48 protein-coding genes and 1 pseudogene (2 of these 49 running past the window's edge) are annotated in these 57,671 nt (G+C 43.5%); 21 read left to right on the top strand and 28 right to left on the bottom strand.

Annotation, left to right across the window (positions count from 1 at the left end):
• Positions 1-19: the 3' end of a bifunctional hydroxymethylpyrimidine kinase/phosphomethylpyrimidine kinase gene (thiD, locus tag ACY3ZI_RS11400; RefSeq protein ID WP_036953175.1), read on the top strand. The gene continues 779 nt to the left of window position 1, outside the view; the window shows 19 of its 798 coding nt (coding positions 780-798); its start codon lies off the left edge, out of view; its stop codon occupies positions 17-19.
• A 355-nt stretch (positions 20-374) separates the two neighbouring features.
• Here the strand turns inward: thiD and trhP are convergent, their stop codons facing one another.
• The 6 genes from trhP to ACY3ZI_RS11370 form a co-directional block, all read right to left on the bottom strand.
• A complete protein-coding gene (gene trhP / locus ACY3ZI_RS11395; RefSeq protein ID WP_154636889.1) occupies positions 375-1,751 on the bottom strand; it encodes a prephenate-dependent tRNA uridine(34) hydroxylase TrhP in 1,377 nt (458 codons plus the stop codon).
• A gap of 152 nt (positions 1,752-1,903) precedes the next feature.
• Positions 1,904-2,617, bottom strand: a complete 714-nt coding sequence (gene baeR / locus ACY3ZI_RS11390; RefSeq protein WP_211885826.1) for an envelope stress response regulator BaeR — start codon at positions 2,615-2,617, stop codon at positions 1,904-1,906.
• Entirely contained in the window at positions 2,617-4,011 is a 1,395-nt protein-coding gene (gene baeS, locus ACY3ZI_RS11385) for an envelope stress sensor histidine kinase BaeS (RefSeq protein ID WP_487375182.1), read from the bottom strand. The genes baeR and baeS overlap by 1 nt, the downstream gene beginning before the upstream one ends.
• Positions 4,001-7,090, bottom strand: coding sequence for a multidrug efflux RND transporter permease subunit MdtC (mdtC, locus tag ACY3ZI_RS11380; protein WP_487375181.1), 3,090 nt, complete (start codon positions 7,088-7,090; stop codon positions 4,001-4,003). The genes baeS and mdtC overlap by 11 nt, the downstream gene beginning before the upstream one ends.
• Positions 7,090-10,206, bottom strand: a complete 3,117-nt coding sequence (locus ACY3ZI_RS11375) for an MdtB/MuxB family multidrug efflux RND transporter permease subunit (protein WP_211885821.1) — start codon at positions 10,204-10,206, stop codon at positions 7,090-7,092. The genes mdtC and ACY3ZI_RS11375 overlap by 1 nt, the downstream gene beginning before the upstream one ends.
• Entirely contained in the window at positions 10,206-11,456 is a 1,251-nt protein-coding gene (locus tag ACY3ZI_RS11370) for an MdtA/MuxA family multidrug efflux RND transporter periplasmic adaptor subunit (protein WP_211885819.1), read from the bottom strand. Before ACY3ZI_RS11370 ends, ACY3ZI_RS11375 begins: the two co-directional genes overlap by 1 nt.
• A gap of 406 nt (positions 11,457-11,862) precedes the next feature.
• Here ACY3ZI_RS11370 and abiEi point away from each other — a divergent pair, with 406 nt between their 5' ends.
• Together abiEi and ACY3ZI_RS11360 are read left to right on the top strand one after the other, a co-directional pair.
• Positions 11,863-12,387: a type IV toxin-antitoxin system AbiEi family antitoxin gene (gene abiEi, locus ACY3ZI_RS11365; RefSeq protein ID WP_211886423.1), complete on the top strand. Its 525-nt coding sequence runs from the start codon at positions 11,863-11,865 to the stop codon at positions 12,385-12,387.
• A 1-nt stretch (position 12,388) separates the two neighbouring features.
• Positions 12,389-13,318, top strand: a complete 930-nt coding sequence (locus tag ACY3ZI_RS11360; RefSeq protein WP_487375180.1) for a nucleotidyl transferase AbiEii/AbiGii toxin family protein — start codon at positions 12,389-12,391, stop codon at positions 13,316-13,318.
• Positions 13,319-13,375: 57 nt separating this feature from the next.
• On the opposite strand, the gene ACY3ZI_RS11355 is transcribed toward ACY3ZI_RS11360, so the two are convergent.
• From ACY3ZI_RS11355 to ACY3ZI_RS11330, 6 genes and pseudogenes are all read right to left on the bottom strand, one after another.
• Positions 13,376-14,728, bottom strand: coding sequence for an MFS transporter (locus ACY3ZI_RS11355; RefSeq protein ID WP_211885815.1), 1,353 nt, complete (start codon positions 14,726-14,728; stop codon positions 13,376-13,378).
• 583 nt (positions 14,729-15,311) lie between these two features.
• Positions 15,312-16,583: pseudogene (gene mgtE / locus ACY3ZI_RS11350) on the bottom strand (magnesium transporter); the annotation flags it as partial.
• Between the two features lie 395 nt (positions 16,584-16,978).
• Positions 16,979-18,511 carry an exopolyphosphatase gene (ppx, locus tag ACY3ZI_RS11345; RefSeq protein ID WP_211885813.1) on the bottom strand — a complete coding sequence of 511 codons (1,533 nt, stop codon included), beginning with the start codon at positions 18,509-18,511 and terminating at the stop codon, positions 16,979-16,981.
• Between the two features lie 4 nt (positions 18,512-18,515).
• Positions 18,516-20,585 (bottom strand): polyphosphate kinase 1, encoded by a 2,070-nt coding sequence (gene ppk1 / locus ACY3ZI_RS11340; RefSeq protein ID WP_036953204.1) that lies wholly within the window; start codon positions 20,583-20,585, stop codon positions 18,516-18,518.
• Between the two features lie 69 nt (positions 20,586-20,654).
• Complete coding sequence (gene speG / locus ACY3ZI_RS11335; protein WP_487375179.1) at positions 20,655-21,200, bottom strand: spermidine N1-acetyltransferase; 546 nt, start codon at positions 21,198-21,200, stop codon at positions 20,655-20,657.
• 325 nt (positions 21,201-21,525) lie between these two features.
• Positions 21,526-23,481, bottom strand: a complete 1,956-nt coding sequence (locus ACY3ZI_RS11330) for an AAA family ATPase (protein ID WP_487375178.1) — start codon at positions 23,479-23,481, stop codon at positions 21,526-21,528.
• Between the two features lie 199 nt (positions 23,482-23,680).
• Here ACY3ZI_RS11330 and ACY3ZI_RS11325 point away from each other — a divergent pair, with 199 nt between their 5' ends.
• The gene (locus ACY3ZI_RS11325; RefSeq protein WP_487375177.1) at positions 23,681-24,430 is read left to right on the top strand and encodes an SDR family oxidoreductase; all 750 of its coding nucleotides are present in this window, start codon (positions 23,681-23,683) and stop codon (positions 24,428-24,430) included.
• Positions 24,431-24,521: 91 nt separating this feature from the next.
• On the opposite strand, the gene purN is transcribed toward ACY3ZI_RS11325, so the two are convergent.
• Positions 24,522-25,160, bottom strand: a complete 639-nt coding sequence (purN, locus tag ACY3ZI_RS11320) for a phosphoribosylglycinamide formyltransferase (protein ID WP_487375176.1) — start codon at positions 25,158-25,160, stop codon at positions 24,522-24,524.
• Entirely contained in the window at positions 25,160-26,200 is a 1,041-nt protein-coding gene (gene purM / locus ACY3ZI_RS11315; protein ID WP_487375175.1) for a phosphoribosylformylglycinamidine cyclo-ligase, read from the bottom strand. The genes purN and purM overlap by 1 nt, the downstream gene beginning before the upstream one ends.
• Positions 26,201-26,517: 317 nt before the next feature.
• Here purM and upp point away from each other — a divergent pair, with 317 nt between their 5' ends.
• The 3 genes from upp (at position 26,518) to hda (ending at position 29,348) form a co-directional block, all read left to right on the top strand.
• Positions 26,518-27,144 (top strand): uracil phosphoribosyltransferase, encoded by a 627-nt coding sequence (gene upp, locus ACY3ZI_RS11310; protein ID WP_036953223.1) that lies wholly within the window; start codon positions 26,518-26,520, stop codon positions 27,142-27,144.
• A gap of 76 nt (positions 27,145-27,220) precedes the next feature.
• Positions 27,221-28,516, top strand: coding sequence for a uracil permease (gene uraA / locus ACY3ZI_RS11305; RefSeq protein ID WP_036953224.1), 1,296 nt, complete (start codon positions 27,221-27,223; stop codon positions 28,514-28,516).
• Between the two features lie 130 nt (positions 28,517-28,646).
• Complete coding sequence (gene hda / locus ACY3ZI_RS11300; RefSeq protein WP_036953226.1) at positions 28,647-29,348, top strand: DnaA inactivator Hda; 702 nt, start codon at positions 28,647-28,649, stop codon at positions 29,346-29,348.
• Between the two features lie 50 nt (positions 29,349-29,398).
• On the opposite strand, the gene arsC is transcribed toward hda, so the two are convergent.
• The gene (arsC, locus tag ACY3ZI_RS11295; protein ID WP_487375174.1) at positions 29,399-29,755 is read right to left on the bottom strand and encodes an arsenate reductase (glutaredoxin); all 357 of its coding nucleotides are present in this window, start codon (positions 29,753-29,755) and stop codon (positions 29,399-29,401) included.
• Between the two features lie 12 nt (positions 29,756-29,767).
• Positions 29,768-31,234 carry a beta-barrel assembly-enhancing protease gene (gene bepA / locus ACY3ZI_RS11290; protein WP_211885797.1) on the bottom strand — a complete coding sequence of 489 codons (1,467 nt, stop codon included), beginning with the start codon at positions 31,232-31,234 and terminating at the stop codon, positions 29,768-29,770.
• Between the two features lie 143 nt (positions 31,235-31,377).
• Between bepA and ACY3ZI_RS11285 the strand changes: the two genes are divergently transcribed.
• Positions 31,378-32,460, top strand: coding sequence for an AI-2E family transporter (locus tag ACY3ZI_RS11285; RefSeq protein WP_211885796.1), 1,083 nt, complete (start codon positions 31,378-31,380; stop codon positions 32,458-32,460).
• 80 nt (positions 32,461-32,540) lie between these two features.
• Here the strand turns inward: ACY3ZI_RS11285 and bcp are convergent, their stop codons facing one another.
• The gene (bcp, locus tag ACY3ZI_RS11280; protein ID WP_196712396.1) at positions 32,541-33,011 is read right to left on the bottom strand and encodes a thioredoxin-dependent thiol peroxidase; all 471 of its coding nucleotides are present in this window, start codon (positions 33,009-33,011) and stop codon (positions 32,541-32,543) included.
• Between the two features lie 14 nt (positions 33,012-33,025).
• Entirely contained in the window at positions 33,026-33,583 is a 558-nt protein-coding gene (locus tag ACY3ZI_RS11275; RefSeq protein ID WP_036953236.1) for a glycine cleavage system transcriptional repressor, read from the bottom strand.
• A 248-nt stretch (positions 33,584-33,831) separates the two neighbouring features.
• On the opposite strand from ACY3ZI_RS11275, the gene dapA reads away from it, so the two are divergent.
• The 4 genes from dapA (at position 33,832) to purC (ending at position 37,593) form a co-directional block, all read left to right on the top strand.
• Positions 33,832-34,740 carry a 4-hydroxy-tetrahydrodipicolinate synthase gene (gene dapA / locus ACY3ZI_RS11270; protein ID WP_211885794.1) on the top strand — a complete coding sequence of 303 codons (909 nt, stop codon included), beginning with the start codon at positions 33,832-33,834 and terminating at the stop codon, positions 34,738-34,740.
• Between the two features lie 16 nt (positions 34,741-34,756).
• Positions 34,757-35,809, top strand: coding sequence for an outer membrane protein assembly factor BamC (gene bamC, locus ACY3ZI_RS11265; RefSeq protein ID WP_036953238.1), 1,053 nt, complete (start codon positions 34,757-34,759; stop codon positions 35,807-35,809).
• An 86-nt stretch (positions 35,810-35,895) separates the two neighbouring features.
• Positions 35,896-36,570, top strand: a complete 675-nt coding sequence (locus ACY3ZI_RS11260; protein WP_487375173.1) for a hypothetical protein — start codon at positions 35,896-35,898, stop codon at positions 36,568-36,570.
• A gap of 309 nt (positions 36,571-36,879) precedes the next feature.
• Positions 36,880-37,593, top strand: coding sequence for a phosphoribosylaminoimidazolesuccinocarboxamide synthase (purC, locus tag ACY3ZI_RS11255; protein ID WP_036953240.1), 714 nt, complete (start codon positions 36,880-36,882; stop codon positions 37,591-37,593).
• A gap of 68 nt (positions 37,594-37,661) precedes the next feature.
• Here purC and ACY3ZI_RS11250 read toward each other — a convergent pair whose 3' ends face one another.
• The 5 genes from ACY3ZI_RS11250 to ACY3ZI_RS11230 all read right to left on the bottom strand — a co-directional run bounded on the left by ACY3ZI_RS11250 (position 37,662) and on the right by ACY3ZI_RS11230 (position 41,088).
• On the bottom strand, positions 37,662-38,462 hold the full coding sequence (locus ACY3ZI_RS11250; RefSeq protein WP_211885790.1) for an energy-coupling factor ABC transporter ATP-binding protein: 801 nt from the start codon (positions 38,460-38,462) through the stop codon (positions 37,662-37,664).
• Positions 38,449-39,315 (bottom strand): energy-coupling factor ABC transporter ATP-binding protein, encoded by an 867-nt coding sequence (locus ACY3ZI_RS11245; protein WP_487375172.1) that lies wholly within the window; start codon positions 39,313-39,315, stop codon positions 38,449-38,451. The genes ACY3ZI_RS11250 and ACY3ZI_RS11245 overlap by 14 nt, the downstream gene beginning before the upstream one ends.
• Positions 39,306-40,010, bottom strand: a complete 705-nt coding sequence (locus ACY3ZI_RS11240; RefSeq protein ID WP_487375171.1) for an energy-coupling factor transporter transmembrane component T — start codon at positions 40,008-40,010, stop codon at positions 39,306-39,308. The genes ACY3ZI_RS11245 and ACY3ZI_RS11240 overlap by 10 nt, the downstream gene beginning before the upstream one ends.
• 8 nt (positions 40,011-40,018) lie before the next feature.
• Positions 40,019-40,600: an ECF transporter S component gene (locus ACY3ZI_RS11235; RefSeq protein WP_211885781.1), complete on the bottom strand. Its 582-nt coding sequence runs from the start codon at positions 40,598-40,600 to the stop codon at positions 40,019-40,021.
• A gap of 62 nt (positions 40,601-40,662) precedes the next feature.
• Entirely contained in the window at positions 40,663-41,088 is a 426-nt protein-coding gene (locus ACY3ZI_RS11230; RefSeq protein ID WP_211885780.1) for a PPC domain-containing DNA-binding protein, read from the bottom strand.
• A 390-nt stretch (positions 41,089-41,478) separates the two neighbouring features.
• Here ACY3ZI_RS11230 and ACY3ZI_RS11225 point away from each other — a divergent pair, with 390 nt between their 5' ends.
• Together ACY3ZI_RS11225 and ACY3ZI_RS11220 are read left to right on the top strand one after the other, a co-directional pair.
• Positions 41,479-41,931, top strand: coding sequence for a DUF441 domain-containing protein (locus ACY3ZI_RS11225; RefSeq protein WP_036953250.1), 453 nt, complete (start codon positions 41,479-41,481; stop codon positions 41,929-41,931).
• An 8-nt stretch (positions 41,932-41,939) separates the two neighbouring features.
• Positions 41,940-43,988 (top strand): tRNA(Met) cytidine acetyltransferase TmcA, encoded by a 2,049-nt coding sequence (locus ACY3ZI_RS11220; RefSeq protein WP_487375170.1) that lies wholly within the window; start codon positions 41,940-41,942, stop codon positions 43,986-43,988.
• Here the strand turns inward: ACY3ZI_RS11220 and ACY3ZI_RS11215 are convergent.
• A complete protein-coding gene (locus ACY3ZI_RS11215; RefSeq protein ID WP_036953252.1) occupies positions 43,969-44,163 on the bottom strand; it encodes a YpfN family protein in 195 nt (64 codons plus the stop codon). The genes ACY3ZI_RS11220 and ACY3ZI_RS11215 overlap by 20 nt on opposite strands.
• A gap of 118 nt (positions 44,164-44,281) precedes the next feature.
• On the opposite strand from ACY3ZI_RS11215, the gene ACY3ZI_RS11210 reads away from it, so the two are divergent.
• Positions 44,282-44,674: a DUF454 family protein gene (locus ACY3ZI_RS11210; RefSeq protein ID WP_211886421.1), complete on the top strand. Its 393-nt coding sequence runs from the start codon at positions 44,282-44,284 to the stop codon at positions 44,672-44,674.
• Between the two features lie 51 nt (positions 44,675-44,725).
• Here the strand turns inward: ACY3ZI_RS11210 and ACY3ZI_RS11205 are convergent, their stop codons facing one another.
• From ACY3ZI_RS11205 to ACY3ZI_RS11190, 4 genes are all read right to left on the bottom strand, one after another.
• Positions 44,726-45,397, bottom strand: a complete 672-nt coding sequence (locus ACY3ZI_RS11205) for a M15 family metallopeptidase (RefSeq protein ID WP_211885778.1) — start codon at positions 45,395-45,397, stop codon at positions 44,726-44,728.
• Complete coding sequence (gene dapE / locus ACY3ZI_RS11200; RefSeq protein WP_211885777.1) at positions 45,394-46,524, bottom strand: succinyl-diaminopimelate desuccinylase; 1,131 nt, start codon at positions 46,522-46,524, stop codon at positions 45,394-45,396. The genes ACY3ZI_RS11205 and dapE overlap by 4 nt, the downstream gene beginning before the upstream one ends.
• Positions 46,525-46,534: 10 nt before the next feature.
• Positions 46,535-46,906: an ArsC family reductase gene (locus ACY3ZI_RS11195; RefSeq protein ID WP_211885776.1), complete on the bottom strand. Its 372-nt coding sequence runs from the start codon at positions 46,904-46,906 to the stop codon at positions 46,535-46,537.
• A 207-nt stretch (positions 46,907-47,113) separates the two neighbouring features.
• Positions 47,114-47,734: a LuxR C-terminal-related transcriptional regulator gene (locus ACY3ZI_RS11190; protein WP_187129243.1), complete on the bottom strand. Its 621-nt coding sequence runs from the start codon at positions 47,732-47,734 to the stop codon at positions 47,114-47,116.
• Positions 47,735-48,186: 452 nt separating this feature from the next.
• On the opposite strand from ACY3ZI_RS11190, the gene maeB reads away from it, so the two are divergent.
• The 6 genes from maeB to aes all read left to right on the top strand — a co-directional run.
• Positions 48,187-50,466 (top strand): NADP-dependent malic enzyme, encoded by a 2,280-nt coding sequence (gene maeB / locus ACY3ZI_RS11185; RefSeq protein WP_211885775.1) that lies wholly within the window; start codon positions 48,187-48,189, stop codon positions 50,464-50,466.
• Positions 50,467-50,619: 153 nt separating this feature from the next.
• Complete coding sequence (locus ACY3ZI_RS11180) at positions 50,620-51,513, top strand: ChaN family lipoprotein (RefSeq protein WP_487375169.1); 894 nt, start codon at positions 50,620-50,622, stop codon at positions 51,511-51,513.
• Between the two features lie 136 nt (positions 51,514-51,649).
• A complete protein-coding gene (locus ACY3ZI_RS11175; RefSeq protein ID WP_211885773.1) occupies positions 51,650-52,453 on the top strand; it encodes an energy transducer TonB family protein in 804 nt (267 codons plus the stop codon).
• Between the two features lie 42 nt (positions 52,454-52,495).
• Positions 52,496-54,628, top strand: a complete 2,133-nt coding sequence (locus tag ACY3ZI_RS11170) for a S9 family peptidase (protein ID WP_211886420.1) — start codon at positions 52,496-52,498, stop codon at positions 54,626-54,628.
• A 154-nt stretch (positions 54,629-54,782) separates the two neighbouring features.
• Positions 54,783-57,044 (top strand): TonB-dependent receptor domain-containing protein, encoded by a 2,262-nt coding sequence (locus tag ACY3ZI_RS11165; protein ID WP_211885772.1) that lies wholly within the window; start codon positions 54,783-54,785, stop codon positions 57,042-57,044.
• A 163-nt stretch (positions 57,045-57,207) separates the two neighbouring features.
• Positions 57,208-57,671, top strand: the start of a protein-coding gene (gene aes / locus ACY3ZI_RS11160) for an acetyl esterase (protein WP_211885771.1). The gene runs 505 nt beyond the window's last position; 464 of the gene's 969 nt are visible here — the first part of the coding sequence; its start codon is at positions 57,208-57,210; its stop codon lies beyond the right edge, outside the window.

Genomic DNA, 57,671 nt, shown 5'->3' with positions numbered 1-57,671 from the left:
TTTTCATCGCTGGTGGTGAGAATTTTGAGGGACTAGAAAAAAGAAATGGCTAGCTCAAGGGAGATTGAGCCAGCCAAGGAGGTGGTTCCTAGTCTTAATTTATGACTTTCTAGTTCTTCGTTTTCGACAGTGACTATACGATATAGAATAACCAATTGATGTGATCTGTTGCATAAATTTGGATATTGAGTGCACTTTTTAACGAAACTGTCAATAACGAGAATGATTCTCAACTAAAATAAAGCATAAAATGGCCGTTTTTTACACGAATACCTAAGAAAAAACCCATAGTCATCGACCATGGGCTTCTATTTAGTAAAACGTGTTTAGTAATAAGCGATGGAATGCTTAGCCAGTTTACGCTTTTTCTGCTTTTACGCTTTTTCTTCTTGGGCTTGGTGCGGATCTCGAGTAGTTGTTCCTGCAAGATTGCGGATCAACAAACCAAAATTCACATCCACATCTTCAGGAATTGGCAGATAAACTACATGTCCATTACCTGGAGCAACTTCAATAGATTCACCTTTGCGGTTAGTTAATGCATCCAGAGTAAAGACGATATTACCTGACGGTGTCATTAACTCTAAGCTGTCACCGACGCTAAATTTGTTTTTCACATCGACTTCCGCTAAGCCATTCACTCGGTTGCCTGTGAATTCACCGACAAATTGCTGGGTATCCGAAACGGAATAGCCATATTCATAGGTTTGGTAGGCATCATGGGTGTGACGACGTAAGAAACCTTCGGTATAACCACGGTGTGCTAATCCTTCAAGGGTAGAAAGCAGGGTTGGGTCAAATGGCTTACCCGCTACCGCATCATCAATGGCGCGGCGATATACTTGGGCTGTACGAGCACAATAATAGAATGATTTAGTACGACCTTCGATTTTCAGTGAATGAACGCCCATTTTGGTCAGTGTTTCAACGTGTTCGATGGCGCGTAAATCTTTTGAGTTCATGATGTAAGTGCCATGTTCGTCTTCAAAGGCGGTCATGTATTCGCCCGGACGCATCGCTTCTTCAATCATGTAAACTTTATCGGTTGGAGCACCTTCACCGAGTGTTGGCGCCACGTTTTTAACGGGGATTGGCTCATGGACATGCACGATGTTACCTACATCGTCTTCTTTGCCTTCTTGAACTTTATATTCCCAGCGACACGCGTTAGTACAGGTACCTTGGTTAGGGTCACGCTTATTAATATAACCAGACAGCAGGCAGCGACCAGAATACGCCATACACAGCGCACCGTGTACAAAGACTTCCAGCTCAATTTCAGGTACTTGCTGGCGGATTTCAGCGATTTCTTCCAACGATAATTCGCGGGATAAAATCACGCGAGTTAATCCCATTTGTTTCCAGAATTTCACAGAAGCCCAGTTGACGGCGTTAGCTTGAACCGATAAGTGAATATCCATCTCCGGGAAGGCTTCACGTACCATCATAATCAGACCAGGGTCGGACATAATTAGGGCATCGGGACCCATTTCAATCACGGGAGTCAGGTCACGAATAAAGGTTTTTAACTTGGCGTTATGTGGCGCGATATTGACGACCACATAGAATTTTTTACCCAGCTCGTGGGCTTCGTTGATCCCTTTTGCGAGATTCTCATGGTTAAATTCGTTATTGCGCACGCGTAAGCTATAACGTGGTTGGCCAGCGTAAACCGCATCGGCGCCGTAAGCGAAAGCATAGCGCATGTTCTTCAAGGAACCTGCTGGGGATAATAATTCTGGTGTAAACATGTTAGTTCTCAGTCTGATGTCAGGTCAGCACCAAGCCGGATGGCTTGGTGTAAAAATTCGAGGGTGGGGATTTTAACGCTAAATGACGGGAATGCCAAATTTCCCATGTAAAAAACAGGGTTATAATTTTGTTACAGAAACGCTGGCAGCAATTAGATGTCGTCCCAACGATAGCCTAAACCATAGATGGAGCGGATAAAGGTTTTTTCGTCATCCAACGATTCGAGCTTACGGCGTAAATTTTTGACGTGGCTATCAATGGTTCTGTCGGTGACCACACGATGGTCATCGTACAAAATATCCAGCAATTGATCCCGAGAAAACACGGTACCTGCGTTATCTGACAAAAACTTTAGCAGGCGAAATTCTGCGGGGGTCAATTCCAGTAATTTATCGCCATAACGGACTTGGAACGCATTTTCATCGATAATCAGTTGAGTTTCTTGGCTACCTGTAGATGAAGGGACTTTTTGGCAACGGCGTAAAATCGTTTTCACTCGGGCGACCACTTCTCGCGGACTAAACGGCTTACAAACGTAGTCATCGGCGCCAATTTCCAGCCCTAATAAACGGTCAATTTCTTCTGTTTTAGCCGTCACCATAATCACAGGAACGTCGCTGAATTTACGCAGTTCACGGCAGACTGAAATACCATCAAGTCCCGGCAACATCAAATCTAATAAAATCAGGTCAGGAAAGTGCTTTTTCACATAGGGGATCACTTCATCCCCGCGCATCAGCAGGGCGGGTACATAGCCAGCGGCTTGCAGATAATCAAACAGTAACTGTCCAAGTTTAGGTTCGTCTTCAACAATCAGAACATGGGCGCTATTGGCTCCCAATAAAGGGGATTCAGGCAAAGACACTATTGCTCCTCCTGCGTCGCAATGGGAATTTGAATGGTTATCTTCACGCCACCGAGTGGAGATGGTGCCGCAGAAATAGTCCCGTTATGGGCTTCGACAATATTATAGCAAATCGCCAGCCCCAAACCTGAGCCGCCACTCGCACGGTTACGAGAAACTTCCACACGGTAAAATCGCTCAAATAGACGCTGGCACTGTTCAACACTTAATCCCGGTGCACTATCTTCCCACGTGATCACTAATTGTTGGTCATGTTGGCTCACGTTGACGGCAATTTTACCGTGAGGATCCGTATAGCGCAGGCTATTTTCCATCAAATTATAAAACAGTTGGTTGATTCGATCAGGGTCAGCGAATAGATGGGAATGGGCAGAAAATTGAGTTTCTAACGTCAGTTGTCTATCTTCCAATCGCCATTTGGCTTGTCCTAAATTCATCTCGATAATCGGGATAATATCGATAAATTCCATACGGTAAACCAAGGAGCCTCTATCGGATAACGAAAGCTGATGTAGGTCATTGACCAGTTTTATCAGTGTTTGAGTCTCATTGAGTAGGGAATTGATGGTTTCAGGAGTCGCTTGGCGCACGCCATCTTGCACAGCTTCAAGTTCGCCGCGTAAAACGGAGAGTGGGGTGCGTAATTCATGGGAAATATCCGCCATATAATCGCGGCGCATTTGCTCATTTTTTTCCAAAGTCGAGGCAAGATGGTTAAAGTCTTTCGCCAATTGCCCCAACTCATCTTGACCAACCTCAGATACCCGTGCGCTGAAATTGCCTTTAGCGAGCTGTTGAGTACCTTCCAATAATCGGGTGATGGGCTTTAAAAAGCCACGAGCTAAAAATAGGGTCACTAACAGCGCCACGAACAGAGATAGCCCTGCAATTACCCAGCTAATGTGCATCTGCTGGGTATCGAAACGTTGGTCTAATTGGTTGCTGATCCCACTTTCATAACTGGCGACTAGCCAGCCGACGGTTGCTCCTCGGCTCGTTTTGACTGGCACGCGGATGACTTGATCCGGAGGGGGGAGGTCACGCCCCCAAATCAGGTTGTCTTTGGTGTCATAAACCCAAAACATACCGCGCATTCGCTTATGACCACCGCCATGACCTTGCCCTTGGTGCTGATTATCGACATTGCGTAGAATACGGAAAAACATCCGCTCATCCACCGCCAAGAAACGCCAACTTCCTTCTTCCTCGTATTGCTCGGCAAGCGCCAAAGCGAGTAACTCAGCGCGTTGCTGGTCATTCTCTTTAATGTAGTCGATAAAACCATGCTGGAAGCCCATTCTGACCCCTTGATGCATGATAGCAACCAGCAGCAAACAGGTGGCAAAGATAGCGATAAATAACCGAGTACTGAGGCTCGAGAGTTTAAGCTTCATGGGATTTCTCCTGCATTGAAGGCGCTTTGCGCGAAAAACGCTGTCTCAGGCTATCAAAACTGAGGTACACCACTGGGGTGGTAAATAGCGTCAGCAACTGGCTCATGACCAAACCACCAACAATTGCGATCCCCAGTGGTTGGCGTAATTCTGCACCATCACCTGTACCTAGCATCAAAGGGAGCGCCCCAAAAATGGCGGCAAGGGTGGTCATTAAAATTGGCCTAAAACGCAGCAGGCTTGCGCGTAAAATAGCCTCTTTCGCCGATAAGTTCCCGTTGCGTTGGGCTTGAAGGGCAAAATCCACCATAATAATGGCGTTTTTCATCACAATACCAATAAGCAACATAATGCCGATTAAGGCAATGAGGCTAAATGGTGTATCAAATAATTCCAAAGCTAATAACGCGCCGACACCCGCGGAGGGTAGAGTAGACAGAATAGTGAGTGGGTGAATATAGCTTTCGTACAAAATACCCAGCACTAAATAAACCGTGACAATCGCCGCTAAGATTAAAAATAGCTGGGATTTTAAGGTATCTTGGAAAACTTGCGCTGTGCCTGCGAAGGTACCGCGCACCGTCGATGGCACGCCTAAAGCTGTCATGGTTTTTTCTACCGCCACAATCGCATCGTTTAAGGTATAACCGTCTGCCACGTTAAAGGAGATGGTCGACGCGGCGGATAACCCTTGGTGGTTAACACTTAACGGTGCATTGGCGGGCTGCCAGCGGGCAAAATAGGAGAGGGGGATCGCTTCTCCTTGCTTATTGACCACAAACATTTTATCCAGCGAACTGACGTCTTGGGTATATTCCGGCGCCACTTCCATCACCACTTTATATTGGTTCATGGCTTCATAAATGGTGGAAATTTGACGTTGACCAAAGGCGTTGTTGAGCAGGTTGTTCGCATCACGCACATCGATACCCAGTTGCGCCATCAAATCGCGGTCATAGGTTAATGCCATCTCCGCGCCTTTATCTTCTTTATCAGAGTTCACATCGGTTAATTGAGGCAAATCCCCCAGCGCTCGGCGAATAGCGGGCTCCCATGAACGTAATGCATCCAGCTCGTCGGCTAACAGGGTAAATTGATAGCTAGCTTCGGATTGGCGTCCGCCCACACGAATATCTTGCACGGGCATCATAAATAAGTTGGCACCGGGTTCGTTTGCCAGTTTTATACGCAAGCGGTTAATCACGCTGTTGGCACTCTCTTTGCGCTCATCCAGTGGTTTTAAGGAGATAAACATAGAACCACTGTTGACGCGGCTGCCGCCCGTAAATCCAGTGACGCTATCCACGGCAGGATCCGCTTTCACTTGCTGCATAAAGCTGGTCATTTTTTGCTTCATTGACTGGAATGAAATGCTTTGGTCTGCTCGAACGAATCCCAGCAAACGCCCTGTATCTTGCTCAGGGAAAAAGGCTTTAGGGATCGAAATATACAGATAAACATTCAAGCCAATTGCCGCAATCAGCACCGCCAGTACACTGCGACGATGAGATAGCACCCAATTTAACGTGACGGCGTAACTTTCTTGTAACCGAATAAGAACGCGTCCAAATCCTCGTTGCTTGGTATTAGCAGAGCCACGTTTTTTCAGTAAATGCGCGCACATCATCGGGGTTAACGTCAGCGAGATAATCAATGAAATCCCGATAGCAGTAGAGAGCGTAATGGCAAATTCGCGGAATAATCGCCCAACTAATCCATCCATCAGTAACAGTGGGATAAACACTGCCACTAAAGAAATACTCATAGAAACGACGGTAAAGCCAACCTCAGATACCCCTTTAACCGCCGCGATAAACGGTTTTCGACCATTTTCAATGTGCCGAGAAATATTCTCTAGCACCACAATGGCATCATCCACCACAAATCCAGTGGCGACGGTTAAGGCCATCAATGACAAGTTATTGAGGCTAAACCCGCATAAATACATGGCGGTAAAGGTACCAATTAACGAGACAGGCACAGCAATAGCAGGAATTAAAGTCGCGCGTCCTGAACGTAAAAATAGCAATACGACAAGGATCACCAGCGCAATCGCAATCATTAATGCGCGTTCAACTTCAGCCAATGATGCTTTGATTGTGGGGGTTCTGTCTTGGGCGACTTGTAAATCAATGGCTGCGGGGATCATATCCTTAAATTCAGGGAGTTCCTCGCGAATACGTTTGACGGTTTCAATGATATTGGCACCCGCTTCACGGCGAATAATGATCAAAACCGCCGGTTCACCACTGGACATCCCTGCGGCTCGCACATCTTGGACTGAATCTTTTACGACGGCCACATCACTGAGTTTAACGGCATTGCCATTGCTGTAATGCACAATAATCGGACGGTAATCGGCGGCTTTTTTCAGTTCGTCATTAGTCTGGACTTGGTAGCGATTATCGTCATTATTAATATAACCTTGGGGCTGGCGCACGTTGGCACTACTGATGGCAGAGCGCACAGCATCAAGGGAAACCCCTTGATTAAATAGGGCGGTTGGGTTGAGTTCCACACGGACAGCAGGAAGAGAACCACCCCCTACGGTAACTTCACTGACCCCATCGATTTGCGCGATACGCTGAGCTAAGCGTGTGGATGCCACATCATACATTTCCCCGGTACTTAAGGTTTTTGATGTGAGGGTTAAAATCATGATCGGCGCGTCAGATGGGTTTGATTTATAGTAACGTGGTCGACTTGGCATGCCGCTAGGTAATAAATTTTGTGCGGCATTCAACGCCGCTTGTACTTCCCGCGCGGCATTATTGATATCTTTGGTTAAATCAAACTCTAAGGTAATGGAGGTTCGCCCTAACGAACTGCTCGAGGTCATCTCATTTAACCCAGCAATACTACCTAATGAGCGCTCAAGCGGTGTCGCGATAGAGGATGCCATGGTTTCAGGGGAGGCGCCAGGAAGTGACGCTGTCACTCTTATCACAGGGTAGTCTACCTGTGGCAATGGCGCCACAGGTAAAAACAGAAAGCTCAATGCACCGCACAGGGTAATGGCAACACTGATTAACGTGGTCGCCACCGGACGGCTAATAAACAAAGCAAAGAAGCGTTTCATTAAGACTCCTGTGCCTTGTGCTCACGGCGATTGAAGCGATGGGCTAAACGGTCAAACATCAGGTAAATCACAGGCGTGGTGAACAGCGTTAAAATCTGGCTCATGATCAGCCCACCCACCATACAGACCCCCAGGGGTTGACGCAGTTCTGCTCCGACACCGGTACTGAGCATCAGCGGCAGTGCACCAAGCAACGCAGCCATAGTGGTCATCAGGATCGGGCGAAAACGGAGTAAACAGGCCTGATAAATCGCATCATACGGGGATAAACCTTGTTCACGCTCTGCGGCGAGAGCAAAGTCAATCATCATAATGGCGTTCTTTTTCACAATCCCGATCAGCAAAATAATCCCGATAATGGCGATAACATCGAGCTCATTGCCCGCCATCATGAGTGCGAGCAAAGCCCCTACACCAGCGGTCGGCAAAGTGGACAAAATAGTGATTGGATGAATAAAGCTTTCGTACAGAATACCCAGCACGATATACATGGCTATAATAGCGGCAAAAATCAGCCAAACGGTGCTACTTAGCGCCGCTTCAAAGGCGAGGGTGGCGCCTTGGAATTGTGTCGTTATCGATTTTGGCATCGCTATCTGTTTTTCAGCCAGTTTCACTGCATTGACCGCCTCTTCTAATGAAGAATCTCCCGCTACATCAAAAGAGAACGTGACTGACGGGAATTGATCAAGGTGATTAATCGCCAAAGGTCCATAGCCTTCTTGAATATTCACAAGGGTATTTAGTGGAACAATGGCGCCATCCGTACCTTTCAAGCGAATATCATTGAGCGCATCCATTCCATCACGGGTTTGGGTATTGTGCTCTAAAATCACGCGATACTGGTTAGCTTGGGTGTAAATGGTGGAGATCATACGCTGACCAAATGCGTTATACAGAGCGTTATCGATATTCGACATAGTAATACCAAAACGGCTCGCGGTATCCCGATCCACATTCACATACGCCACTAAACCTTTGTCTTGCCAATCGCTGCTGACATCAATCAATTCAGGTTGCTGACTTAAGGCTTCCTGCAATTTTGGTACCCAAGTGCTGAGCTCATCCAGAGAACCTGCTTGCAGCGTAAATTGATACGGGGTACGGGAAACCTGCGTATCAATGGTTAAATCTTGTGACGGTTGCAAGTAAAGATTGACCCCTGCAATGCCGCTGGTGGCTTGTTGTAAGCGAGGAATAATCGTAGGAACACGATCGTCGCGTTCATCAAGGGGCTTCAATGTGATTTGAATACGGGCGTTATTCAGAGTGGCATTGTTACCATCGATACCCACATAGGTGGTAACGTTCTCAACCGCCGGATCTGCCAGAATAATGCCCGCCACTTCTTGCTGTTTCTTCGACATCGCGGCAAACGAAATGGATTGGCGACTCTCAATCGTGCCTTGAATAATGCCGCTATCTTGCAGTGGGAAGAACCCTTTCGGGATCCACATATACAGCAGCACGGTCAGCACTAAGGTTCCCAGCGCGACACACAGAGTTAACCATTGGTGGTTAAGAATGCGTTTTAGCCAAACACCGTAACCTGCAATCATCCATTCAAAGAAACGCTCACAGGCGATTTCAAAGCGGTTATGTTTATGTTGGGATTCCGGTTTGAGTAAGCGGGCGCACATCATTGGGGTGAGGGTGAGGGATACCACCGCAGAAATCAAAATTGCCACTGCTAATGTAATCGCAAACTCACGGAATAGGCGCCCGACAATATCCCCCATAAATAGCAGCGGGATCAGCACGGCAACCAAAGAGAATGTCAGGGAGATAATGGTAAAACCGATTTCTCCTGCGCCTTTTAAGGCGGCAACAACTGGCTTATCCCCTTGTTCGAGATAGCGAGAAATGTTTTCAATCACCACGATGGCGTCATCCACCACAAATCCCGTGGCGATGGTGAGTGCCATCAAGGTGAGGTTATTGACGGAAAAACCGCAAAAATACATGACGGCAAAGGTGCCAACTAACGATAAAGGTACGGCGATGCCGGGGATCAGCGTCGCAATACCATTACGTAGAAATAGGTAAATCACCATCACCACGAGGGCGATAGCGAGCATTAATTCGAATTGAACATCATTGACAGAGGCGCGAATGGTGCTGGTACGGTCAGTCAAAATATCCACGTTAACGGATGCTGGTAAGCTTTCAATCAATTCAGGCAACAACGCGCGGATAGTATCCGTGGTGCTAATCACGTTAGCGCCAGGTTGGCGCTGAACGTTAATGACAATCGCTTGTTGGCTATTGGCCCATGCACCGAGATAGGCGTTCTCAGCTCCTTGTTCAATGGTGGCAATATCTCCCAAACGAACAGGGGCGCCATTTTGGAAAGCCACAATCAACTTGCGGTAATCCTCAAGGGATTTCATCTGGTCATTGGCAGATAACGTTACAGAGCGGGTTGGACCATCAAAACTCCCTTTTGCAGAGTTGACGTTGGCATTATTGATAGCGGTGCGGATAGTTTCGCTGTCTAACCCTTTTGCTGCCATGGCTTGCGGATTAAGGTTGACGCGTACGGCAGGGCGTTGCCCCCCCGCTAAGGTGACTAAACCCACCCCAGTCACTTGGGAAATTTTCTGCGCCACGCGGGTTTCAATAATATCTTGTACCTGCGTTAACGGCATCGCATCGGAGGTGACGGCGAGCGTTAAAACGGGCGGATCCGCAGGGTTTACTTTGTTGTAAATCGGTGGGTACGGTAAATCGGAGGGCAGCAAGCTGGTGGCGGAGTTAATCGCGGCTTGGACCTCTTGCTCTGCCACATCGAGAGGTAAAGAGAGCTGGAACATTAAGGTGATCACCGACGCGCCGCCGGAGCTGCGTGATGACATCTGTTGCAAACCGGACATTTGACCAAATTGAGTTTCTAGCGGTGCAGTGATAGCCGACGTCATTACATCAGGGCTGGCACCAGGATATAAAGTCACCACCTGAATGGTTGGGTAGTCAACTTCCGGTAATGCTGATACAGGTAAAAACCGATAACCGATGATCCCCGCGAGCAAAATCGCCACCATAAATAAGGTGGTTGCAACAGGGCGCAGAATGAAGAGGCGGGATGGGCCACCGCCTTTATGAGTATCCGGCTGCATTAGGCTTTCTCCGCGCTATTGCGAGGTTTTTTCTCAGCGGAAGCGGGTTTCTTTTCAAGGGTTGAAGCGTTGACCACTTCAACTTTCGCGCCGTCTGTTAGCTTATCGACGCCATCGGTAATGACTTTGGTATTGGCGGATAAACCGCTTTCAATCACGACTTGTTGGCTGTCTTGAATGCCCACCGTCACAAGGTGTTTCGTCACGGTATCATCGTCGCTCAATACCCAAACATAGTGACCTTCATTGCCCATTTGCAGAGCAGCAGTTGGGATCACGACAGCATTTTGTAAGGTCTCTACCTGCATTTTGACGTTCACAAATTGGTTCGGGAACAGTTTTTGCTCTTCGTTAGTAAAGCGTGCTTTGATTTTCAGTGTACCGGTTGCTGGATCAATTTGGTTATCGGTACTCAATAACTCTCCGCGTGCAATCATGGCAATATTATTGCGATCCCACGCTTCAATCAGGACTTTATTTCCTGCTGCTTGTGCTTGCTGGATTGCAGGAATGTCGCCTTCAGGTAAAGCAAATAGCACGTCAGCAGGTTGTGTTTGGGTGATCACCACAATCGGTGTGGAAGTCCCTGAAGAGATAAAGTTACCCACATCCACTTGTTTTAAACCGATGCGTCCAGAAATAGGGGCGGTAATTTTACTGTAGGTGAGTTGCAGCTTGGCGTTATCAACCGCGGCTTGGTCAACTTTGATGCTACCCTCGGCTTGTAACACAGTAGCCCGCTGGTTATCCAGCTCTTGTTGGGAGATGACTTTGGTTCCCGCCAGTTTTTGGTAGCGGGTCAGGTCTAATCGAGCATTGGCTAAAGTCGCTTTATCTTTAGCTAATTGACCTTCCGCTTGAGCAAGTTGCACTTCAAAAGGACGTGGGTCAATTTGCGCGAGTAAATCACCCGCTTTAACGGATTGCCCTTCGGTGAAGTAGATATTCATTAATTGACCTTCAACGCGGCTAGTGACCGTCACCATGTTAGCAGCCTGTACAGTACCTAAACCGGATAGGAAGCGCGGAACGACTTTTTCTTGGGCAGTAGCAAATTGAACGGGGGCCAGCGGGCGCGATGGTCTTCCGCTTGCTTTTTTCCCTTGTCCGCCTTGAGTTGCACTGGCTGTGGTTGGTACTTCATTTTGGTTATTTTTATGGTAGACATACCAGGTTGCGCCAGCCGCAGCTAACAGAGCAACAAACAGGGCAGAGCGAGTCAAAATTGTACGGCGTTTCTGTGTCGTCATGGTGGGTAATTCGCTTAACTCAAGGTTGAGTAAAATCAGTTAGGAGCCATTCCAATAAATTTAACTGAATATAATAAGGTATATATTAAAAATTAATCAGTTGCGTATTTTAATAGTTTAGCTTGAGGGGAACAAAAGAAAATGGAGGAAATATGAAAAAATGGAAAAGAACGTTAGATAACTGCAAATAATACTTTTCGAAATTAGCGTAGAACTCTTTGTTGTGAAAGCATTTCTCTCATTTGTTGTCCAGATCACTTGCTATACGCATATTGGTGTAGTGGCTATTTTATATCTATCTCTACAAAATCACCCCTTTTCTGGGGTGGTTTTGTAGAGATAAAAAGACTATTATTTATGTATACACAATAATCCCGTTAAAAGGGTGATTTAGTGGAGATAAATGATGAACCAAATGACTGCTATCCAAACATTCGATAACTTAAATGAAAAGGGAAAAAATATTTTTCTCTCTCGTGATTTGGAAATGATTTTTCCCAACGAGTCGCCAAAAACATTGCAAAAATCCATCGATAGGCTTGTCACTTCAAATATACTAAAACGAGCCGCAAAAGGCGTTTATACCTACGTTAGAGGGTCTTTAGGCCCTTATCCTTTAGAAAGCCTAGCGGTGAATATTCGTAGGGGGGAATATAATTACATTAGTTTGGAATCTGCATTGTCCCAATACGGCGTTATTTCCCAAATTCCAATGGATCGGTTGACTATCATGTCGACGGGACGTTCTGGGGAATTTGTTACCCCTTGGGGCGTGATTGAAGTAACTCATACGAGTAAAACACCATCAAAAATTATTAGTAGCACTCTTGAAGGACGAGGTCCTTTGAGAATCGCTAAGAAAGAAACGGCACTGCGTGATTTATTAAGGGTGGGAAGGAATACTCACTTGATTCAAAAGGAGGAGATATAAGATGGCAAGTCTGGTTGATTTTAACAAGTTAGTCGATGAAATAATGAGTGAAAACAATTTTTCTACTAATAGACCTGTCGTAGAAAAAGAGTTACTGCATTACGATATTTTGTATGCTTTATCTTCTGCAGGTTTATTAAAAAAAATAACGTTTCAAGGCGGTACGCTGCTGCGCCTATGTCATGGCTCCAACCGATTTAGCGAAGATTTAGACTTTGCTGGTGGACATAATTTTTGTTCTGCTGATATGCAGGAAATAAAGAGCTGCATAGAAAAATACGTTGGGCATCGGTATGGCTTAGAAGTGGTTGTCAAAGAGCCAAGTGAATTGCGTAAAGAGCCTGAATATGCGGATGTAAAAATCGATAAATGGCAAATTTCGGTGACAACAAGTGCTGAAAGAAAAGATTTGCCAAAGCAACGAATTAAAATTGAAATTGCGAATATTCCAGCCTATACACGAGCATTACGTTCCCTTCAAAGAAACTACCCACAGTTACCTGATGGATATTCTGATTTACTTATTCAGGCGGAAGAACTCTCCGAAGTTATGGCGGATAAATTGATTTCCTTCCCTGCAACAATGGCTCGTATTCGATACCGTGATATGTGGGACTTAGTTTGGCTGCATCAGCAAGGCGTGAAACCAAATGCGCAGTTAGCCATGAAAAAAACAGTTGACTATAAAATAGATAATGAGTTTAAAACGCTATTACAAAGTCGGATTGAATCATTGCCAGAATTGGTACAATCGAAAGAATTTAATGATGAAATAAAACGATTTTTACCGTTAGAGGTTGTTGAGAGAACATTAAATAACCAAGATTTTTTATTATATTTAGAAACAACGTTGTATGAGTTAATGAAATCTGTGCAATCTGACATGTATGGGGATAGGCGGGAAAGGCAGAGTAATCCTTTTAGCATGTAGGACGGCATAAAAAAGCCAGCCGCAAAGCGACTGGCTTCATGTTTGAATGACGAGAACTTAATTGACGCTGGTTTTCAGCACTGCCGCAGGGTTACGTTCCTCTTCAGCGGTACGAGTCCAACCTTTGTATGACAGTGGGATAAACGCCACGGCAACAGCTAACAAGGAAACCCCTGCTACATAGTAGGCTGGCGCCATATGGGATTGCTGTAACCATGCACCGGTTAAGATTGGGGTCAACCCGCCAAATACGGCGTATGCCAAGTTGTACGCAAAGGATAAGCCAGAGAAACGAATTTCTGGTGGAAACGCGCGAGTACTGATGATTGGCGTTGTCGCAATCGCTCCTACGAAGAAGCCCATTAACGCGTAATTAAATGTTAAGGTATTCGCCGAAATATCCGATGACAGCGATGAATAGAAGTAGATAGCGGTGACCGCTAATCCGCCCCAAGACAATGTCATCGACGTACGTGTTCCCGTTTTATCTCCTAACCATCCCCAGAAAATACAGCCTAAGGTTAAGGTCAACGTTGCTGCGCAGTTGGCTTGTAAAGCAATATTACGATCGATGCCATAAATACCTTTTAATACCACGTCAGGGGTCATCAAAATGGTGACAACGATAGCGGTAGACAGCGACCACGTCAGTGCTGCAGTGATCATGCAAGCTTGTTTATGGGATTTAACCACGGTTTTTACTGGTAACTCTTTGGTTAATGCTTTTTTAGCTGCCATCTCTTTGAAAATTGGGGTCTCTTGTAAGAAGCGACGCAAATAGACAGAGATAAAACCAAAGATACCCCCTAAGATAAACGGAATACGCCACGCAAAATCATGCACTTCTTGGGTGGTATAAGAACGCTCAATGATAATCGCGACGATAGATCCTAATAAAATTCCACCAGTGATCCCTGAGGTTAATGTTCCTACGCCTAAACCATAACGTTGTTTTGGAGTATGTTCGGCAATAAACACCCATGCACCAGGCATTTCACCGCCGATAGCAGCACCTTGCATGATACGCATTAATAACAGTAACAGTGGTGCAGCGGCACCAATGGTCTCAAATGTTGGCAAGAAACCAATAATAAAAGTTGGGAATGCCATTAAGAAAATACTTAAGGTAAACATTTTCTTACGACCGATTTTATCGCCAAAGTGGGCCATGATAATGCCGCCCAATGGGCGAGCAAGATAACCCGCAGCAAACAGACCCAGCGTCGCCATTAATGCGAGAAATTCATTATCGCCCGGGAAAAATAGCTGGGAGATAATTTTCGCGTAAAAAACGAAAATAACGAAATCATAAAATTCTAATGTGCCACCTAAAGAGGATAAGCCCAATGTTTTATAATCTTCTTTGCCTAACGGTCTGGCCGCAGGCTGGCTGGTTGTTTGCGATGTCATAATTCTGTCCTTCTAAATACACAACATTTCAATATTAGCGCGATGAGGTTATTTGTAATAATAGGTACGTTAAATAGCGAAGTAATTAATATTATTTGGCAAAGGATATGAGAGATAAAACGAGGGAAAATAAACCAAGGTAATACTCTGTATCTCTAACGTACCTTCATTTATAGCAGAAAGTTTCATATTCTGTAAACCGCCACCTTGAAAACAAGCATAAGATTCTATTTAGTTAAAAAAGGTCAAATGACTACTCTAAATGACAATTGAATGTCACGATATGATATTAATAAACTAGCAATTACAGACGATTGTATATTTTGAGATATAAAATAATGGCAAAAAAGCAATAAATATAATGGTACTCATTTATTAAGTGTGAAATTAAATAGAGTAAATAACAGGTATAGATAAAATAATATAATTAATTTGCAGGTGATAAGGCTATTTAAATAAATAATACTCGCGGATATGATCTGTCAGTGATTTCTATTTTAGTAGGATTAGGAGGTTTTGCAGGAAATAGCAGCTTTTTATAAACCCGCGCACCTGGCTTAAGGCAAAGTACGCGGGTTGGCTGTTAAACTAAGAACAGGGTAGCTAACCCTAAGAAGATAAAGAAACCACCAGTATCAGTGATTGCGGTGATCATCACGCTAGAGCCGATAGCAGGATCTTTACCCATCTTAATCATAATTAATGGGATCAGAACACCCATGATGGCAGCCATCAAGAGGTTGAGCACCATCGCAAGGGTCATCACGGCGCCCATGGCAAGATCCCCATAGAGAAGGTAGGTGACGACGCCCATAATACCGCCCCAAACCACCCCGTTAATAAAAGCGACTCCGAGCTCTCTGACCATCAGGAAGGAGAAGCTACCGTTCTGAATTTGGTGTAATGCGATGGCGCGGACAATCATCGTAATAGTCTGGTTACCGGTATTACCACCAATACCCGCCACGATTGGCATTAATGTTGCGAGGGCAACTAACTGTGAAATGGTATCTTCGAACACCCCGATAACGCGGGAAGCAACAAATGCGGTACATAGGTTAATGGCAAGCCATGTCCAACGGGTTTTAACCGCTTGACCAACAGGGGCGAATACGTCCTCTTCAGGGCTTAACCCCCCCATACGGCGGATGCTGTTGTCGTTTTCTTCGCTGATATTATCAACGATGTCCTCAACGGTTAGACGCCCCATCAGCAAGCCATTGCTGTCCACAACGGCGGCAGAAATTAAGTCGTAACGTTCGAACGCGCTTGCCGCATCTTCCCCTTTTTCATCGGGTAAGAAAGTGACGGTATCGGTTTTCATCACGTCCGCAACAATACGCTCTGGCGCTTGGATCAAAATGGTGGTTAGGGGTAATTCACCTTGCAGATAATTATCTTTATCGACAACGAAAATTTTATCCGTTGCTTCAGGAATTTTTCCCCGTTGGCGTAGATAGCGTTGTACTGTTTTTAGGGTGACATTGGAACGCACGGTGACGAATTCGAAATCCATCATCTGCCCAACGCTGTCTTTGGCGTATTGGAGAACTTCACGAATACGGCTGCGTAAGCTTGGGTCTAAGTAGGTGAGGAGACGGCGCATGGTATCGCGGGGCAAGTGCTCGGCGATATACGCTTGTTCGTCCACATGTAAGCCAGCAACCGCTCGCAGCAGTTCTCGATCTGACATATCTTTAATCAGGCTGTCCCAAACAGAGACGGAGGCCTCAACCAATACTTCACCGCGTTCGTTGTTGTCGACTAAGCGCCAAAGTGCGAGACGCTCGTCGTACGGTAGCATTTCAAGGATATCGGCGATATCCGCGGTGTGGAGGTCAACAAGCAGTTCTTTAACTGTGCTAATTTTTTCACTAAATGCTTTATCATCCATACTGACGTGTTGGTCTTTCTCGACAAGAGCGTGAACAAACTCTTCGTCTTCCATGAATAACGTCAGTATTTGCTGGCGGATGTACGCCAGTCTTTGTGAATGCGGATTGATTATTGGTGCCGCATCAGTTGAAAAAGCAGTTTGTGACATGTTAATCCTTAAACCATTCGGCGCCGAAGCGCTTTAAATTAATTCGCCTGCGAGGTGACGAAACTTCTACCCAGTATTGTCGCTGATCCCAAAAAAATATCAAATCTGTTCATATTTCGAATAAGAAGAACAAAACAACACTGACCGCAACTCATTATTTTTTATTTCTATTTTCTAAATCATATTCATTTTTGAGTCATATAAGCCTATGGCTCATTTTCTGCGCAAATGGTGAGTTTCCAGCCTGGAACCTCTTCCCAGTAGGCACTTTCTTTTTCAAGGTCAAGCAGCATTAACGCATTGTGGGCGAGATACTGCGCAGGTAAGAAAAGTGTCCAATGACCATCGTCAGTTTCAATGCGCATAGTTGAAGGCGTCGTTGTCGATTGGCGCTGATTATTCAATAAGATAGATAAGCGCAAAATCTGTATCAACGGCATAAATTGCTTGCGTTTAAATAAGTTAAATTTAGGTATTTCATCGTATTTAATGGCACGACGATGATTACGAACCAATGTCGCTAATAGCAATTGTTGCTCTTGGCTAAATCCTGGTAAGTTGGTGTTTTGTAAGATATAAGCGGAGTGGCGATGCATGCCACTATGGTTAATACTTAATCCCACTTCGTGCAGCATAACCGCCCAAATTAAAATGGATTCTAATTGCGGGTTGGCCTGTTTAGGGTTCTGCTGGCGCCACTGATAATACAGCTCTTCCATGGTTTTCAAAACCCGTTTAGCTTGTTCTCGATCGATATTATAGTGTTCGGCAAGGCTTAATGCGGTGCGTTGACGAATATCTTGGTGGCGAAAGCGACCTTCCATTTCATAGAGAACGCCTTCACGTAAGGCACCGTCGGAGAGTCGCAATTCTTTGATTTCGAGGGAATCAAACACTGCAATTAAGATAGCTAAGCCCGGTACAAAAACTTGTTTACGATCAGAAGAAAGTCCCGGTATTTCTAGTGATTTAAATGTTTTATACTTCAATGCTATTTGTTTGATTTTTTCGAGGCGCTCACGGGTAATAATGCCATCACGCTCGCCCATCTCTACAATCACCGCATGTGCCGCTTTAATGGTGCCGGATGCTCCCATTGCGACGTCCCAAACTTGCTTCTTAAACAGGGTAGCGGTGCTTTCCAATTTTAAGCAGGCGGCTAAATAAGCGCGATTAAAATTATCTGGGGAAATCGTTTCATTAGGGAAATAGTGACGCGCGAAGCTAACGCAGCCCATACGGCGGCTTTCAATTAAAATCGGCTCAAATTTTTCACCGATCACCAGCTCCGTAGATCCACCGCCAATATCGATAACCAGTTTGCGTCCTTTTTCCGGCTGCGTGTGCTCAACGCCCATAAAAATCAAACGCGCTTCCTCTTGTCCTGAAATAATCTCAATCGGGTAGGGGATAATGGCTTTGGCTCGGCGTAGAAATTCTTCAACGTTGGTGGCGACTCGTAATGAATGGGTACCGACGATACAGACGTTATCAGGCGTGAAACCTTGTAGACGCTCAGCAAATAGCGATAAACACGCTAAGCCGCGCTCCATGGCTTCTTCACTGAGTTCGTTGGTATCGCTCAGCCCATCAGCAAGATGAACACGTTTTTTTAAACGGGTTAGAACTTGTAGTGCTCCATTGACAATACGCGCAATAACCATATGAAAACTGTTTGAACCCAAGTCAATTGCGGCAATTTCTTGTGGTCTTGGGGTAGATGAACTGGCAATTGGCATAGTATCAAGCTCTTGTTTCAGGCATTTCGAGTGCTTTTAAAAATTCATAAACAGCTAATTGAGCGCGAATTTTGCGCTTATTGCCGCGGGGAACATAATGATTACTGAGTTCTTTGTCAACAAAGCGGGCTTTGACGGTATCACTGAACTGTAATTCGAGGATATCTAAAACCAACTGTTTAAGTCGCGGATCCAGCAAACGAACAGCCACCTCGATACGGTAGTCGATGTTGCGGGTCATCCAATCGGCTGAGGAGATAAAGACTTTTTCGTCACCGCCGTTGGTAAAGACATAAACGCGGTCATGCTCTAAGAATCGGTCCACTACACTGGTGACTTGGATATTTTCGCTATAGCCTTGTTGCCCTGAGACGAGTGAACACATGCCACGCACTAACAAGCGAATTTTAACCCCCGCATTGGAAGCATCGTAAAGTTTATCGGTCAGTTCTTTATCGACTAAGTTATTAATTTTCAGCGTGATGCCGCTAGGTAACCCAGCTTCAGCATTCGCAATTTCTTGGTCAATTAATTCAGTGATTTTGGTGCGTGTATTTTGCGGAGACACCATCAAGTTATCGAAAGTCACAGGGCGATACGGGTTTTCAATAAAGCTAAATACTCGGCGCACTTCATTGGTGATTTGCTCATTACAGGTGAGTAATGAGTAATCGGTGTAGAGACGAGCGGTTTTTTCGTTAAAGTTACCCGTACCGATATGGGCATAGCGAACAATTTGTCCTTCTTCCATGCGGGAGATAATAAATAATTTGGCGTGAATTTTAAGCCCCGGCGCAGAGAAGATAACGTGGACACCCGCTTCAGTCAGGCGTTTTGCCCAGTGAATATTGGCGGCTTCATCAAAACGCGCTTGCAGCTCCACTACCACGGTCACTTTTTTACCGTTGTGGGCGGCGTGGATCACCGAGTCGATGATGCGTGAGTCTTTTGCCACACGGTAAATATTGATTTTGATGGATAACACATTCGGGTCAAACGACGCTTGGCGCAGCAATTCTAATGTGTGCTCGAAGGTGTAATACGGGTAGTAGAGCAGCACATCGCGTTCGCGAATGGCATCAAATCCGTTACGGAAATTGTCAAACCAACGGTGACGTAAGCGCGGTAGCGGTTTGTTGAGTAAGTTTTTATTTCCTTCATTTGGGAAGTTAATAAAATCTTTAAAATTATGGTAACGTCCCCCCGCAATCACCGAGTCATCACTTGATAACCCCAGTTTTTCTCGTAGCAGCGCGACCATTTCATCGGGCATATCACGTTGATAAACAAAGCGAACAGGCTCAGCTGTTAAGCGCTGTTTTAACGTGGATGACATAATTTCCAGCAGGCTAGATTCCATTTCCGTGGCGATATCATATTCCGCATCCCGGGTCATTTTCATGGAATAGGCGTTGAGCTTATCGTAGTCAAAGAAGCCTTTGAAAATTTCATCGAGGGTGTAGCGAAGGATATTATCAATCAAAATCATTGATTTGCGGCGCTTTGGCATCTCTGGCGGGAGATTAACAAAACGCGGAACTTTATCCGATGGGATTTCTAATAAAGCATATTGCACTTCAGCACCATTAATAATTTCAACGGCGAGGTAGGTGTAATCGTCTTTCAGAAATTCCACTAAGTTAGTATCACGATTGATTAAAATTGGCGTGATATGTTGGCGTAGATTTTGACGAAAGTATTGGCGCAACCAAATTTGCTGACGAGGTGAAATTTGACGCTCATTAATTAAGAATATTTGGTTACGTGCCATTTCAAGGAGCAGGTCGTTGTAGAGAACGTCGAACTCTTGCTCTTGTTTGGCCACTTTAGACTGAATTCGTTTGAGTAGATGACGGGCACCGCTGGCGGAACCGCGCTCTTCATTGATTAAGATACGGCGCTTAACATCCGCAAAACGGACTTTATAGAATTCATCTAAGTTATTGGAGTAAATGCCCAAAAAACGCATTCGTTCTATAAGAGGGTTCCGCTTATCCGCGGCTTCTTGGAGAACTCGTTCGTTAAAAGAGAGCCAGCTGAGCTCTTTTTCATGATAGAGGCGTTCTTGGGACATTGTTGCTCCGTATTCGACTGGTTAATGCTGATAAAAACCGATTATTACCTTTGACTTCTATTGCGTTATTTACGTGTTTTCAGACTGCTGTTTCATTGCAAAATATTGGTGCTGGAACACACACATACGGATTGCGGTGTGGTAGCGACCATTAACAAAAAATTCATCAATCAGCTCGCCTTCTGTGTGGAAGCCGAGTTTATTATAAATATGGATAGCTTTGACATTTTCTTTATCGACTATCAGATAAAGTTTGTACAAATTGAGCACTGAAAAGGCGTAGTCCATGGCCAGTTTTGCAGCGCGGCTTGCATACCCTTTGCCTTGATAGCGGGGTGCAATAATAATCTGGAATTCAGAACGACGGTGAACATAATCAATTTCAACCAGCTCAACTAAACCGACTTTTTCACTGTCAGATTCGACAATAAAGCGGCGTTCGGATTGGTCATGAATATGCTTATCGTAAAGATCACTGAGCTCAACGAATGCCTCATAAGGCTCTTCGAACCAATAACGCATAATGTTGGCGTTATTGTCCAGCTGGTGGATGAAAGCTAAGTCTTCACGCTCAAGTGGGCGCAATCTAAACAGATGAGCTTGCCCGGTCGTCATAAAACACCTCGATTGTTGTTAATTATAAAACTATTTATGGCGAAAGTATCAACTAGAAAATTAATTACTTAGCGCTGTAATAAGGATACCACTTATTTGCAATAAAATAATGACAGAAAGCAGGGGGAGGGTGAGTTTGTCGAAGATTAGTTGGTTTAAGGGGGGAGGTTGGTATGTGGTTGGTGGTGATGTACATATAGTCTAGTGGGTTGTCTTGTGCCAAGAGCAAACTTTTAGTCGTTGTATAAATATTTGAGCATTTCGATTACATCAGCTTTTCTACCAACAGAGAAGCTGATGTTTCAGTGGTGGGGAGCTAATGTACTTAATTGAATTTAACAGATTTTTTGATAAAAAACTGTTCAATCAAATCAATCCATTCTGGCCGTTTAAACTCACCATTTTGGCTAATTTCTAGATAACTTTTTGAAAAGGAATACTTGATACCATCAAGGTCAAAGAAAGAATCTAAACTATTTTTATTCTTAGGCCCTAAATCCATAACATAAAATGAAGAGTTAGACTCTTCAACTTGATCAATTTCAGAAGGAATCAATTTAGTAATAAATTCATGTTGTTCAGAAAAATTTTTTAGGGCTTTAATGAAAACTTTTGGATTAAGACAATCCTCTATCTCCGTTGAAGGAGAAACGGGGTTTGATGATATATCAACAAGTTTTGTAATATTATTGGAATTAACGATTCTTTTGCAAACTATATGTGGCATTGCGGGGGTTTCATAGCTTACCAATTCAGCATCAGTATCAGAGAGTAAAAATATCTTTCCCTTCATATCTTTTTTAAGCTCATCATAGGAAGCTTCAAGGTGTTTAAAAATTTTCTTGACTTCGTTGGCACCTCCGACTGGAACGATTCGCAATCTATTGTTTGCAACAAGGTCTCTTAAATAATATGACAAATAGTTTTTTTCAGTTGACCCTTCACAAATCAACCAGTTATATGGTTTGTCAGCCAAACAACTGGATATTATTGATTGAATAAGGTCATTTACACTTTTTATTTTGATGTCGAACGGGATCTCTTTAGATGCGCTTTTTATTTTTTTTCTAACTTCTTCTCTATAGTTGGCCAAATCATATAGTTCAAAATGATGTTCGCCATTATTCTTCGTAATAGCGGTAGTGCATCCATTTTCCACTGTTGGGAGATAGCCATACCAATGAGATGTAAAAATAAGTTGCTCAACTATATTGCTTATTGAATAGAGTTTTTCGAATTGTTCAAAACATGCAGACATATGAAGTGAACATTCAGGTTCATCTATACCGATAATGAGATTATTCCCATTCTCTCTATGCTTTGTAAGAAAGCCATAGGCAATATCCATAATTGCCCTTTGCTTTTCACCTGAACTTAAAGAATTCATCTCTATCCATGCGTTATTTTGTTTTTTGTTTAGATTTCGAACATTGAAAAAAGCTTCTATTATTAGATTGTAAACATCCTTTTTTTTGATTTTTAATTGTCTTTCACCAGCTGTTCGATAACTGTAATCTTCTAGCTCGTTCTCAATTTCTTTAAGAAAATTAGATAACCCTGTATTTATTTGTTCGATGGTATTCCTTGATATTCTTTCTGAAATTATTTTATCCAGTGACTCACCCATCAGTTTCTGAATTTCACTTGCTTCGAGTTTAGTAAATAGTGCAGAATCTATATCTTTGGGGATATATATATATTCATATTTATATCTTAGATAATTCATCAGATTAAAAAAATTTTTTGATAGAGTCTCTTCATTTACTTTATTTTCTGAAGTAGATATTCCCATTATTTTAACTAAAGACTTTCCATTTAGGATAGAAGTACTTACACCTCCATCTTTTTCAATGCCTAAAGGAATTAAAAAGTATTCTTCTATATTGATATTTCTTCTTAATTTATTGATGTGCTGAGAAAAAGTTGTAATAATTCCTCTGGTGGTAGGTGTGGCATTGATATCAGGGTTAGCTGAGTTATATTCCAAAACTAATTTTGTCAGCATTTCTGCTTTATCATGATATTCATCATATAACTGGTCACGCTTTATAAGAAAAAGCGGTATTATATGAGGTTGAGGCCTATCACTGCCGATCTTTTTATATGAGGAGTTAATACTCCATGATTTATTATTTATAAATGAGTCTAAGGCTTCAAGAACAGAACTTTTTCCAATCCCATTGTTACCAACAATGCCACAAAATTGACTTCCACTTGATAATGGAATGTAGTGAGTCCCACTGTATGTCTTATAGTATCTTAAAAAAATTCCAACAATCATTATCTATTCTCACTCAAATAAATGTATAATAACCCTAACCTTAAATATGAATAATTTCATTAGATTTTTATATACTAATTAAAATTGATAGTTAATAATTTGAACTACATCGAATTTTTCTAGAGATTTAGCTTCTCATTCATAGCTGCCTTTCGGTTAACGATAAGAAAAAATAAAACTAAAACTGGGTGCATAAAATATGAAAAACAATATTACGTTAATAACGGGTGGTGATCGCGGCATTGGTCGAGCGACAGCAATAAATTTGGCTCATAAAGGGCATAAAGTTTGTATTGGGTATCACACCCGTCAAGACTGTGCACAGGAAGTTTTAGACATAATTCGTCATGCAGGTGGTACCGCCATTGCAGTGCAGGCTGATATTTCTCAAGAAGAACAAATTGTTTCGTTGTTTCAGCAGATTGATAAAGAATTAGGCCCCATTTCTGGGTTGGTTAACAACGCAGGAATAATCATGCCTCAAGCCTCAATAGAGCAGCTAGATGCACAACGTTTAGCGCGATTATTTGCAACGAATGTCAGCGGTAGTTTTCTTTGTGCGCGTGAAGCGGTCAAACGTATGGCGTTTCGTCATGGTGGGCAAGGTGGCGCGATTGTGAATGTTTCTTCTGCGGCATCTCGCCTTGGCTCTCCCCATGAGTATGTGGACTATGCAGCATCAAAAGGTGCCATCGATACAATGACGATTGGTTTATCTCTCGAAGTGGCTGGAGAGGGAATTCGTGTCAATGCTGTTCGCCCAGGATTTATTTATACTGACATGCATGCCGATGGTGGTGAAGCGGCTCGGGTTGATCGAGTTAAAGAGAGTTTACCGATGAAACGTGGAGGTCAGCCAGAAGAGGTCGCTCAGGCTATCGCGTGGTTATTGTCTGATGAGGCATCTTACGTCACGGGAAGTTTTATCGATTTGGCGGGTGGGAAATAAAGCATTTATCGCGGATGGTTGGATTTAAGTTACTCGCTCAGACCTGCCAACCAAATCTGAGCGAATACATTTAAACTTACCTAACTGCATATTAATTTGCTTGATAACCTGTCGCTGATAGCGGCCGGCCATCGAGCAGGGCTTTACCGTCTTGCATCACGAGGCGACCAGAAACAAACCATGCAATAACTTGAGGGTAAATCAGGTGCTCTTGCAGTTTAACGCGTTCAACCAAATCGTCTTCGGTGTCTTGCGGTAAAACAGGCACATGTCCTTGCAAAATAATCGGACCACCATCGAGTTCTTCAGTGACAAAATGCACGGAAGTGCCGTGTTCTTTATCGCCGTTCTCAAGTGCACGTCGATGAGTATGTAACCCCGGATATTTAGGCAGTAAAGAAGGGTGGATATTCAGCATTTTCCCTGTGAAATGTTTCACAAACTCAGGGGTTAAAATACGCATAAACCCAGCCAAGACCACTAAATCCGGTTGATACTGCTCGATAGCGTCTAACAGTGCAGCATCGTAGGCTTGGCGGTCAGTGAATGCTTTCGAGCTAACACAAAGGGCTGGAATGCCAGCCTCTTGTGCGCGAACCAAACCGTAAGCATCACTTTTATTACTGACCACCGCGACGATTTGCCCATCGATTTCATGGCGTTGGCAGGCATCAATTATTGATTGCAAATTACTGCCACTGCCGGAAATCAAAACAACGATATTTTTCATTAGCGGATAACAACCTGCTCTTCACCCGCAGGTAATTCGCCAATGGTTCCGATCTGCCAAGCGTTTTCACCTAATACGGTCAGCAGTTTTAATGCGGACTCAACTTCGGTTTGTGGCAGAGCAATGATGATACCGACGCCGCAGTTAAATGTACGATACATTTCATGGGTGGTGACATCACCTGCTTGTTGCAGCCATTCGAATACCGCAGGCCATTCCCAGCTGTTGCCATCAATAATGGCTTGGGTGTTGTCAGGTAAAACGCGAGGAATATTTTCCCAGAAGCCGCCGCCAGTAATGTGTGCAATGGCATGAATGTCGTTTTTCGCGATCAATTCCAAGACATTTTTAACATAGATACGGGTTGGTTCTAACAGGTGGTCAGCAAGGGGTTTGCCCGCCAATTGCGTGGTTTCTGGATTGGTTTTGCTGACTTCCAGAATTTTACGCACTAATGAGTAACCGTTAGAGTGAGGACCGCTTGAGGCTAACGCGATCAGTGCGTCGCCCGCACTGACTTTTGTGCCATCAATAATTTCAGAGCGCTCAACGACACCCACACAGAAGCCTGCAACATCATAATCTTCGCCGTGGTACATGCCCGGCATTTCAGCGGTTTCACCACCGACTAATGCACAGCCAGACTGCTTACAGCCTTCCGCGATACCGGTGATAACGCTTGCTGCGGTATCCACATCCAGCTTACCGGTTGCATAATAGTCTAAGAAAAACAGAGGCTCAGCACCTTGGACAATCAGGTCGTTGACGCACATAGCGACTAAATCGATACCGATGGATTCATGACGTTTTAAGTCCATCGCGAGGCGTAGTTTAGTTCCCACACCGTCAGTGCCTGAGACTAAAACAGGCTCACGGTATTTTTGTGGTAGGGCACACAGTGCGCCGAACCCTCCCAATCCTCCCATCACTTCTGGACGGCGAGTCTCTTTCACCACACCTTTGATACGTTCAACCAATGCGTTACCTGCATCAATATCAACACCGGCATCTTTATAGCTGAGAGAGGTTTTATCAGTCACTACGGCCCCCAAGGCAATTGCATTTTGGAAAAGATAACTTCATTTGCCGATATTCTATCAGGCTCCGCAAACGTTTGCGATAGCTTTCTGACTGAAATATTTGATGCAATAAATAGTGATGTCGTGACGCAAAGCGCATGATTTTATTCGCTGCCTACAACATAAAAAATATTATGTGTATACTAATTCAGCAAATAACGCCTGATTGATGATTGTTTGACCTTAATCAAGATGATACTAGTGGCATTGAGGGGAAAAAGCGGTATAATCCCGCGATTTTTTTGTCCGGTGACGTTTTAAAAAAGTAGGAGAAACCCATGAAGATCGTTGAGGTAAAACACCCTCTCGTTAAACATAAACTCGGCCTGATGCGAGATCATGACATAAGCACTAAGCGCTTTCGTGAACTGGCCTCAGAGGTTGGTAGCCTACTGACTTATGAAGCGACCGCTGACCTAGAAACTGAAAAAGTAACAATTGATGGTTGGTGTGGTCCTGTAGAAATTGAACAAATTAAAGGTAAAAAAATCACTGTAGTCCCTATCCTGCGTGCGGGTATTGGCATGATGAACGGCGTATTGGAAAGCATCCCAAGCGCACGTATCAGTGTAGTGGGTATTTACCGTGATGAAGAAACGTTACAACCTGTCCCTTATTTCCAAAAATTAGTTTCTAACATTGATGAGCGCATGGCGCTAATTGTAGACCCAATGTTAGCAACCGGTGGTTCTATGATTGCCACCATTGACCTCCTGAAAAAATCCGGCTGTAATTCAATTAAAGTCTTAGTTTTAGTTGCTGCACCGGAAGGTATTGCTGCATTAGAAGCAGCGCACCCAGACGTTGAACTGTACACGGCTTCAATTGACCAACACTTAAATGAAGAAGGTTACATTGTTCCGGGTCTAGGAGACGCGGGCGATAAGATATTTGGTACTAAATAATAATGAAGCCGACTGAAGAGTCGGCTTTTTTTTGATAAAAAAAAGAATATTCACGACGCATAAGAGGATGACGAGCATGACACGCCGCACGATAAGTGTTGAAGAAAGACCACCATTACTACAAACCATTCCATTAAGCTTTCAACATTTGTTTGCCATGTTTGGGGCAACGGTTATTGTTCCTATTTTGTTTGGCGTGAACCCGGCAACGATTTTATTATTCAACGGGATCGGTACGCTGCTGTATTTATTTATCTGTAAGGGAAAAATCCCGGCTTATTTAGGGTCGAGCTTCGCCTTTATTTCTCCGGTATTAATTTTACTGCCTCTTGGGTATGAGTTAGCGCTTGGCGGGTTTATTATCTGCGGGGTGCTGTTCTGTATTGTGGCATTGATTGTCAAAGTGGCAGGACGCGGTTGGATAAATGTGATGTTCCCACCCGCAGCGATGGGGGCGATTGTCGCGGTTATCGGTCTGGAATTAGCGCAAACGGCAGCGGGTATGGCGGGCTTATTACCTAAAGAAGGCGCCGCGGTTGATTCAAATACCTTAATTATCTCGATCACCACATTGTCAGTCACTATCTTGTGTGCTGTGGTTTTCCGTGGATTCTTATCGATTATCCCAATCTTAATTGGTTTCCTCTCAGGTTACGCACTTTCCTACTTTATGGGGATTGTTGACTTTACGCCAGTTATCGAAGCGCCATGGTTTGCCATTCCGACTTTCTATACACCGCGTTTTGAGTGGTTTGCGATTTTAACCATCCTGCCTGCGGCGTTAGTGGTCATTGCGGAACACGTTGGGCACTTAGTGGTGACCGCGAATATCGTTGAGCGCGATTTAATGAAAAACCCTGGCTTACATCGTTCCATGTTCGCAAACGGTTTCTCTACCGTGTTATCGGGTTTCTTTGGCTCGACACCAAATACGACATATGGTGAAAACATCGGCGTAATGGCGATTACTAAGGTCTACAGTACGTGGGTCATTGGTGGTGCGGCAATTATCGCTATCTTACTCTCTTGCGTGGGCAAATTAGCGGCTGCGATTCAATTAGTGCCAGTACCCGTCATGGGCGGTGTTTCACTGTTACTGTACGGCGTAATCGGTGCTTCGGGTATTCGTGTTCTGATTGATTCAAAAGTAGATTATAACAAACCCCAAAACCTGATTTTAACTTCAGTGATTTTAATCATCGGTGTGAGTGGCGCGGTGATCCACATTGGTCAAGCTGAACTGAAAGGAATGGCGTTGGCGACTATCGTCGGTATTCTGATGGCGCTGTTATTTCGCTTTATTACCTTTGTTCGCCCAGAAAAACAGTTTGTGACTTCAGAAGTGAAAGTCTTAGACGAAAATAAAAAATAAGTCATGATTAAGTAAAATAGATTGCCGGAGTGGCTAAAGCTCCGGCAATTAACCGTCAGGCTGTTCATCTCTTCTTGTTATTTATGATAAACTCAATGGCGTTAATTGAACTGCACAATCAGAGGCGCTTCTGAATACACCATCTCAACTCTCATTACCACTTTCTCTTCCTGATGATGAAACCTTTGCCAGTTTTTATGCAGGGGAAAATGAGGGATTACTCTCTGCGCTCAAAACGGCGATTAATCAGCCTCATGGTAGTTATATCTATTACTGGTCAAGAGAAGGAGGCGGTAAGAGTCATTTACTGCATGCGGCATGTGCTGAGTTGTCTGAGCAAGGTGTTGCTGTGGGTTATGTGCCACTGGATAAACGCGCTTACTTTGTACCTGATGTGCTTGAAGGTATGGAACATCTTTCTCTTGTCTGTATTGATAATATTCAATGCATCGCAGGGGATGAAGAGTGGGAAATGGCCATCTTCAATCTGTATAACCGCATTTTAGAAATTGGTCGAACCTGCTTACTGATCACCGGGGATCGCCCACCGCGCCAGATTGACTTGAAGCTGCCGGATTTAGCTTCTCGCCTAGATTGGGGGCAAATTTATAAACTGCACCCTTTAAGTGATGAAGACAAAATTTGTGCGCTGCAATTACGCGCCAGTATTCGTGGATTCGAATTGCCTGAAGATGTTTGTCGGTTTGTATTAAAACGGTTAGACAGAAAGATGGGCACCTTATTTGATATCTTAAATAAGCTTGATCACGCCTCGATTGTCGCCCAGCGTAAAATGACCATTCCTTTCGTTAAAGACATTCTCAAGTTATAAAAAATTGGCAGCCCATCGACTGCCAATTTATTGTCTGCCAAATAGCCTGCTTATAAAATTTCCAGTACTTGCTCTGGTGGGCGACCCAACTTGGCTTTTTTACTTTTTACCACAATCGGACGCTCAATTAACTTTGGATTATCATGCATGGCTTGAATAAGCTGCGCTTGAGTGACGCTATCATCCGCTAATTTCAATTCTTTATAGATATCTTCTTTGGTGCGCATTAATTGGCGCGCATCGGTAAATCCAAGCATCTTCAGCAATTTTTCAATCTCAGCGACTGAAGGTGGCGTCGTTAAATATTCAACCACCGTCGGCGTGATGCCTTTTTCTTGCAATAAAGCCAGTGTTTCACGGCTCTTGGAGCAGCGAGGGTTGTGATAAATTTTAATTGAATCCGTCATTATCTTTATTCCTTACGGTTTTGCGTTGCTATCGCGCTCTTTTAATCGAGTGAGTTCATCGATTCGCGCATCAAAACGTTGTTGTTCATAACTGCCTAAGCGGCTTTTACGGCTCGCTTCGCTTAAATAATTAATGGCAGTATCATAGTTGCCGCGCAGTGCCATGCCTTCGGCATACGCCGCCAGTTCTGCATTACGATCCCCAAGTTTTGCGGAAGCTTCCGCAAGCAGATCCCAACCAATAGGGTCATCTGGGTAATCAAACGTGTATTTATTCAATAAATTAGTGGCATCTTTATATTGCCCGTTACTGACGTATGCGTTCGCTAAGTTGACAATAAACACCGTATTTTTCGGTGCTTTTTTCAAAGCATCTTGTAGGCGAGCAACCGCTTTACCAACTTGTTTTTGCTCAATATCGATATCGGTCATGGAGTCGATAAACCACGGGTTATCCGGCTGCTTGGCTAATAATTCAGAAATAATAACGCCCGCTTCGCTGTATTTTTTATCTTGAGATAATAGTAATGCTTTACCGTACTTTGCTGCCATTTGCTCTTGAGCATTGCCTTTACTGTAGTTTTCGATGATTTGGTCCAGCGCATTGCGTTGATCCGCAGGGCTATACATCGACAAAATACGAACGCGTGCCAACATAAAGTCTAATGAGGATGGAGCATGGACTTTCGGATATTGGTTTGAACGGTTACGGGCATCGGCTAAACGGCTATCGGGTAAGGGGTGAGTCAGTAAAATTTCTGGTGGTTTAGACATATAGCGGGTTTGGTCAGACATGATTTGCATAAAGTCAGCCATAGCATGAGGGTCAAACCCTGAACGACGCAATGTTTGTAGACCAATGCGGTCGGCTTCTTGCTCATTGGCTTGTGTAAAGCTGATCATCCCTTGCTGCATTCCCGCGAATGTTCCCGTTAATGCGGCAAAACCGGCTTGCGGGTTCGCCATCACCAGTAATAGAGAACCAATGGTCCCCGCGATAGCTAACGGTGTTGTGGCTTTCTGGTCTTCCATCATTCGCGCGAGGTGGCGCTGTGTCACGTGAGAGATTTCGTGCGCCATAACGGAAGCAAGCTGGCTCTCATTTTGGCTATAACGAAATAGTGCGGAGTGAAGAACCACGTTGCCGCCAAAATAGGCGTAAGCGTTAATATTCGGGTTATTGACCAGGTAAAATTTAAATGGCGTTTTGACAGAATCGGCATTCGTCACTAAACGTTGTCCCAGCTTATTCACATACTGGGTTAGTAATGGGTCATAAATGAGAGGGGTACTTCCTCGGATTTGACGAGTAATGGCATCACCCATAATGATTTCTTGGTTAATGCTGAGAGTGCCTCCCGCGGTTGTACCGATATCGGGTAGGGTATCTTCAACAGCACTATAGGCAGGTAATACAGCACCATGGAGAAGTGCGGACATCAGGATAGCGAGCAGTGGATATTTCAGTTTTTTAGTCATAGTGCATATCTTCACTTATTACCTACAGAAAACACGAATTAATTGGGAGATATGATAGCAAAAGCTATCGTAAAATCTGTTATTCGGTATAATTTTCTTTAATTTAGGAACTGTCTTTGTTTTACATTCCCAGGAGCCAATGAATGTTAGAAATGTTTTTACAATGGTACCGTCGGCGCTTTGCTGACCCGCAAGCAGTTGCGTTGTTTAGTTTGCTGGTTATTGGCTTTCTGGTCATCTTTTTCTTCAGCAGTATACTGGCTCCATTATTAGTCGCAATTGTCTTAGCGTATTTACTTGAATGGCCAACACATTTACTCCAACGACTTGGTTTATCCCGCGTTTTAGCGGTTAGCATCATTTTGACCTTGTTTGCTGGAATAAGTGCCATGGTAATCTTAATTATTGCACCAACAGCGTGGCAACAAGGGATCAACCTCGTGGCGGATTTACCTAACATGGTCAATCGCTTTAGCGAGTTTGCTCGCCGATTACCGGAACAATATCCGGCACTAGTTGATGCTGGCATCATTGATATGATGGCAGATAATGTGCGCAGTAGGTTGTCAGTTGTTGCGGAGTCTGTGGTAAAAGCGTCAGTCGCTTCATTAATTGGTATTTTTACGTTAGCCGTCTATCTGGTTTTAGTGCCGTTAATGATGTTTTTCTTACTAAAAGATAAAGAAAAGATCACCAAAAGTTTTTTAAAACTGTTACCGAAAAATCGTCTTTTAGTCAGTAAAGTTTGGCTAGAGATGAATCAGCAAATTACTAACTATCTGCGTGGTAAAGTCACGGAAATGGTGATTGTTGGCGTCTGTACCTACATTGGTTTTGCCTATTTTGATCTGCGCTACTCAGTGCTGTTATCTGTGTTGGTTGGTGTTTCTGTTTTGATCCCATATATCGGTGCAGTGGCAGCTACCATTCCGGTGGTCTTAGTCGCATTATTCCAATGGGGTATTGGTACGGAGTTCTGGTCACTGTTTATTGTTTATCTGGTGATCCAAGGGCTAGACAGTAACATTGTCGTACCGCTGTTGTATTCTGAGGCGGTGAACTTACACCCATTAGTGATTATTTTGTCAGTGGTTGTTTTTGGTGGTTTATGGGGATTCTGGGGCGTATTTTTTGCTATCCCACTTGCAACTTTAATTAAAGCGGTGATTAACGCGTGGCCACAAGATTTGAGTGATAGTGAAACAACAGAAAAAACAGAAGGCTAAAAAAGAGCCAGTAAGAAAAAAGGGGTGCTAAATTAGCAACCCTTTTTAGTGATTAGGTTTTAGTCACTATGTATCAGTAATTATGCGTGAGCGTTGATGTACGCTAATACGATTTCATGGTGGTTACTGGTTTTAAAATCGTCAAATACGTGCTCGATGGTGCCATTTGCATCGACAAGGAAACTAATGCGGTGGATACCGTCATAAGTTTTACCCATAAATTGTTTTTCACCCCACACACCAAATTGTTCACAAATTTGATGATCTTCATCGGATAACAGTGTGAAGTTTAATAACTCTTTTTCAGCGAAACGAGCCAATTTTTCTGGTTTGTCTGTACTAATACCTAAAACTTCGACACCTTTTGCTTTTAGTGTATCCATCTCATCACGCAGTCCACATGCTTGAACTGTACAGCCTGGCGTCATCGCTTTAGGATAAAAGTAAACTAATACGCGTTGACCCTGGAAATCAGAAAGATTGATGATTTCACCATCTTGGTCAGGAAGGCTAAATTGAGGTGCCTTATCACCGGCTTTCAATGGGTTCATTACATATATCTCCGTTAACTCTGCATTTTGGGGTTGTTAACAATACTGATGTTGCCTTTGGCATTTAGCATTGTACATAGTTGTTGAAATTTATTCTTTATAATTATGCCATTATCATCCAGTGGGTCATGAGCTGTAATTTGAATTTCCAATTGAGCCGGTTGTGTATCATTTGCAGGCTGTGTTTTAGAAATTAATTCTGCGATGTTGCACTGTTGAGTGGTAAACAAATTGGTAAATTGTTCAATAATACGCGGCGCATCGTCCACCATCACATTCACAGTTACAGTAGACGGATAGTAGGTTTTTTGTACACTATGCGTGCGTTTCATAACAATCAGTAAATCTAACTCAGCCCCTTTAGTCGGTAAAATCGCTTCTAGAAGCGTGATAGCATTCCAACTGCCGGATAACATCATTATAAAAGTAAATTCCTCGCCAAACATAGCGAGTCGACTATCCTCAATATTACAATCACATTCACTGACAAGGCGTGTAATTGTATTCACAATGCCCGGACGATCTGTTCCCAGCGCAGTAATAACAAGAAATTGCGGTTCAGTCTTAGGCAAAGTATCTTCCTTATTTTGACTAAATTTAGGTCAATGATATTGACTCAGGATGGTGGTAAGGAAACCATAAAATTGTGAATCTGCCAAGTGGGGCGATTCACTCTTGCGACAAATATGGCTGAATTATTACTTCTATTTAAGTTAATGTCATCGGCATTAACAAAATTCATTAAAATCTTGCGTTTGGGTGGTTTTCTTCTGTGAAATGAAAACGTAACATGGAAACTCACTATTTAGGGGGTATTGCGATGGCTAATCAAAACGTAAACTACAAAGACTTTTTACAAGGCAGTATTGTTGCTGTGATCACACCAATGGATTCAACGGGTAACGTTGATAGAAAAAGCTTGAAACAGCTGGTGGATTACCATGTCGCAAATAAAACCTCTGCGATTGTGTCAGTGGGAACAACGGGGGAATCAGCAACATTAAACCATAAAGAGCATGTTGATGTAGTGAAAGCGACGCTTGAGTTAGCTGATGGACGTATCCCAATTATTGCGGGAACAGGTGCAAATGCGACCGCAGAAGCGATTTCACTAACAAATGAGTTTGAAAACAGTGGTGTAGTTGCGTGCCTAACAGTAACGCCTTATTATAATAGACCGTCACAAGAAGGTTTATATCAGCATTTTAAAGCTATTTCAGAAAACACCAGCTTGCCACAAGTTCTCTATAATGTACCATCGCGCACTGGATGTGATTTATTACCTGAAACTGTGGGCCGCTTGGCGAAATTGGCGAATATTGTGGCTATTAAAGAAGCCACAGGGAACTTAGCACGGGTTCATCAAATCAAAGAGTTGGTTGATGACCATTTTGTTCTACTTTCTGGCGATGATGCGACTGCACTTGATTTTATGCAACTCGGTGGAAAGGGCGTCATTTCGGTCACGTCCAACGTCGCGGCTGCGCAGATGGTAAAAATGTGTGACTTAGCGCTTGCGGGCAAATATACTGAGGCCCGTGAATTGAATAAACAGCTGATGGGACTTCATCATCAGTTATTTGTTGAGCCGAATCCAATCCCTGCGAAATGGGCTTGTCATCGTTTAGGTCTTATTGCGGATGATACTTTACGGTTACCAATGACACCGTTAACTGTATCTGGACAGCAAAAGGTTGAAGATGCCTTGAAACTCGCGGGTTTACTGTAAAATTTAGGGAATTTTAATGGCAACATTATTGCAAAAATCGAAGGTTATGAAGGTTGCTGGCCTGTCACTTGTCGTGTTACTGGCAGCCTGCTCCAGCGATCAGCGCTATAAACGTCAGGTTAGTGGTGATGAGGAATATCTTAATGCTGCGCCATTGAAAGTGCTGAATGCGCCGCAGGGGATCACTTTACCAGCAACTAATGGTGAATATGACATTCCTAAAACCACTTCAACAGGGGCGGTTGGGAAAGCGTTAGATATTCGCCCACCAGTACTGACGATTTCACAATTAGCAGGTTCACGCACTGAAAACAGCGCAGAAGCCAGCCGTTTGTTGCTAGATAATACTCCTGAAAATAATGCTTTATGGTCACAAGTGACCATGATTTTAGAACAGCGTGGCATCCCAGTCTCAACGAAGAACGATGGTTCTCGCTCTATCGAAACTGACTGGATTAAATGGGATCGTGCAGACGAAAACGTCCCATTAGAGAGCCGTCATAAAGTCACTGTTCAGCCAGAAAATGGCATGATTGCATTAACAGTGACTAACTTAGGCTTACGCCAAGGTGATGAAACGGTAACAGATGCAGCGGAAATTCAACGCTATAACAAACTGTTATTAAACGATTTAACCGACGCTCTGTACACACTGCGTGATACCTCAAGCAAAAATAGCTTGCAAAGCGCCTATGGCATCATTGATGTTCAAACAGGTAGCAATGACACTGGCTTACCAGTGGTTATCGTTCGTGCACCGTACGATGCAGTTTGGGAGCGTTTACCTCACGCATTAGAAAGTGTTGGTATGAAAGTGGGTGACCGTAGCCGCTCAGCAGGTTCCGTCATGGTGACTTACAAAGGTTTGAGCAGCTCTGAGTGGCAAGCGCTGGGTATTGATGACCCATCGGTACCTGAAGATGACTATAAAGTCCAAGTGGGTGATTTGAATAACCGTAGTAGCCTACAGTTTATCAACACTAAAGGCGTGCCATTAACTCAGAAACAGAATGATGAAATGGTCGCTGCACTGAAAGCCGCTTTCAGTAAAGCACCGACTAAAAAATAAGTTTACATAGCTAACTTATTTGTTCTATCAAGTGAAAACGCCGTCCTATGGGATGGCGTTTTTTTTCGGATAAACTTCAGGCTGTAATGGCTAACAGTGAAAGAAAAGTTATGGATAATAGCGCATCGAAACCAATGGATAGTAGGAATAATATAACGATGCCAAGAAGAATTGCCGGAACAAACTTTAATGATAATTTACTAAATTCATTAAATAATATTGCTCATACAAGAAGTTTTCTAGAGGAGGGTGCTACTGTTTTTGATTTACCAAATTATGTGGTACCTCAAGGATACCGATTAATGAAATCATGTAAGAAAAACCAATATAGGATGGTGACTACTGGTGAAGAGCCTGAAACGATATATTTGCTCGAATTGAAACTGCGTAGTGATATTGTCTTTGGTGAAACCACATGCACGCAAATTAAAGTTTGGCGCACTATATCCCATCTACATCGGAATAATATTGGCAATTTACCTCGAATATTTTTCATTCATTTACTCGACAATCATAGCATCATGGTAACGGATGAAGAGCATACCCGAGATGGACAGCGCTTCTGGGAAATCATGATTTCTTGGGCATTTTATCAATGCTATTATATTTATGCTTCCGATGGCACGCTCGAAGACAGACCACTAACGCAAATCCATACTGAGGCTGAATTCTTTAGTCAGTGGATTAATCAACTTTGGGGTAGAGATATCGACGTATATACCCACAAACTGATTGTAATCAGCAAACATCCATTACTTTAACTACCCATCTGCACATCTATCCTTCATTAAATTCTCGGTGAAACAAATGGACAAAAAATCAGTATTTGCAGCTAAGTAATCGTTTGCGTATGCGCGAGAATTTTATTATCATAATTAGCAGTTAATCATAAAATATTGAATATCAGTTAGTTAGCAAAGTATCAAAGATTTTGGGGTAACTGACTGAATCAGAGCAGAAAATTAACAATGAACCCGCTATTTTTAGCGATCTATTCTACTGTTACTTATCTGAATCTGCTGTGCAGGTTGATTTCTATTGAGTGTAATCACATCCCTGGAGTGTTTAAGATGCAAAAGAAAGCTGAGTTGTATCGTGGCAAGGCAAAAACGGTCTATACCACAGAGGATCCAGATTTATTAGTTCTGGAGTTCCGTAATGATACATCAGCACTCGATGGCGAGCGTATCGAACAGTTTGACCGCAAAGGTATGGTTAATAACAAATTTAACCATTTCATCATGACTAAGTTGCAAGAAGCAGGCATTCCTACACAGATGGAAGCCTTATTATCTGACACTGAAGCATTGGTTAAAAAACTGGATATGGTGCCGGTTGAATGCGTTATCCGTAACCGTGCGGCAGGCTCTCTGGTTAAGCGCCTTGGGGTTGAAGAAGGGATGATTTTAAACCCGCCTCTGTTCGACTTATTCCTGAAAGATGACGCTAAGCATGACCCAATGGTGAACGAGTCTTACTGCGAAACGTTTGGTTGGGTGAGCAAAGAAAACTTAGCGAAAATGCGCGAACTGAGCTACAAAGCGAACGATGTTTTAAGCAAGATTTTTGCGGACGCAGGTCTTATCTTAGTCGATTTCAAACTTGAGTTTGGTCTATTTAAAGGTGAAGTTGTGCTGGGTGATGAATTCTCTCCAGACGGTAGCCGTTTGTGGGATAAAGAAACCCTGAACAAAATGGACAAAGACCGTTTCCGTCAAAGCCTTGGTGGCTTGATTGAAGCTTATGAAGAAGTTGCTCGTCGTATCGGCGTTAAACTCGATTAAGTTTCTAAAACTTCGCTAATATGAAGAATGATAGCCTGCCAACCGCAGGCTATTTTTTTGTCTTCAAATCATGACTGAGCCAGAAATTGCTGAACCCAACGCTCAGCTTGGTTTTCGATAGGTAGGTTCAACTGATGGCTGAGAGAATGCAAAGTTGGGGAAGGTAAAACAGAATTTGGCTGTAACTCAGAGTGGCGTAATACCGTCTCAATATTACCATCTGCCACTAAGCGACCTTGGGATAAATGTAGCGCACGCGCAAAATGGCGAGCCACAAAATCCAAATCATGACTGATCGTGACAACCGTAGCCCCCAATTGTTTTTGATAATCGAGCCATTGCTCAAAATACCCTAACCACTGTGTATCGAAATCACGGCTTGGCTCATCTAACAGCAGTAATTTAGGCTGAATAGCGGTTAAACAGGCCACTGCGACCATGCGCCGCTGAGCGGAATGTAAATCAAGCGGGTGTTTATCCGCAACATCTGTTAAATGGCAGAGTGTTAAAGCTCGCTTTAATTTTTCAGCGATATCCGATGAGGATAATTTTAGGCGGCGTAATCCAAACATAATTTCATCTTTCACCGTGCTGTGAAAAATCTGCTTTTCAGCTTCTTGGAATAAAATTCCAATCTGCTGAGCGCGTTTTGCTGCTTTCAATCCACTGATAGATTGTTGATTAAAATTGACTTCCCCAGTAGAAGGTGGCAATAAACCGGCCATTAAACGCAATAAGGTGGATTTGCCTGCGCCATTGTCTCCCACCAATGCCACCCATTCCCCAGAGTGAATTGTCAGTGTGAGAGCCTCAATGGCATATGCGATTTTCGGGGCGTATTGAAAGCTTAATTGATTAATTTGCAGCATAACACGCCTCAATGCCTTGAATCAGTTGTTGTTCATTGCGAGGCACCGGGGAGTGCCAACTACCACGCTCCATTAATTTCCCGACAACACGCCATGCATCGGGCATATTGATTGTCTGCTGTGCGGGTAAAAATATGGCTTCAATATTCCCTTGAGCAGTAATACTGCCTTGTTCCAGTAACGAAAAATCTTCGCAAAAATGCAGAGCTGGCAGTAAATGCCGTTCGAACAAAATGACACAACAGCCGGTTTGTTCACTGTAATTTTTTAACTGAATGAGTAATCGATGTGTGGCTGCGGGCGTTAAGCGGCTAAAGGCTTCATCCAAGAGTAATAATCGTGGTTGCATAGCAAGAGCACTCGCCAATACAATGCGCTGAGCTTCTCCGCCAGAGAGTGTTGCAGGGTGACGAGTGCGTAAATTTTGGCTGAATGTTAACTCAAGAGCCTGTTCAACCCGTTGAACGATTTCTTCAGGCGGAAGCCCTAAATTTTCGGGACCAAAAGCTACTTCTTGCTCAACGGTAAACGTACAGCCAGAGAGTTGTAACTGCGGAGATTGTTGCACGAGTTGACGCTCAATAGAGAGTTCAACTAACGATTGCTCCCCTAATGGTTGAGCAAGGATCATGCCATTACCCGTGATATTTCCGGTTAACTGATCCGGCAACCAACCCGCTAATAGTTGGGCTAATGTGGTTTTGCCGCTGCCATTTCCACCTAACACACAATGCCAATTTCCGTGTGATAGGGCTAGGTTAATCTCTGACAGAATAGGCTTCTCGCTGTTTTGAGGCGTAAATGTTAATTGCTGTAGATTTACCGCCCTATTTTCCGTCATGTTTACCAACATAGCGCCACCCCTGCTTCAATCACGATTAGTGCTAATAAGCCAAGACGCAATGCATATTGAAGGCGGCTATCCGCAGGTTTATTCAATGTGGTGCGATGGCGAGTGTAGCGAAAACCTCGCATATCAAGGGCAGCACCGCGGACAGTTAGCTCACTGAGTGCTTGGCTCGCCAGGGGAAGCAATAGGGCGGGTAACGTCGTTAATCGTTGCCAAAAGTGGCCATCTAAGGGAACCCCTCGGGCAAGCTGAGCCTCACGAATCGTGGCAAGCTGCTGACGAAGTTGTTCAACAAGTAAAAGTGGACCCGCAAGCACATAGGCAAAGCTGGCCGGGAGGCGACTGGCAAATAGCGCTCGGATAAACCGTTCAGTGGGAACATACTGTAGCCATAACTGAGAGGCACTAATGATGGCGAGCAGACGCAGCCATAAAGCCATGGCTTTTTGCTGCTGAAGGGCTTGTGGCGGTGAGCCTGTTAATAATTCACTTAGCCACCCTCCGTGGATTAGCCAAAGTCCTATCGCCATTGGTAACATTATTCCCGCGATAAATTTCCAGCGATGGAATGATGCTGAGCGCAAGATGACTGCGGCAAGGGTAGCGAAAGCAACGATAACTAATCCCCAGCCTAGCGGTAGCATCAATGTGCTAGCGCTAAACCAGAACCATAAGGTCAATGAAGTAAAAGGGTGCATCCTAACCCCTAGCGAACTTTAGCCATATTCGGGAAAGTACGCTGAACGCGCTCAGGTAAACGGCGGACAAGCAACCAAGCCACAATGGCTGAAATTATCTTATCCGCAATATTGGCGCCTAAAACAGTGATAGCCACAGACTCTAATAAGTTTTCACCGACAGCATGGAAATAAGCCACAAAAAAGTCTGCGCCACTACCGGTAGTACCCGCAAATAAATAGGTACGAATAGGTACTGCGACAATCATCAGTGCGATAGTGATCAGCACGCCCGATAAAATAACGCGTGGTAGAGTACGAAAACCGCCAGCACGTGCCAGCAAACCCGCACTTAAGCCGATCATCATCGCGACTGGGGCAAATGCCGCCGCGATAGGGCCTGTTAAAAGGCCCCACAGTAAGTTAGTCGCTAAGCCACTAAAGATAGCCGCCCAAGGACCCGCGAGCAGCGCACAGATAATCGTGCCGATAGAATCAAGGAAGATAGGCAGTTTTAACATGGAACTTAATTGCCCAACTACCATGTTGATTGCAATCGAAAAAACAATTAAAGCCAATGTTCGGCTGGAAATGATTGACGAGTTTGCCATGAATTAAATATCCCTAATAAGTTGTAAATTAAAGCTAGAATGAAATCAAAATAGAACAAAAATTAACGAGAAGTGATGACCAATTCTTCATATCCTGAGAGCGCGCAAGGCTCACGGGTAAAGGTTTTGTTTTCCAGTTCGCCAATAATCAATTCGAGGGTAGTTCTGACGGTGCAACCCGGCATCATATGTCCACCACTCATTTGCCCGTTTTCATCGGAAACCGCCAAATGCAGATGTTCACCCTGAGCATCAAGGGTGCCTATCAGTGACACAATTTCAAACTTACCTGAGGTAAGATGGGTATTTTCTTGCCCAGCAAAACGCAAGGCAACATCGGTCAAGCTACCCACGCAGCCAGCAATAAATGCGGCTTGCAACTGATGATGTTTGACCTGTTCACGTAAGGTAAGAATGATATCTTCCCCTGGACGTAGACGCAGTGCGATAAAGCGAGCGTTTGAATAAGTGGTTAAATCGTGAGACATAGCCGAGATCCTAGTGAATCGTGTTTATAGATTACGGCAATCTATTATACGAATAGATAACTTGCTGTCTGGGAAAGGGATTTTTTTTGGTTTTTTTTAGTGAAACACTCTGTATCTTAGAAAATATTGATCAAGAAGGTCGGAATAGTGGGTGAAAAAACAATGGGGAGTATCGAATATTCTGATTATTTAACTTAAGTTTTATTAGGGTTCCATGAATGAAGGGAAACCTATTTTCTAAGATAAACTTTTTTCAGATAGACTACAGAAAATAGCGTTTGAAGGTGAAGGATGATTTGCCTCTTCAACGCGAGATCAATAACATACTCTCTCAATTGACGCGGTGGAACTGTGTTGCCGCAATGCATTTATTTTTACAGGGGAAAAATTATGAGCCAAGTGGATCCTACACTGATCATTTTGCTGGTATTGGCAGGATTAGGCATTATCAGCCACAACATGACAGTGACGTTAGCCATGCTATTTTTGCTGGTAGTGCGGATCACGCCGCTGAATAATTTCTTCCCTTGGGTCGAAAAATATGGGTTAACCATCGGGATTTTAATCTTGACGATAGGTGTTATGGCGCCAATTGCGAGCGGAAAAATCTCAGCAAATGATGTATTAAGCTCCTTTTTGAATTGGAAATCATTATTGGCAATAGTGATTGGCATATTGGTTTCTTGGCTAGGTAGCCGAGGTGTAGCGCTGATGGGGAGCCAGCCTTCGACGGTGGCAGGGCTATTGGTGGGTACGGTGATTGGTGTTGCCTTATTCCGAGGGGTTCCGGTTGGACCATTGATCGCTGCTGGGATTCTGTCATTACTTATTGGTAAATCGTAATCTTGGCGATGAAAAATTCATTACAAGCGATTGTTGAGCAACTACATCATATCGGTTTTCGCCGCTTGCTGGTGTTATCTGGGGAGCATGAATGGGTCACAACTCAGCTTCAAGAGTATCAAGGCTTCTTAGCGGGGGATTGGCTCTGTCTCTCACCAGAATTACCCAATAGTATTCAACCAGAAAAAGCCCAACTATTGCTTGGACGCGAATTTGTTCATGGTATTTTTGATGCGCGTAAAGGGTTGCATAGCGAAGCGTTGGCTATCTTAGCGGGAACCCTAAAAGCAGGAAGTTTATTGGTGCTTTGCACTCCACCCCAATCTCTGTGGGCGCAGCAAAATGATGCGGATAGTGTGAGATGGAATGAGCAATTTGGTGAAATTCCCACACCGAATTTTGTCCATCATTTACAACGCACTTTCCAGAATCTCCCTGATGTACTGTTTGTTGATCAACAGCGAGAGGAGGAAAATCAACCTGGCGTACTGAATTTGCTACCCGATCACCCCAAATGGATAGCACCCAATGGTCAGCCAACCCAACAGCAGCAAGATGCGCTTGGACAATTGCTGTCTGCGAAAAATGGAGTATGGGGATTGATAGCCCCTCGCGGGCGAGGCAAGTCCACCGTAGCAGGGATGCTGATCAAGGAGTGGAAAGGTGTGTGTTGGTGTTGTGCGCCGGCCAAAGTGACCACCGGCGTCATTGCCGAATATGCAGAGCATGAACTTAAATTTTGGGCGCCTGATGCGCTTTTGCACTATTGCCAATCAGGACAAAAGATTGATGCTGATTGGTTAATTATTGATGAAACTGCTGCTATTCCATCCCATATTTTGCGGCAGATTATCGCCTTTTTCCCTCGGGTACTCATGACCACGACGGTGGAAGGTTATGAAGGTTCGGGGCGTGGGTTTATGATGAAATTTTGTGATAGCCTCGAAAATTTCACCTCGTTATCGCTCACTCAACCGATTCGCTTTGCAGAACATGACCCGCTCGAAAGAGTGATTAACCAAAGTTTATTATTGGAAAGCGCTATATCGGTGAATGTTGTGTCAGAGCCGATTATTCTCAAGTCACTTAGCCAGCAGCTACTGGCTCATGATCTTAAACAACTTCACGCATTTTATGGTCTATTGACCGCGGCACATTATCGGACCTCGCCGTTGGATTTACGTCGATTATTGGATGCACAGCATCAGCACTTTGCTGTCGCAAGCCATCATAATCAGGATGTTATTGGCGCAGTATGGATGGTGGATGAAGGGGATTTAGATGAAAAACTGAGCTGGCAAATTTGGGCAGGACAGCGGCGTCCACGGGGAAATCTGGTTGCTCAATCCCTCGCAGCACATTGCTATTTCCCTCAAGCCCCGAGATTACGTTCTCGACGAGTGATGCGTATCGCTGTAAATGCTGGATATCGTCGCCAAAAAATTGGTTACCGGTTATTAGAATCGCAAATCGAGCAAGGCATTCAGGACGGTTTAGACTTCCTATCGGTCAGCTTTGGTTTAACCCCAGAATTATTGGCTTTTTGGCAATCATCAGGATTCCAGATCGTGCGAATTGGGCGGCATGTTGAGGCGAGTAGCGGCTGTTTTACGGCAATGGCGATATTGCCATTATCCGCAGAAGCTCAGTCAATTTGCTATTTAGGGCAACAGAGATTAGAACGAGACCTATTCTGGCGTCATGATCTTAATGAATTTAGTCTGAAAAGCACATTTGAACAGCATCTTGACGCTGGAGATTGGCTAGAATTGGTCGGCTTTAGCGACTACCATCGTTCGTTAGCCGCCAGTGAGCCGTCATTACAGCGTTTTTTAGCGGTTTTACAGCAACAACATGCGGCTGAAATAACAGGTTCAGCCCTTGCGGAGTATTATCATCAAGGGCTATCTGTGGAATATATTGCTATGCAACTCGGGTTAGTAGGGCAAAAACAGTGGTTAAAACGCGCAAGAGCCGAAGTCGCGCAGTGGCTGAATGACTATTACCCTGAAGAGGTGAAAAGTTTAAGGCAACAAATTAGCGCTTTTTGTCTTTAGGCCAGTCGTCATCTTCATCATCCCAGAGGTGATTATTATCTTTGTGAGGTGGAATTTCAGGTTTGTCATCTAAATACTTTTTGGGGTCGAGTCGCATCATTTCTTTTACTGAATTCCAAATGACCCCGACTAATAACAGTAGGATGATCCACCAGTAATCAGCTAACCAATGCATATTTGCCTTCTTATTTTAATCATAATAATGTGTAGCCCTGCCCACATGACGCAGTTGGTAGGCTTTAGTGGGGTCATTTAACCATGTTTTTTGTTGTAACGGGAGAGCCTGAGTGAATATAAAGAAAATCATATTCATTACAGTAGGATGGATTGCTGTTGGCTTAGCTTTTCTTGGCGCTATTTTACCCGTCATGCCAACAACCTGTTTTTTATTATTAGCGGCATGGTGTTTTTCGCGTTCCTCACCACGTTTTCATTACTGGTTGCTATATCGTTCATGGTTTGGCGGGTATTTACGTCACTGGCAAGCGCATCGCGCACTACCAAAAGGTGTAAAACCGAAAGCCATGACGTTAATCGTTATTACGTTTGCCTTTTCGATTTGGGTGGTCAGCTATGGCTGGCTAAAAATCGGGTTATTTTTAGGAATGTGCTGGTTACTGATTTTTATGTACCGCTTGCCTGTCGTGGATGTATCAAATTCGGATCAGAATAACGCAGATTTATGATGGCGTGATGGGAAAAGCTGTCACTCAGCGAGAAACTGAGTGACAGATAAATCATTCAGGCACTTTAATATAGCGGTTGAAAACATACTCAAGGTTATCTAATAACCAGGGTTTTCCACTAATATCTTCTTCGGTGAGCACCTGTCTAACAATTTCTGGCGTCAATAGCTGTTCAGCTTCATGGGATAACGGCCAATAACTAATATGCCAAGGTTCTTCCGCTACACCTGCATTGGTCGCGGTGAAAGGGCGGTAAAAATCAAAGGTCGCCATATTGTCGGTTAACCAGTGATTAAGCTCAGAAAAATATCCCCCTTCTTGATATTCCCACGGTTCTAATTGCAGGGTTTGCCCAGCAGGAATACGTAGCGGGTCGTAAACATCGATCTCTGTCCCCCAGTGATGACGGCTCGCCCCTGGTAGTGCAGACCAATGCAAGATTGCCTCACACAATTCGCCTGCCGATAATGTTGAAATATCTAACGGCTGGCTATGGGTATCAAGAACAGGGCGTTTACCTGCAAATTTTTCATTCCAAATGATCTGCTGACGAGCAAAATCACGAAAAGCACTGGCGGATTGTAGTTTAAACCCTGCGCGCGCGGCGGCTTGCTGCATGGCAAGAAACGCTTTAGTGGTATTAAACTGTAGGCGGTGATTACCGCCCAAAGTCACTAAATGGTCGGTGGAGCGCCCGGTTAACATCTCGATGGAGAGAGTCATAGTAATAGTAGCTCCATGATACGTTCGTAGATTACGGCGAGCTGTTGTAAATCATCGACGCTAACGCACTCATCCACTTTATGGATCGTCGCATTTAATGGACCTAGCTCGATAACATGGGTACCCATTTGAGCGATAAAACGTCCGTCAGAGGTGCCGCCGCTGGTAGATAAGGTAGTGGCGCGCCCCGTGACTTCTTGGATGGCTTGCACCGTTGCACTCACTAATTCGCTGTCGCCCGTCAAGAATGGCTGACCTGATAAGAACCAATCTAAATGATAATTCAGCCCGTGGCGCTCTAACATGTCAGCCACACGTTCACGGATCACGGTATCAGTCAGTTCGGTGCTAAAACGGAAATTAAATTGTACTTTTAGTTCACCGGGAATGACGTTATCGGCGCCTGTACCTGCATTGATATTGGCGATTTGCATGCTGGTGGCTGGGAAATATTGGTTGCCATCATCCCATTTAGTGGAGACTAACTCTTGAAGGAAGCCCGTTGCACGGTGTACAGGGTTATCCGCCAGATGTGGATAGGCAACATGCCCTTGGGTACCCAAAATAGTTAAGTGTGCGGTGATAGAGCCGCGACGACCATTCTTAATGATGTCACCAAGCGCAGACTGGCTGGACGGTTCCCCTACTAAGCAGTAGTCGACTGGCTCATGACGGGCTTGTAACGTCTCCACCACTTTTACGGTGCCGTGAGTGGCTTTGGCTTCTTCATCGGAGGTAATTAAAAACGCGAGGCGACCAGTATGAGCTGGGTGTTTTTCTACAAAACGCTCAGCGGCAACGACCATGGCGGCAATAGAACCTTTCATGTCGGCAGCGCCACGACCGTATAAATGCTGGTTGATAATTGTCGGCGTAAATGGCGGAGTCTGCCATTTACTGTGGTCGCCAGCAGGGACAACATCGGTATGACCCGCAAAGGCGAGGGTTTTGCCATTATCACCACGGTGAGCCCAAAAATTGAGAGTATCCCCAAATGGCATTTTTTCTACCGTAAAGCCGATTTTATTCAAACGTTCGATGAGTAAATCTTGGCAACCTTGATCATCTGGGCTGATAGAGGGACGGGCGATAAGTTGTTTTGCAAGTTCAATGACAGGGCAGTTCATTGAGTCACCTTTATTTTGTGAATTTTTGGTAATCATCGGCGTTAAACCCGACAAGATAATGACCATTAGCAGAAACAAGAACAGGGCGCTTGATCATCGCAGGTTCAGCCAGTAAGACTTTTTTTGCGCTATCGGCATCAACAACTGCATTTTTCTCTTCATCGCTGAGTTTGCGCCAAGTTGTACCGCGTTTATTGACTAAGGTTTCCCAATCGATGTGTTGCAAAAATGTAGAGAGGAGTTCATCAGTGATGCCATCAACGCGGTAATCATGGAATTGGTAGCTGACTTTGTTATCGTCTAAGTAACGGCGAGCTTTCTTTATGGTATCGCAGTTTTTAATTCCGTACATGATATAAGGGGATGCAGGGGTGTTGGACATATGATTTTCCTCTGATGGCGAACAATGTATGCCATACATAATGCGGGAAAATACAATTATGGTCTACCCCTTTGAATCGAAAAGATTTATTAATCTAACAAGCGATTTAATAATAACTAAAGCAGAGTTAATATTCATAATATTATATATAAATAATAAAATAATTAATTTAGACAACTTACGTTAATTAAATTAAATCAGATGAAATTATTTTGAACGCATGTATATTAAACTGGCTTCTAAACGAGATCGGACTCGTAATTTCTTTAAGACATTTCGTATATGAACCTTAACAGTTTCTTCAGAAATAAATAATAGTTGAGAAATTTCTCTGTTTTTTAATCCCGCTGCCATTTCGTGCAATATTTCGCATTCACGGCGAGTTAATGTGGAAAGTGGATCTTTGGATTGGTGTCGAGTAATCAAATGCTGATAAACTTTTTCGCTAAATACATGGTGTCCCTCCATCGCTTTTTTCATACTATTAAGCAACATATCGAGTTCGCTATTTTTTAATAAATAACCTTGGGCACCGGCATCGATAGCGGCGTAGATATCGGTTTTCATCGTTGAGAGTGAAAGAACCAGCAAATAACTGTTAGCGCAATGCTTACGTAGTAATCGAATCGTTTCGAATGTTTTATTACCATGAAGAATAGTATCTATCAGTATCATGTTGGGTTGTTTGCTGGTGGCGATATTCAGCGCTTCTTTACTATTTGAAACTTCTGCCGTTACGTCAAAGTCAGCTTTTGATTTTAATAAATGAGACAATCCAAAACGAAAGATAGGGTGTTCATCGATAATCATAACCGTGTGATTAGACATAGTGGGTTCCTTTTTTATGTCTGACAACTTATTAGATTAACTAGAATTGATATAGTTAAAATATAATATATTTAAGATTACATGAAATCATTATTCTTAATTGATGAATTAATTATCCGCATAAAAGCATGAATAATGGGAGCGAATATTATGGAGCTGGATATATATATTAAGGCTAAAAAGAAACGAGCTTTAGAATAATACATTAATTTCAAAAAAATAATAACTAAGATTGAAAAAAATTAAAGTGATTTAAAAAATGATATGAATAAAAATAATAACAATATTGTGTATGTCTATAAATTCGCCATTGTATTTTTGTGGCAAATCTGTGTAAATTTCTTGTAACTGAAAGATTTTTCTGGAAATCATAGACGTGATCATGATTTGCTAACAAGATGTGTTTATACTGTGATGGCTCTTACCTTACCAAATTTTGAAAGGACTTGATGATGGATGATAAATTAAAACAAAGTGCTCTCGATTTTCATGAGTTTCCTCATCCTGGGAAAATTACTGTAACACCAACCAAACCGTTAACCACTCAACGTGACCTAGCCTTAGCTTATTCCCCAGGCGTTGCGGTACCTTGCCTAGAAATCGCAGAAGAACCACTAAAAGCGTACCGTTATACAGCGAAAGGTAACCTTGTGGGGGTTATCTCTAACGGTACTGCGGTACTAGGATTAGGGAATATCGGTGCATTGGCAGGTAAGCCTGTCATGGAAGGGAAAGGGGTGCTATTTAAGAAATTCTCGGGTATTGATGTTTTCGATATTGAAGTCGATGAAACCGATCCTGATAAGCTGATTGATATCATCGCGTCGCTGGAACCAACATTCGGCGGTATCAACCTCGAAGATATTAAAGCGCCAGAGTGCTTCTATATTGAACAAAAATTACGTGAACGCATGAATATTCCTGTGTTCCATGATGACCAACACGGAACCGCCATTATTTGTACTGCGGCGGTGATTAACGGTCTACGTATCGTTAAAAAAGACATTGGCGATGTGCGTTTAGTGGTATCCGGTGCGGGTGCCGCATCGATTGCCTGTATGAACTTATTAGTGGCGTTAGGATTAAAGCGCGAAAATATCACCGTTTGCGATTCAAAAGGGGTGATTTATAAAGGTCGCGATGAACGAATGGATGCGACTAAAGCCGCGTATGCGATTGACGATAATGGTCAGCGCACATTAGCGGATGCTATTCCTGATGCTGACATTTTCTTAGGTTGCTCAGGTCCTCGCGTATTAACACCTGAAATGGTGAAAACCATGGCGAAAGACCCGCTGATTTTAGCATTAGCCAACCCTGAGCCGGAAATTCTGCCACCATTAGCAAAAGAAGTTCGCCCAGATGCCATTATCTGTACAGGGCGCTCTGACTATCCGAACCAAGTTAACAACGTTCTGTGCTTCCCATTCATCTTCCGCGGTGCGCTGGATGTTGGCGCAACGACAATCAACGAAGAAATGAAACTGGCTTGCGTTTACGCTATCGCTGACTTAGCGCTGGCGGAACAAAGTGAAGAAGTCGCTTCAGCGTACGGGAACCAAGATTTATTCTTTGGACCTGAATATATCATTCCAAAACCATTCGACCCGCGCCTTATCGTGAAAATTGCGCCAGCAGTAGCAAAAGCAGCAATGGAATCAGGCGTTGCGACACGCCCAATCACGGATATGGATGCGTATGTTGAAAAGCTGAATCAGTTTGTTCATAAAACAAACTTATTTATGAAACCAATTTTCTCCCAAGCGAAAAAAGAGCTAAAACGCATCGTATTAGCGGAAGGGGAAGAAGAGCGCGTATTACACGCAACTCAAGAGCTGGTTTCTCTTGGTTTAGCATTCCCTATTCTGGTAGGTCGCCCTAGCGTGATTGAAATGCGTATCCAAAAACTGGGTCTGCATATTGAGCTAGGTAAAGATTTTGAAGTGGTCAACAATGAAAATGACCCACGCTTTAAAGAGTACTGGCAAGAATATTATCAAATTATGAAACGCCGTGGTGTTTCTCAAGAAATGGCGCGCCGTGCATTAGTTGCAAACCCAACTATTATCGGCGGTATCATGGTTCTACGTGGTGAAGCTGATGGGATGATATGTGGCTCAATCGGCAGCTACAGTGAACACTACCAAGTCGTCAAAGATTTATTTGGCTTCCGCGAAGGTGCACATACTGCTGGGGCAATGAATGCCTTGTTATTACCAACCGGTAATACCTTTATTGCAGATACTTATGTGAACGAAGATCCAACGCCAGAAGAGTTAGCGGAAATCACCTTAATGGCAGCGGATACCGTTCGTCGATTTGGTATTGAGCCTAAAGTGGCGCTGTTATCACGTTCGAGCTTTGGTTCTTCAGATTGTGTTTCAGCACAAAAAATGCGCGATACTCTGGCATTAGTGAAAGCGCGTGAGCCAAACTTGGAAATTGACGGTGAAATGCATGCGGATGCGGCGTTGATTGAATCAATCCGTAAAGACGTGATGCCAGATAGCCCACTGAAAGGCTCAGCAAACTTACTGATTATGCCAAATATGGAAGCGGCACGTATTAGCTATAACTTGCTGCGCGTCACCAGTTCTGATGGTGTTACTGTGGGTCCTGTACTGATGGGGGTTGCGAAACCTGTCCACGTCTTAACGCCAATCGCATCTGTTCGTCGTATTGTCAACATGGTGGCGTTAGCCGCAGTGGAAGCGCAAACGAATCCACTGTAATTAGCTTCATTATAATAGTTTCTCGAATGATTGATTAATCATCGAGTTCCGCATAAAGACTTCCATTGTGGTTAATGGGAGTCTTTTTTATTTGAAAATGATTATCATTATCTGTATTTTGAATGGCTTCAAAGTCACTATATGGAAAAAATAATGATATCAGCACGTTCTTTGAATTATTTAACGAAAAACTCCTCACTGTTGAGTTTAGGGATGCTTTTCGTTTTGAGTTTCACACAGTTAGGATGTACCTCACAAACACCAAAACCCGCTCAGCAATTGGATCCCCAACTCACACAAGCTGGCAAAATCATTGATTTAGATTCGGGTAAATCCATCACTCCTCAGCAGTTAATTCAAGAGCTTGCAGCCTCTCCTCGTGTGATTGTTGGGGAGAAACACGACAATATTTACCATCATCAAATTGAGCAATGGGTCGCCCAGGAAATGCAGCAAAAACGTCCTCAAGGTGCGGTGCTGTTGGAAATGCTCACCCCAGATCAACAAAGCCGAGTTAACAATGTTCAAAAACAGATGCAAGGGAACCCGTATATTCGGGATGAAAAACTGCAAGAGATTTTACATTGGAATAGTGGCTGGCCGTGGGCGCAATATGGGGAACTCGTGAAGTATTTACTGGCTCAGCCATCCCCAGTTTTAGCAGCAAATATTAATCGAGATGCTGTGCTGAAGGCTTATGACAACCCACCGACACTAACGGGAGCACATTCAACTCAGCTTGTTATTCAGGAATTGATCAGCGAAACCATTAAGCGCTCACACAATGGTGAGTTGGATAATAAACAAGCGATAAAGATGATGGTGATCCAGCAGTTAAGAGATAGGGCGATGGCGCAGGGCTTATTAGATGCTCCGGCTCCCGCATTGTTATTTGCAGGTGGTTATCATGCAACGCGAGCGATTGGTGTGCCGTTACATATGCTCGATTTAGCGCCAGATGAGCCATTGAAAGTATTGATTATTTCGGAGCAAGGCGAGGAAATCGATAACTTGCATGCGGATTATGTTTGGTACACGCCTAAATAATCAACAAAGACAAGCAATATGATGATTTAAAATCGTTAATTTTGTGAAGTAATCATCACATTTATTTACAAATAATTTCCATTTGCATTCGTTATTAATTATCATTTGCAACTCTGTAAAAGCACGTAAGATGAATATGAGCACAATAACGTTTGAAAGTGGGTATGTGAGTAGAACTTCCAAAATGGGCGGCTGGCTGGTTTTAGCCGTGGCACTGCATATTGTCATTGTGGGGTTTTTTATCTGGGTAACACACAATGCGCGATGGGAAGAATCCCTGCCGCCGCCCTCGGTGGTGATGGAGTTATCTATCGAAGCACAAGCCAAACAATTAACGGAAGTGAACATTGGTCAAACTCAAGAGCTAGCAGTGGCGAGTGAATCCCATAAAGCACAAGCAGAGGACGCCATTATTCCCACACTGCCTGTTAATGAGCAAGCGGAAGTGCAACTCACGAAAACAACGGCGAAAAAACCAAAGCCTGAGTTGAAAAAGCAGAAACAAGAACAGCAGCAAGTGAAGAAGGTGCAAACCACAGATTCGAAAGCCAGCGATGCGCCAGTGACCAGCGATGCGGCGGCACTTGTCCAAAGCCAGCAAATTGCAGCGGAACTTAATAGCCAGTCCGAAGCCCTCGATAGCCTTCAAAAAGAGTGGGAAGCGATGGTGCTTGGAAAATTGAATAAATATAAACGTTACCCTGAAGATGCAGGAAGGCGTAATCGCATAGGTAAACCAGTGGTGATGTTTACGGTAGATAGCCAAGGTTTTTTACTTGATAGCAGTTTAGCGAATTCATCAGGCACACGCTCTTTAGACAGAGAAGCGCAGCAGGTGTTATCTCGCGCAGCACCGTTACCCGTACCGCCAGCAGAAATTCTTAAGAATGGACGGATAACAGTCAGGTTACCTATTGATTTTACTCTTAATGATAAATAGATTGGACTCACCATGCGTCATAAAACCATACATAATAAAACCATGCGTAATAGAATCACCACTTATTGCGTGGTCACACTACTTGGGTTATATGCAGCCAGCAGTGCTGCGGAGGACAAAATGCTAGCACCAATAGCGAAAAAACAGCCCCACACTATGACTATCCATGGGGATCAGCGCGTCGATAACTATTATTGGTTAAGAGACGATAACCGTGAAGCCCCAGAGATCCTTGAATATCTGAATCAAGAAAATGCCTATACCACGCAGCAGCTTGAATTGGGTGAGCCATTAAAACAGGAAATTTACGACGAATTATTATCTCGCGTAAAGCAAGATGATGAGTCGGTGCCATATAACTACAATGGCTATACATACCGTTCTCGCGTTGTCGCCGGCAAAAACTACTCTATTTATGAAAGACGCCCAATTAATAGTGATGGCGAATGGACAGTTTTGGTTGATGGTAACCAACGCGCGGAAGGAACCGAATATTATCGAATGGGGGCGTTAGCTATTTCCCCAGATAACACCACGATCGCGATTGCTGAAGACCGCCAAGGTCGTAATGATTATGCGGTTTCGTTCCGTAAAGTTGATGATGCAAAGTGGCAAGAAAATGTCCTGACTAACACCTCAGGCAATATTGTGTGGGCAAATGATAACCGCACACTGTTTTATGTTAATAAAGACAAACAAACACTGCTGCCTTATCAAGTGGTTAAGCACCAATATGGCACGGCGCAATCTGCCGATAAATTGGTGTATGAAGAAAAAGATGATACTTACTATGTCAGTTTAGCGAAATCCACCTCCAAAGATTATATTCTGATCGGGATCACCAGCACCGAAACTTCAGAATATCGTCTTTTGGATGCCAACCAACCTGAACGTGATGCGATAGTGCTACAACCTCGCAAAACAGGTGTGGAATATTACCCTGATCATTTTAACGGCAAATTCTATATTCGCTCTAATCATCAACATCCATTATTCGGGCTGTATATTGCGGATAATGCCACGGCACCATGGGTAAGCTTTATCGCGCCTCGTGATGATGTCGACCTTGAAGATTTTGCGTTATTTAATAACTGGTTGGTGATTGAAGAGCGCCAAAACGGCTTAGTGAATATTCGACAAATTAGTTGGTTAACCCACAAAGAGCATTCTGTGAGCTTTGATGATCCGGCTTATATGGCGTGGATTGGTAACAACCCAGAGCCAGATACGGATAAATTACGCTACGGCTACTCCTCCATGACAACACCATCCTCGGTGTATGAAATTAATATGCTGACTCAAGAGAAACAGCTATTAAAACAAGAGGAAGTGAAGGATTTCAATAAAGCGAATTATCAAAGTGAACGTATTTGGATCACTGCCCAAGATGGAGTGAAAGTACCGGTTTCGTTAGTTTATCGCAAAGATAGTTTCAAACAAGGTAAAAACCCACTTCTGGTTTACGGTTACGGTGCATATGGATATGGTATCGATCCGTCATTTAGTTCTTCTCGCTTATCCCTGCTTGATCGCGGATTTGTGTATGCTATTGCCCATATTCGTGGTGGAGGGGACTTAGGAAAGAATTGGTACATTCAGGGTAAAACCGTCAATAAGATGAACACCTTTACGGACTTCATTGATGTGACAAATGCCTTGTTGGCGCAAGGCTATGGAGAAAAAGGCCATGTCTATGCCATGGGCGGCAGCGCAGGTGGCTTACTGATGGGCGCTGTTGTCAATATGGCTCCTGATCTGTATGAAGGTGTGGTTTCTGCAGTGCCATTTGTTGATGTTGTCACGACCATGCTTGACCCTTCAATTCCACTGACTACAGGGGAATATGATGAGTGGGGTAATCCAGAGAATGAAGAAGATTACTGGCGCATTAAAGCCTATAGCCCATATGACAATATCAAAGCCCAACATTACCCGCATATTTTGGTCACCACAGGGCTGCATGATTCCCAAGTACAATATTGGGAGCCTGCAAAATGGGTGGCAAAATTGCGTGATCTGAAACAAGGCAATTCTTTATTGTTATTAGAAACCAATATGAATGCCGGGCACGGTGGAAAATCCGGCCGTTTTAATGCCTTAGATGATATTGCGAGAGAATATAGCTTTATTCTGATGTTAGAAAATAAAGCGAAATATTTTCCAGATTTAAAATAGCGTTACCCATAATAATTAGCCAAAAATAAGGCTATTAAGGATCAGCTGTACGGTTTATTAAAACGGGCAGCTGATCCTATTCGCAGACATTATTTTTATTCTGCGTTTGCAATGTGAGCGACTGTTTTATCAGTACGTTTACAGGAATGGTTTAATGAATAATAAAATAATAATCATGGTAGCTGGGACTATTTCCGCTGGCTTCCACGGCTTCGCTTTGTCTGAAAACACACAGCAGACAAATAAGCAGAAAGATGATGTGGTTAATTTTAGCCAATTAAAAGTGTCGGGCGCGCAAAAACAAACGCCGTTGGTCAAAGCATTGGAAAAACCAGGCGCCTATAGCGCAGTTGGCACCGAAAATAAATTGCAATCGATGGATAAAATTATCCGTTCGATGCCTGGAACCTATACCCAAATGGATGCGAGCCAAGGCACCATCAACGTGAATATTCGCGGACTGAGTGGCTTTGGCCGTGTAAACATGATGGTGGATGGGGTCACACAAAGCTATTACGGAATATCACCAAGTAAGTTCACTCACGGTATGCAGCCGAGTAATGACTTTGGTTCACTTATCGATCCTAATTTTATTGTGGAGGTAGAGGTAGAAAAGGGGCAATTAAATGGCAGCAACAGTGTTAACGCCTTAGCGGGAAGCGCCAACTTTCGAACCTTATCTATCGATGATGTGATTTTCAAAGATAATTTGTGGGGAGTACGTAGCAAAGGGAGCTGGGGAGATAATGGACTCGGCTATAACGGTATGGTTTCGGTTGCGGGAAAAACGTTATTAAATGAGGGTGATGGGTATTTTGGCGGCTTAATTGCCGTGAGTGGGCACAATATCCCAGGCAGTTATAAAAATGGTGATGGCTTTGATACGGATGAATTTGCAACGGATCCGACATTCAAACAAAAACCACAATCTCAATTAACTAAATTAAAATATAAACCGAATGATAGCCATGAAGTCGAGTTCAGCGGTCGATTTTTACAAAATAAATTAACCAGCCGTAAGATTAATAGTGAAGATTATTACCTTAAATATAAATACACGCCAATTAACGAATTGATTGATGTGGAAGTGCTGGCGAGCCATGGATTTAATACCCAAAAATTCCAAGGTGAGCCAATTGGTGGTGCATTAAAAGACGCGGAATCAGAGAATAAATCTGACAGTATTAATATTTCCAATACTAGCCGTTTTTCTTATGGTGACACTGATTTTAAGTGGCAGGTTGGTTCGAAATTAATGAAGACCAAATACCAAAAAATCACAAAACCAGTAGAAGATCCAAACACTATTACTTACAACCCATTCTCGCCGAGTGGCACACAAGATATTGCGAGCTTGTATACGCAATTTGAGGCTCAGTACGATATTTATACTGCTACATTCGACCTCAATTATTTAAATTATCGCGTTCAAGGGTATAAACCCGCTTGTGATGAAACCGAGAAATGCTTCCCTCAAGAAGCCAGTACGTTAAATTTACGAGAAAGTGGTATTAACCCAGGAGTGTTAGTCTCGGCACAAATTATTCCTGAATTTCAGCCATTTGTGAGTTACGCGCATTCGATGCGTGCGCCGAACTCTCAAGAAGCATTTTTCTCCCAAAATGGCGGTCAGAGTATGAACCCATTCCTAAAAGGAGAAAAAGCACAAACTTGGCAAATTGGTTTTAATAGCTTCAAGCCGGACCTAGTGGTGGAAGGAGATCAATTTAACCTAAAAGCACTGTGGTTCCATACTCATATTAAAGACTACATTACCAGTAAATCCTTCATGTTATGCCGTGCAACTTCTCAAGAAGAATTTGATTGGTGCTTAATTAACGATGATGTGTGGGATAAAGAAAATCCAGATATTTTTCAACGTGCTGATATGTATGTGAACGACCCTCGAGATGTTAATTTGCGCGGTTACGAGTTGCAAGCTAACTACGATGCTGGCGTGTTTTACTCCATGGTTTCTTACACCAAAGAGTCTGGCAAACAACCAGTATCAATCAACAGTACATCGGTATTTAGTGCAGGGGACTTTACCCAATTACCTGAATATTACGTGACTTTAGATTCGGGTGTTCGCCTGTTTGATGAAAAACTGACCGTAGGCTCGACAGTGACATGGACGGGACCATCTAAACGTATCAGTCCAATTCCTGACGGTGACATGAACGGGGATGCAATGACGGAAAAGTATGAAAAACAGCCAACTATCGTTGATCTGTACGCAGACTATGAAATCAATAAACATTTCAAATTAATGATGGCGATTAATAACCTCACTAATGAAAACTACACCGACGTGCTAAACCGTGCGAACTCTGGCGCAGTGATGGAAGAACGCGGCAGAAACAATGAAACGGGAAGAGGGCGCAGTTATATGATTGGCGGTCAAGTGCGCTTCTAATCAGGAAATTGCTAACGGAAAGCGTTTAGTATTATTTTTAGTCTTACTCTCTAAGGAAGATTGATAGGCTTATTATCTAAACGCTTTTCAATATTGGATACTCGACTCTCAGTTTATCCCTTTGGATTCATTACAATCAACTAATAAAAGTATGGAGATTGCAATGAAAACTATCAATAAAATCAATGTGCTTGATTTAATTTCGCCAGAAATGCAAAAAGTTATTCAATATTATGAACAACAGATACCAGCTGAGCCAACTGATGGAAGCTATGAAGCTCAGCGTATTGCTTATAACGAAGATCGCCGTTATTGGAACGCCAACGCACCTGAACTTTTTCGTGTTGAAAACATGACGGTTAAAACCGTCAAAGGTGACGTTGTCACGAAAATTTATCACCCTATTGAACATACACCTGCCACACTGTTTTATCTACACGGTGGCGGGTTTATCCTCGGCAATCTTGATACTCATGACCGAATTATGCGTTTATTAGCGCTGTATTCTGGCTGTACGGTTATCGGCATTGATTATTCGCTTTCCCCTGAAGCTCGTTATCCTCAAGCGATTGAAGAGGCGGCAGCGGTATGCCAATTTTATTCTAAACATGCAGAAGAATATGCACT

This window comes from Providencia sp. LY12, from assembly GCF_057621555.1.
This window is presented reverse-complemented; position numbering and strand designations above follow the sequence as displayed.

Coding starts and splice junctions, on each gene's coding strand:
- ACY3ZI_RS11235 (WP_211885781.1), bottom strand. CDS start 40,600: ATGGCAAACTCGTCAATCATTTCCAGCCGAACATTGGCTTTAATTGTT.
- ACY3ZI_RS11245 (WP_487375172.1), bottom strand. CDS start 39,315: ATGTTGGTAAACATGACGGAAAATAGGGCGGTAAATCTACAGCAATTA.
- ACY3ZI_RS11170 (WP_211886420.1), top strand. CDS start 52,496: ATGCGTAATAGAATCACCACTTATTGCGTGGTCACACTACTTGGGTTA.
- dapE (WP_211885777.1), bottom strand. CDS start 46,524: ATGAACTGCCCTGTCATTGAACTTGCAAAACAACTTATCGCCCGTCCC.
- dapA (WP_211885794.1), top strand. CDS start 33,832: ATGGCTAATCAAAACGTAAACTACAAAGACTTTTTACAAGGCAGTATT.
- ACY3ZI_RS11190 (WP_187129243.1), bottom strand. CDS start 47,734: ATGTCTAATCACACGGTTATGATTATCGATGAACACCCTATCTTTCGT.
- ACY3ZI_RS11325 (WP_487375177.1), top strand. CDS start 23,681: ATGAAAAACAATATTACGTTAATAACGGGTGGTGATCGCGGCATTGGT.
- ACY3ZI_RS11375 (WP_211885821.1), bottom strand. CDS start 10,206: ATGCAGCCGGATACTCATAAAGGCGGTGGCCCATCCCGCCTCTTCATT.
- ACY3ZI_RS11250 (WP_211885790.1), bottom strand. CDS start 38,462: ATGCTGCAAATTAATCAATTAAGCTTTCAATACGCCCCGAAAATCGCA.
- bamC (WP_036953238.1), top strand. CDS start 34,757: ATGGCAACATTATTGCAAAAATCGAAGGTTATGAAGGTTGCTGGCCTG.
- ACY3ZI_RS11360 (WP_487375180.1), top strand. CDS start 12,389: ATGGCAAGTCTGGTTGATTTTAACAAGTTAGTCGATGAAATAATGAGT.
- baeS (WP_487375182.1), bottom strand. CDS start 4,011: ATGAAGCTTAAACTCTCGAGCCTCAGTACTCGGTTATTTATCGCTATC.
- ACY3ZI_RS11180 (WP_487375169.1), top strand. CDS start 50,620: ATGATATCAGCACGTTCTTTGAATTATTTAACGAAAAACTCCTCACTG.
- speG (WP_487375179.1), bottom strand. CDS start 21,200: ATGACGACCGGGCAAGCTCATCTGTTTAGATTGCGCCCACTTGAGCGT.
- ppx (WP_211885813.1), bottom strand. CDS start 18,511: ATGCCAATTGCCAGTTCATCTACCCCAAGACCACAAGAAATTGCCGCA.
- ACY3ZI_RS11240 (WP_487375171.1), bottom strand. CDS start 40,010: ATGCACCCTTTTACTTCATTGACCTTATGGTTCTGGTTTAGCGCTAGC.
- ACY3ZI_RS11225 (WP_036953250.1), top strand. CDS start 41,479: ATGAGCCAAGTGGATCCTACACTGATCATTTTGCTGGTATTGGCAGGA.
- ACY3ZI_RS11195 (WP_211885776.1), bottom strand. CDS start 46,906: ATGTCCAACACCCCTGCATCCCCTTATATCATGTACGGAATTAAAAAC.
- abiEi (WP_211886423.1), top strand. CDS start 11,863: ATGAACCAAATGACTGCTATCCAAACATTCGATAACTTAAATGAAAAG.
- maeB (WP_211885775.1), top strand. CDS start 48,187: ATGGATGATAAATTAAAACAAAGTGCTCTCGATTTTCATGAGTTTCCT.
- ACY3ZI_RS11330 (WP_487375178.1), bottom strand. CDS start 23,481: ATGATTGTTGGAATTTTTTTAAGATACTATAAGACATACAGTGGGACT.
- upp (WP_036953223.1), top strand. CDS start 26,518: ATGAAGATCGTTGAGGTAAAACACCCTCTCGTTAAACATAAACTCGGC.
- ACY3ZI_RS11260 (WP_487375173.1), top strand. CDS start 35,896: ATGGCTAACAGTGAAAGAAAAGTTATGGATAATAGCGCATCGAAACCA.
- ACY3ZI_RS11230 (WP_211885780.1), bottom strand. CDS start 41,088: ATGTCTCACGATTTAACCACTTATTCAAACGCTCGCTTTATCGCACTG.
- ACY3ZI_RS11285 (WP_211885796.1), top strand. CDS start 31,378: ATGTTAGAAATGTTTTTACAATGGTACCGTCGGCGCTTTGCTGACCCG.
- bepA (WP_211885797.1), bottom strand. CDS start 31,234: ATGACTAAAAAACTGAAATATCCACTGCTCGCTATCCTGATGTCCGCA.
- mdtC (WP_487375181.1), bottom strand. CDS start 7,090: ATGAAACGCTTCTTTGCTTTGTTTATTAGCCGTCCGGTGGCGACCACG.
- ACY3ZI_RS11370 (WP_211885819.1), bottom strand. CDS start 11,456: ATGACGACACAGAAACGCCGTACAATTTTGACTCGCTCTGCCCTGTTT.
- purC (WP_036953240.1), top strand. CDS start 36,880: ATGCAAAAGAAAGCTGAGTTGTATCGTGGCAAGGCAAAAACGGTCTAT.
- ACY3ZI_RS11215 (WP_036953252.1), bottom strand. CDS start 44,163: ATGCATTGGTTAGCTGATTACTGGTGGATCATCCTACTGTTATTAGTC.
- ppk1 (WP_036953204.1), bottom strand. CDS start 20,585: ATGTCCCAAGAACGCCTCTATCATGAAAAAGAGCTCAGCTGGCTCTCT.
- ACY3ZI_RS11220 (WP_487375170.1), top strand. CDS start 41,940: ATGAAAAATTCATTACAAGCGATTGTTGAGCAACTACATCATATCGGT.
- ACY3ZI_RS11205 (WP_211885778.1), bottom strand. CDS start 45,397: ATGACTCTCTCCATCGAGATGTTAACCGGGCGCTCCACCGACCATTTA.
- arsC (WP_487375174.1), bottom strand. CDS start 29,755: ATGACGGATTCAATTAAAATTTATCACAACCCTCGCTGCTCCAAGAGC.
- ACY3ZI_RS11175 (WP_211885773.1), top strand. CDS start 51,650: ATGAGCACAATAACGTTTGAAAGTGGGTATGTGAGTAGAACTTCCAAA.
- ACY3ZI_RS11355 (WP_211885815.1), bottom strand. CDS start 14,728: ATGACATCGCAAACAACCAGCCAGCCTGCGGCCAGACCGTTAGGCAAA.
- purN (WP_487375176.1), bottom strand. CDS start 25,160: ATGAAAAATATCGTTGTTTTGATTTCCGGCAGTGGCAGTAATTTGCAA.
- uraA (WP_036953224.1), top strand. CDS start 27,221: ATGACACGCCGCACGATAAGTGTTGAAGAAAGACCACCATTACTACAA.
- trhP (WP_154636889.1), bottom strand. CDS start 1,751: ATGTTTACACCAGAATTATTATCCCCAGCAGGTTCCTTGAAGAACATG.
- ACY3ZI_RS11165 (WP_211885772.1), top strand. CDS start 54,783: ATGAATAATAAAATAATAATCATGGTAGCTGGGACTATTTCCGCTGGC.
- bcp (WP_196712396.1), bottom strand. CDS start 33,011: ATGAACCCATTGAAAGCCGGTGATAAGGCACCTCAATTTAGCCTTCCT.